This window comes from Pseudanabaena sp. UWO311 (assembly GCF_006937785.1).
Lineage (GTDB): Bacteria > Cyanobacteriota > Cyanobacteriia > Pseudanabaenales > Pseudanabaenaceae > Pseudanabaena.
In genome coordinates this window covers 1-57,671 of the sequence record NZ_SJEE01000014.1, presented here as the reverse complement: position 1 = coordinate 57,671, position 57,671 = coordinate 1, and the positions used below count along the sequence as shown (strand labels likewise).

Annotated in this window: 43 protein-coding genes, 1 pseudogene and 1 riboswitch; of the genes and pseudogenes, 25 read left to right on the top strand and 19 right to left on the bottom strand. The window is 42.4% G+C overall.

Features of this window, described 5'->3' with window-relative positions; genetic code table 11:
- Positions 1–67 precede the first annotated feature (67 nt).
- The 6 genes and pseudogenes from PseudUWO311_RS12390 to PseudUWO311_RS12365 form a co-directional block, all read left to right on the top strand.
- A pseudogene (locus tag PseudUWO311_RS12390) lies at positions 68–940 on the top strand (FAD-binding oxidoreductase); the annotation flags it as partial.
- Positions 941–1,020: 80 nt separating this feature from the next.
- Positions 1,021–2,349: a sensor histidine kinase gene (locus tag PseudUWO311_RS12385; RefSeq protein WP_142655546.1), complete on the top strand. Its 1,329-nt coding sequence runs from the start codon at positions 1,021–1,023 to the stop codon at positions 2,347–2,349.
- 131 nt (positions 2,350–2,480) lie between these two features.
- On the top strand, positions 2,481–3,455 hold the full coding sequence (locus tag PseudUWO311_RS12380; protein ID WP_142655545.1) for a pentapeptide repeat-containing protein: 975 nt from the start codon (positions 2,481–2,483) through the stop codon (positions 3,453–3,455).
- Between the two features lie 70 nt (positions 3,456–3,525).
- Entirely contained in the window at positions 3,526–4,251 is a 726-nt protein-coding gene (locus PseudUWO311_RS12375) for a hypothetical protein (RefSeq protein WP_142655544.1), read from the top strand.
- Positions 4,252–4,401: 150 nt separating this feature from the next.
- Positions 4,402–5,292: a DMT family transporter gene (locus PseudUWO311_RS12370; protein ID WP_142655543.1), complete on the top strand. Its 891-nt coding sequence runs from the start codon at positions 4,402–4,404 to the stop codon at positions 5,290–5,292.
- Positions 5,293–5,419: 127 nt separating this feature from the next.
- Positions 5,420–6,760 carry a four-carbon acid sugar kinase family protein gene (locus PseudUWO311_RS12365; RefSeq protein WP_142655542.1) on the top strand — a complete coding sequence of 447 codons (1,341 nt, stop codon included), beginning with the start codon at positions 5,420–5,422 and terminating at the stop codon, positions 6,758–6,760.
- Between the two features lie 54 nt (positions 6,761–6,814).
- Here PseudUWO311_RS12365 and PseudUWO311_RS12360 read toward each other — a convergent pair whose 3' ends face one another.
- Positions 6,815–7,402 (bottom strand): pentapeptide repeat-containing protein, encoded by a 588-nt coding sequence (locus tag PseudUWO311_RS12360; RefSeq protein WP_142655541.1) that lies wholly within the window; start codon positions 7,400–7,402, stop codon positions 6,815–6,817.
- Positions 7,403–7,933: 531 nt separating this feature from the next.
- Between PseudUWO311_RS12360 and PseudUWO311_RS12355 the strand changes: the two genes are divergently transcribed.
- The 5 genes from PseudUWO311_RS12355 (at position 7,934) to PseudUWO311_RS12335 (ending at position 13,916) form a co-directional block, all read left to right on the top strand.
- The gene (locus PseudUWO311_RS12355; protein WP_223807554.1) at positions 7,934–8,347 is read left to right on the top strand and encodes an Npun_F0494 family protein; all 414 of its coding nucleotides are present in this window, start codon (positions 7,934–7,936) and stop codon (positions 8,345–8,347) included.
- Positions 8,348–8,584: 237 nt separating this feature from the next.
- Positions 8,585–10,189: a hypothetical protein gene (locus PseudUWO311_RS12350; protein ID WP_142655539.1), complete on the top strand. Its 1,605-nt coding sequence runs from the start codon at positions 8,585–8,587 to the stop codon at positions 10,187–10,189.
- Between the two features lie 478 nt (positions 10,190–10,667).
- Positions 10,668–12,020 carry a PhoH family protein gene (locus tag PseudUWO311_RS12345; protein ID WP_142655538.1) on the top strand — a complete coding sequence of 451 codons (1,353 nt, stop codon included), beginning with the start codon at positions 10,668–10,670 and terminating at the stop codon, positions 12,018–12,020.
- Positions 12,021–12,162: 142 nt separating this feature from the next.
- Positions 12,163–13,131, top strand: coding sequence for an arsenosugar biosynthesis arsenite methyltransferase ArsM (arsM, locus tag PseudUWO311_RS12340; RefSeq protein ID WP_142655537.1), 969 nt, complete (start codon positions 12,163–12,165; stop codon positions 13,129–13,131).
- 77 nt (positions 13,132–13,208) lie between these two features.
- A complete protein-coding gene (locus PseudUWO311_RS12335; protein WP_142655606.1) occupies positions 13,209–13,916 on the top strand; it encodes a TVP38/TMEM64 family protein in 708 nt (235 codons plus the stop codon).
- A gap of 135 nt (positions 13,917–14,051) precedes the next feature.
- On the opposite strand, the gene hrcA is transcribed toward PseudUWO311_RS12335, so the two are convergent.
- Positions 14,052–15,116 (bottom strand): heat-inducible transcriptional repressor HrcA, encoded by a 1,065-nt coding sequence (hrcA, locus tag PseudUWO311_RS12330; RefSeq protein WP_142655536.1) that lies wholly within the window; start codon positions 15,114–15,116, stop codon positions 14,052–14,054.
- 461 nt (positions 15,117–15,577) lie between these two features.
- On the opposite strand from hrcA, the gene PseudUWO311_RS12325 reads away from it, so the two are divergent.
- Positions 15,578–17,464: a protein phosphatase 2C domain-containing protein gene (locus PseudUWO311_RS12325; protein ID WP_142655535.1), complete on the top strand. Its 1,887-nt coding sequence runs from the start codon at positions 15,578–15,580 to the stop codon at positions 17,462–17,464.
- 3 nt (positions 17,465–17,467) lie between these two features.
- The gene (locus tag PseudUWO311_RS12320; protein WP_142655534.1) at positions 17,468–19,012 is read left to right on the top strand and encodes an NAD(P)H-hydrate dehydratase; all 1,545 of its coding nucleotides are present in this window, start codon (positions 17,468–17,470) and stop codon (positions 19,010–19,012) included.
- A gap of 21 nt (positions 19,013–19,033) precedes the next feature.
- Here PseudUWO311_RS12320 and PseudUWO311_RS12315 read toward each other — a convergent pair whose 3' ends face one another.
- Together PseudUWO311_RS12315 and PseudUWO311_RS12310 are read right to left on the bottom strand one after the other, a co-directional pair.
- Positions 19,034–21,571: an EAL domain-containing protein gene (locus PseudUWO311_RS12315; protein ID WP_142655533.1), complete on the bottom strand. Its 2,538-nt coding sequence runs from the start codon at positions 21,569–21,571 to the stop codon at positions 19,034–19,036.
- Positions 21,572–21,650: 79 nt separating this feature from the next.
- Positions 21,651–22,385 carry a sirohydrochlorin chelatase gene (locus PseudUWO311_RS12310; protein ID WP_142655532.1) on the bottom strand — a complete coding sequence of 245 codons (735 nt, stop codon included), beginning with the start codon at positions 22,383–22,385 and terminating at the stop codon, positions 21,651–21,653.
- 49 nt (positions 22,386–22,434) lie between these two features.
- Here PseudUWO311_RS12310 and hflX point away from each other — a divergent pair, with 49 nt between their 5' ends.
- Complete coding sequence (gene hflX / locus PseudUWO311_RS12305) at positions 22,435–24,105, top strand: GTPase HflX (protein WP_142655531.1); 1,671 nt, start codon at positions 22,435–22,437, stop codon at positions 24,103–24,105.
- Positions 24,106–24,270: 165 nt separating this feature from the next.
- Positions 24,271–26,025 (top strand): ABC transporter ATP-binding protein, encoded by a 1,755-nt coding sequence (locus PseudUWO311_RS12300; RefSeq protein WP_142655530.1) that lies wholly within the window; start codon positions 24,271–24,273, stop codon positions 26,023–26,025.
- Between the two features lie 2 nt (positions 26,026–26,027).
- Here PseudUWO311_RS12300 and PseudUWO311_RS12295 read toward each other — a convergent pair whose 3' ends face one another.
- The 6 genes from PseudUWO311_RS12295 to PseudUWO311_RS12270 form a co-directional block, all read right to left on the bottom strand.
- Positions 26,028–27,623: a CHASE2 domain-containing protein gene (locus tag PseudUWO311_RS12295; RefSeq protein WP_142655529.1), complete on the bottom strand. Its 1,596-nt coding sequence runs from the start codon at positions 27,621–27,623 to the stop codon at positions 26,028–26,030.
- Positions 27,604–28,494 carry a FecR domain-containing protein gene (locus PseudUWO311_RS12290; protein ID WP_142655528.1) on the bottom strand — a complete coding sequence of 297 codons (891 nt, stop codon included), beginning with the start codon at positions 28,492–28,494 and terminating at the stop codon, positions 27,604–27,606. The genes PseudUWO311_RS12295 and PseudUWO311_RS12290 overlap by 20 nt, the downstream gene beginning before the upstream one ends.
- Before the next feature lie 602 nt (positions 28,495–29,096).
- On the bottom strand, positions 29,097–31,628 hold the full coding sequence (locus PseudUWO311_RS12285) for an EAL domain-containing protein (RefSeq protein WP_142655527.1): 2,532 nt from the start codon (positions 31,626–31,628) through the stop codon (positions 29,097–29,099).
- A complete protein-coding gene (locus PseudUWO311_RS12280) occupies positions 31,609–32,439 on the bottom strand; it encodes a FecR domain-containing protein (RefSeq protein ID WP_190303477.1) in 831 nt (276 codons plus the stop codon). Before PseudUWO311_RS12280 ends, PseudUWO311_RS12285 begins: the two co-directional genes overlap by 20 nt.
- A 70-nt stretch (positions 32,440–32,509) precedes the next feature.
- A complete protein-coding gene (locus tag PseudUWO311_RS12275; RefSeq protein WP_142655525.1) occupies positions 32,510–33,394 on the bottom strand; it encodes a FecR domain-containing protein in 885 nt (294 codons plus the stop codon).
- A 54-nt stretch (positions 33,395–33,448) separates the two neighbouring features.
- Positions 33,449–35,464: a serine/threonine-protein kinase gene (locus tag PseudUWO311_RS12270; RefSeq protein WP_142655524.1), complete on the bottom strand. Its 2,016-nt coding sequence runs from the start codon at positions 35,462–35,464 to the stop codon at positions 33,449–33,451.
- A 120-nt stretch (positions 35,465–35,584) separates the two neighbouring features.
- On the opposite strand from PseudUWO311_RS12270, the gene PseudUWO311_RS12265 reads away from it, so the two are divergent.
- Complete coding sequence (locus PseudUWO311_RS12265; protein WP_142655523.1) at positions 35,585–36,481, top strand: branched-chain amino acid ABC transporter permease; 897 nt, start codon at positions 35,585–35,587, stop codon at positions 36,479–36,481.
- Positions 36,482–36,684: 203 nt separating this feature from the next.
- Here PseudUWO311_RS12265 and moeB read toward each other — a convergent pair whose 3' ends face one another.
- On the bottom strand, positions 36,685–37,857 hold the full coding sequence (moeB, locus tag PseudUWO311_RS12260; RefSeq protein ID WP_142655522.1) for a molybdopterin-synthase adenylyltransferase MoeB: 1,173 nt from the start codon (positions 37,855–37,857) through the stop codon (positions 36,685–36,687).
- Positions 37,858–38,179: 322 nt separating this feature from the next.
- On the opposite strand from moeB, the gene PseudUWO311_RS12255 reads away from it, so the two are divergent.
- Positions 38,180–38,434 carry a hypothetical protein gene (locus PseudUWO311_RS12255; RefSeq protein WP_190303476.1) on the top strand — a complete coding sequence of 85 codons (255 nt, stop codon included), beginning with the start codon at positions 38,180–38,182 and terminating at the stop codon, positions 38,432–38,434.
- A 123-nt stretch (positions 38,435–38,557) separates the two neighbouring features.
- The gene (locus PseudUWO311_RS12250; RefSeq protein WP_142655520.1) at positions 38,558–38,881 is read left to right on the top strand and encodes a DUF1825 family protein; all 324 of its coding nucleotides are present in this window, start codon (positions 38,558–38,560) and stop codon (positions 38,879–38,881) included.
- A 17-nt stretch (positions 38,882–38,898) separates the two neighbouring features.
- On the opposite strand, the gene PseudUWO311_RS12245 is transcribed toward PseudUWO311_RS12250, so the two are convergent.
- The gene (locus tag PseudUWO311_RS12245) at positions 38,899–39,591 is read right to left on the bottom strand and encodes a ComF family protein (RefSeq protein WP_142655519.1); all 693 of its coding nucleotides are present in this window, start codon (positions 39,589–39,591) and stop codon (positions 38,899–38,901) included.
- A gap of 98 nt (positions 39,592–39,689) precedes the next feature.
- On the opposite strand from PseudUWO311_RS12245, the gene PseudUWO311_RS12240 reads away from it, so the two are divergent.
- The 3 genes from PseudUWO311_RS12240 to PseudUWO311_RS12230 all read left to right on the top strand — a co-directional run bounded on the left by PseudUWO311_RS12240 (position 39,690) and on the right by PseudUWO311_RS12230 (position 42,839).
- Positions 39,690–40,046 (top strand): hypothetical protein, encoded by a 357-nt coding sequence (locus tag PseudUWO311_RS12240; protein ID WP_223807553.1) that lies wholly within the window; start codon positions 39,690–39,692, stop codon positions 40,044–40,046.
- Positions 40,046–42,187 (top strand): caspase, EACC1-associated type, encoded by a 2,142-nt coding sequence (locus PseudUWO311_RS12235; protein ID WP_142655517.1) that lies wholly within the window; start codon positions 40,046–40,048, stop codon positions 42,185–42,187. The genes PseudUWO311_RS12240 and PseudUWO311_RS12235 overlap by 1 nt, the downstream gene beginning before the upstream one ends.
- Before the next feature lie 445 nt (positions 42,188–42,632).
- Positions 42,633–42,839, top strand: a complete 207-nt coding sequence (locus PseudUWO311_RS12230) for a hypothetical protein (protein WP_142655516.1) — start codon at positions 42,633–42,635, stop codon at positions 42,837–42,839.
- A 333-nt stretch (positions 42,840–43,172) separates the two neighbouring features.
- On the opposite strand, the gene PseudUWO311_RS12225 is transcribed toward PseudUWO311_RS12230, so the two are convergent.
- The 4 genes from PseudUWO311_RS12225 to PseudUWO311_RS12210 form a co-directional block, all read right to left on the bottom strand.
- Complete coding sequence (locus tag PseudUWO311_RS12225; RefSeq protein ID WP_142655515.1) at positions 43,173–44,618, bottom strand: flavin monoamine oxidase family protein; 1,446 nt, start codon at positions 44,616–44,618, stop codon at positions 43,173–43,175.
- A gap of 129 nt (positions 44,619–44,747) precedes the next feature.
- On the bottom strand, positions 44,748–46,643 hold the full coding sequence (gene glmS / locus PseudUWO311_RS12220) for a glutamine--fructose-6-phosphate transaminase (isomerizing) (RefSeq protein WP_142655514.1): 1,896 nt from the start codon (positions 46,641–46,643) through the stop codon (positions 44,748–44,750).
- A gap of 87 nt (positions 46,644–46,730) precedes the next feature.
- Positions 46,731–47,231, bottom strand: a complete 501-nt coding sequence (locus PseudUWO311_RS12215) for a hypothetical protein (RefSeq protein ID WP_142655513.1) — start codon at positions 47,229–47,231, stop codon at positions 46,731–46,733.
- A gap of 167 nt (positions 47,232–47,398) precedes the next feature.
- Positions 47,399–48,028: a DUF192 domain-containing protein gene (locus tag PseudUWO311_RS12210; RefSeq protein WP_223807552.1), complete on the bottom strand. Its 630-nt coding sequence runs from the start codon at positions 48,026–48,028 to the stop codon at positions 47,399–47,401.
- 3 nt (positions 48,029–48,031) lie between these two features.
- On the opposite strand from PseudUWO311_RS12210, the gene PseudUWO311_RS12205 reads away from it, so the two are divergent.
- A complete protein-coding gene (locus PseudUWO311_RS12205) occupies positions 48,032–50,251 on the top strand; it encodes a glycoside hydrolase (RefSeq protein ID WP_142655512.1) in 2,220 nt (739 codons plus the stop codon).
- A 24-nt stretch (positions 50,252–50,275) separates the two neighbouring features.
- Entirely contained in the window at positions 50,276–50,833 is a 558-nt protein-coding gene (locus PseudUWO311_RS12200; RefSeq protein ID WP_142655511.1) for a late competence development ComFB family protein, read from the top strand.
- Here PseudUWO311_RS12200 and PseudUWO311_RS12195 read toward each other — a convergent pair.
- Positions 50,830–51,648 carry a peroxiredoxin-like family protein gene (locus PseudUWO311_RS12195; protein WP_142655510.1) on the bottom strand — a complete coding sequence of 273 codons (819 nt, stop codon included), beginning with the start codon at positions 51,646–51,648 and terminating at the stop codon, positions 50,830–50,832. The two genes, PseudUWO311_RS12200 and PseudUWO311_RS12195, sit on opposite strands and share 4 nt — an antisense overlap.
- A 100-nt stretch (positions 51,649–51,748) precedes the next feature.
- Between PseudUWO311_RS12195 and PseudUWO311_RS12190 the strand changes: the two genes are divergently transcribed.
- The gene (locus PseudUWO311_RS12190) at positions 51,749–52,219 is read left to right on the top strand and encodes a hypothetical protein (RefSeq protein WP_142655509.1); all 471 of its coding nucleotides are present in this window, start codon (positions 51,749–51,751) and stop codon (positions 52,217–52,219) included.
- Positions 52,220–52,465: 246 nt separating this feature from the next.
- On the opposite strand, the gene PseudUWO311_RS12185 is transcribed toward PseudUWO311_RS12190, so the two are convergent.
- Both PseudUWO311_RS12185 and moaA read right to left on the bottom strand, forming a co-directional pair.
- Complete coding sequence (locus tag PseudUWO311_RS12185; protein WP_142655508.1) at positions 52,466–54,574, bottom strand: TIGR00300 family protein; 2,109 nt, start codon at positions 54,572–54,574, stop codon at positions 52,466–52,468.
- Between the two features lie 342 nt (positions 54,575–54,916).
- Positions 54,917–55,013, top strand: a riboswitch (cyclic di-GMP riboswitch).
- A gap of 95 nt (positions 55,014–55,108) precedes the next feature.
- Complete coding sequence (gene moaA, locus PseudUWO311_RS12180; RefSeq protein ID WP_142655507.1) at positions 55,109–56,092, bottom strand: GTP 3',8-cyclase MoaA; 984 nt, start codon at positions 56,090–56,092, stop codon at positions 55,109–55,111.
- A 167-nt stretch (positions 56,093–56,259) separates the two neighbouring features.
- Between moaA and PseudUWO311_RS12175 the strand changes: the two genes are divergently transcribed.
- Entirely contained in the window at positions 56,260–57,180 is a 921-nt protein-coding gene (locus tag PseudUWO311_RS12175) for a branched-chain amino acid transaminase (protein ID WP_142655506.1), read from the top strand.
- Positions 57,181–57,671: the final 491 nt, after the last annotated feature.

The following is a 57,671-nucleotide window of genomic DNA, read 5'->3' as shown; positions in this document are numbered from 1 at the left end:
TAATGACTTCGTGTTCTTCTGTCATATAGCGTCCATATAACTTCTCATGAGTGCAAATTCAGACAAAGATATTCCCGTCAATATCTACCGCCCTGCTAATCCATTTACAGCAAAATGTATTTCCAATGATGTACTGGTCAGACCAGGTGCTGCTGGCGATACCCGTCACGTCAAGTTCGATATTTCTGGAGGAGACCTTCGTTACTTAGAAGGTCAAAGTATTGGTGTCGTCCCTCCAGGTGAAGATAAAAATGGTAAACCGAACAAACTTCGTCTCTACTCGATCGCATCAACCCGCCTTGGAGATGATCTTGATGGTAAGACCCTATCTTTAAGCGTCAAGCGTCTAGAGTATCAAAACGAAGCAGGTGAGACCATCAAAGGTGTATGCTCTAACTTCTTGACCGATCTCAAACCTGGTGATGATGTCAAATTAACTGGCCCAGTTGGCAAAGAAATGCTGTTGCCAGACGATCCCAATGCCACAATCATCATGATTGCTACAGGAACTGGTATTGCGCCTTTCCGTGCGTTCCTATGGCGGATGTTCAAAGAAAAGCATGAAGATTATAAATTTAATGGCTTAGCTTGGCTATTCTTTGGTGTGCCAACTGACACAACAGTTTTGTACAAGCCTGACCTTGAATGGCTAGCCTACAAACACAAGCGTAATTTCCGTTACGATGTGGCGATTAGTCGTGAGCAAAAGAACGCCAAGGGCGAAAAGATGTACATCCAAAATCGCATGGCTGAATATGCTGACGAGTTGTGGGAAGTGCTGCAAAAGCCAACTACCCATACCTATATGTGTGGTTTGCGTGGCATGGAAGACGGCATTTCGGAATTCATGACTAAGACTGCTGAAAAGAATGGAGCTGTTTGGAAGGATTTTGAGAAGCAAATGAAGCGTGACGGTCGTTGGCACGTTGAAACTTACTAAAACCTAAATAAAAATAAAGGCTCGCTTAGCGAGCCTTTATTTTTATTTGTAATTAAATCTGCTACTGCTTAAGCGTAAAAATGGAATTTTTCTGGTTGATTGTCGGAATTGGCATCGGTGCGATCGCTACTGGCGCTTGCTGGTTTAGCTGGAATTATGCCAAGAAGAGACGTAATCGTAAGTTGCGAAAGCGATCGCGTCATGTATTTAAAGCAAAATCGATCCGTAGTTTTAAGTCTTGGGCGCAGAACATCCAAAAAAATATTCAGCAAAACTATAGTGGGCAATTTAATGCTCAATTACTGGAAATTGAAACTACAGAGGATAGAGACGAGCGCTTACTTTGGGCGAAAATTGTTGAACTGTCTCCCATCGGCTATATCCAAGTCAATCAAGATAACCGCTTAGTAATCTGTAATCAACAAGCCGCAAACATGATGGGGATCGCTAACCATCGACAAGGATTAATTCGCAAGCCATTTTTGCTGCAACTAATTCGTTCTTATGAACTTGATCATCTTGTCGAACAAACGCGATCGCTTAGTCTAGGCTCCCAAGTTGATTGGGTATTTCATCCTGCCATACCTGATCCTGTCGATCCAGTGCCGCAGATAGGTAGACCAATTCGAGCTTTTAGTATTTATTTGGGGTATGGGCAAATTGGCATTTTTTTGATAGATCGTCAAGAAGCGGTAGCAATTACTCAGCAACGCGATCGCTGGACTTCTGACATTGCCCATGAACTTAAAACACCTCTAACCTCGATTCGTCTGGTCGCGGAGACGCTCGAACCCCGTGTCGATCCTGCGGCAAGAATTTGGGTAGAGCGTTTGCTCAGCGAAATAGAGCGGATTACCAAACTTGTCCAAGATTTACTCGAATTAGGGCAGATGGATGTGGGAATTGAGTCTGTACTGCATCTAAGTGAAGTAAATTTATCGTCAATAGTGAAATCGGTCTGGGCAACCCTTGAGCCATTAGCCAATCGTAAACAAGTCAAGCTCAAATACATTGGCAACGAACAATTACTCTGGCTACTTGACGAATCGCGCATTTATCGGCTTTTGCTGAACCTATTAGATAACAGTATTAAACACAGTCCAGCGCTTCAGTCGATTACAATCAAAACCAGCGTGATAGACTCTAACCTACTAATAGAGATAATTGACGCAGGCGAAGGTTTTCCTGAAGAATCCTTACCCCATATTTTTGATCGCTTTTATAAAGTCGATCCATCACGGACTAGATCGGGGATGGATCGTGGGGGGAGTGGCTTAGGGCTAGCGATCTGTCGTCAGATTGTCACATTACATAAAGGAGCGATCTCTGCCAAAAACCATCCAGATATTGGTGGAGTATGGATTACGATCAAGCTACCATATCTAATAGAAAGCCACGAAATGGCGTAGCCATTTTGTGGCTTTAAAACCCTTACAGGGTTTGGTTTTTAATTCGCAAAGGTGTCTTCATACTTTTGTGAATTGGTATAAACCCTCCAACATAAAGATTGTAAGGCTATGAGCAATTTCACAACTAAATCATGAGCGCAGAAAAACTCCTGAAAGAATATGCTTCTGGTAGGCGAGACTTTGCTGGCTTAAATCTAGCTAATGCCAATTTGTTTAATAGCGATTTAATTGGCGTTAACCTGACCAAAGCAGACCTGAGGCGGGCAAATCTTGTATTTGCATTTCTTAACAAGGTCACCTTTAATCATGCCAATTTATTGGGTGCAAAACTCGGTGGCGCAACTCTTAACCAAGCAATCATGATGAGTGCCAATCTATCCGAGGCGGATTTGCATGGGGCAATGTTGCAAAGGGTGAATCTATTTGGAGCAAATCTTTCCCTTGCCAACTTAATGGATGCAAATCTTAGTGAGGCGGATTTACGCAGCGTAAATCTCCGTGGCGCAAATTTACGAGGTGCAATCTTGAGCGCGACCCTCATGCGCGAAGAGAGGGGTTATCCTCCGACAAACATGAGTGGTGCAAATTTACGTAAAGCCGATTTGCGAGGGGCAAACCTAAGTGGAGCAGATCTCACGGGAGTTGATCTTTCCTGTGCAAATCTTAGTGAAGCGACTCTCTCAAGAGTGAATTTGCAAGGAGCTAATCTGAGTGGTGCGATCGCGAGCGGTACAATTTTTACTGAGGCTAATCTGAGTAATGCAAACCTTACAGAGGCAAACCTCAAAGGTGCAAACCTGACTAAAGCCGATCTCAAAAATGCGAATCTGCGCCTCGCCAACTTATTTGGGGCTAATCTAACTAAAGCGAATATGAGCATGACAACATTAAGTAATGCAGGTCTGATTCAGGCAATACTTAATGGTAGTGATCTATCGCGATCGTTACTAGACAAAGCCAATCTTAGTCAAGCTAGTCTCGTTGACGCTTATTTAGTCAGAGCCAATCTCGATGGAGCCGATTTTACTGATGCGGTACTGACCAGAGCCGAGATGAGTGGCGCTAGCACCATTGGTACAATCTTTAGCGGCGCAACTATGCCTTAGCTATATTCTTGACTTAAACTGCCTCGATCAATCAATATGTCAACTGAGCATTGCAGCGCCTAACAAAAATATGGAAGATTTAAATCTTCTAGAGGAAGTTATAGATAGCTTGGAGCAAGACAGCAATGTTCTTCGCATCAAACGACTGATCCTCTTTACCTGTCGTGATTCTTGGTCAAATGATGTCAACGAAGTTAAAGCGTTGCATGTGCGTCGGCTTGTCCAAGAATTGATGATCATGTTTCCCGATCTCAATAAGCTCAAGCACAAGCTAAACAGCCAAGTTAAGCAACTGAGCAAACAGTCAGACTATCTGCTTGCTGCTGACAACATTATCGATTGTCTTGGGTTTCTCTATACTCTGCGTGATGAAGGAAAACTACCCCATAGTTTTTTAAATCCTGAGATATCTTTGGGCTCTCAAAATGGATCTCTTGTAGCTAAAAATGAGGCTGTTGAGAAAACTGAGAGTGATACGATTCCACATAAACACAATATTAAGTATTTAACGAATCTGTTTGATTTGCGAGCTGATATTTCGAGAAATGTCAGTCCGCTTCATGCCAAAATACTGCTGTTCTCAGCCCTAAACTATCGTTTTAGCCCGCAAGAGCGTGACTGGTCTGCGCTCTACACCTACGATATTGATGATTTGATTCAGCTTATCTTTCAAACTTATGAAACTGTCGAAGCCCTTGAAACGAGGCTAGCTGAAGTAAGCCAAACTCTAGATCAACCCGAAGATGCTAAACGCGCTGCTGCCGTAATTTTACAAGCCATCAAACCTTTCTATTAAAAAGCTACAGTGCTTTTCAATCCCAAACCAAAAGCCATCTTGGTTTGTTTGAACTGCTATAAAACTCTTATGGGATTTGGTTTTCAAAACACAAAAGTGTCGCCACACTTTTGTGTTTTGGGATAATATCAAGTTAAACGTCGAGGCAAAATGACTAGTCCGCAAACTAAAGACGCGACGATGGGACTTGTTTATGGGCTTCTAGGTGTCATAATTTTTAGCATCACTTTGCCAGCAACTCGTATTGCTCTAACCGAATTCGATTCAGTATTTGTGGGGCTAGGGCGAGCAGTAATTGCTACAGGGTTGTCATTAATTTTATTGATTTCTACAAGGCAACCAATCCCCTCTTGGCGATTTCTACCCAACTTTGCTGTTGTCGTAGTTGGTGCTGTTGTGGGATTTCCATTACTCTCAACATTAGCAATGCGCGACGCTTCTGCATCCCATGGAGCTGTAATTATTGGTCTATTGCCGCTTGCTACGGCTTTGTTTGGAGTTTTACGAGCAGGAGAGCGACCATCAGTAAAATTTTGGATTTTTGCGATCGCGGGTAGTGGATTGGTGATTACTTTTGCGCTGATATCGGGGACAGGAAATATTAGTTTTGCGGATTTGTCTTTACTCGGAGCAGTTTTTGCCGCAAGTTTAAGCTATGCAGAAGGAACGGTATTAGCGCGTACTTTTGGGTCGTGGCAGGTTGTGTGTTGGGCGTTGGTACTTTCGTTTCCGCTCGTGCTTCCAATCGTATTACAACATTTGCCATCTTCTTTTACAAATATATCTAGCAATGCTTGGCTTGGTTTCTTGTATATCAGTTGTTTCAGTATGTTTTTGGGCTTTTTTGCTTGGTATCGCGGCTTATTTTTAGGAGGGATTGCTCGAATTGGTCAGCTACAACTTTTTCAACCATTTCTGACCATTCTTGCCTCAGCGATTTTGCTAGGAGAGCCAATGACTTTCATCACATTGGGTTTTGCGTCGGCGGTATTGGTATGTGTAGCTTTGGGTAGAAGCGCTCAATTTAAATCTAGTCAATAATAGTGCGGCATAAAAAAATTATAGAAATTTCAGATAAAGGCTTTACACTTCACTATTGTAAAGATTGGCTATTTTCACGTAAATCAAGATAAGCTTCTACAAACATTAGTTTTCATATAGATAAGCAATGGCAGCTACTTCTTCCCGACAGCCTAAGATTATTGTTCTTGATGACGATCCGACGGGTTCGCAAACTGTGCATAGCTGCCTACTGCTAACTAAATGGGATGTGGAAACTTTGCGGATTGGATTAGCCGATGCTTCTCCGATTATGTTTGTGCTGACAAATACGCGATCACTTACGCCCGAAGATGCCACCAGTGTGACTCGCGAAGTTTGTCGCAACCTTAAGCCTGCGCTCGAAGCTGAGGGCATCCAAGAATTTATGATCGTTAGTCGTTCTGACTCGACATTGAGGGGGCATTATCCCATCGAGACGGATGCGATCGCTGAAGAGCTAGGTAATTTTGACGCACATTTTCTTGTGCCAGCATTTTTTGAAGGTGGGCGCTTTACCAAATCGAGTGTGCATTATTTAGTCGTCAATGGTGTACCAACACCAGTCCATGAGACTGAATTTGCCAAGGACTCTGTATTTGGCTATACGCACAGCTATTTGCCTGATTATGTCGAAGAAAAAACCAAGGGAAAAATTCTTGCTGCAGATGTCCAGCGATTTTTATTAGGAGAAATTCGTGCAGGTGTACGTCAGCGCTTAACACGCTTACATGACAACCAGTGCGGTGTGGTAGATGCAGAAAACCAAGCCGATCTTAATCAATTTGCCTCGGATATTTTGGCAGTGGCAACGACTGGTAAAAGGTTTTTATTCCGCAGCGCTGCCAGTTTATTGACTGCCCTTGCGAAGCTACCGCCCCAGCCGATCGCTGCCGAGGACATGTCGAAATATATGCGATCGCACAAGGCGGGTGTAGCGATCGTTGGCTCCCATGTCAAAAAAACTACTGAGCAGTTAGAACATTTGCTCAAAGCACCCAATACATTTGCTGTGGAGATTGATGTCTCGCGTCTATTAAATGATGCCGATGCTCAATCAGCAATGCTTAAACAAGAAGCGCTAGCCCAAGTTCAGCAAGCCCACGCATCAGGCAAAACCGCTGTGGTGTTTACCAGTCGAAAAGAATTGGAATTTGCCGATACCTCTACCCGTCTTGCTTTTGGTCAGGCAGTCTCGGCTCTTTTGATGGCGATCGTGCAGGAATTACCCGCAGATATTGGATTCCTAATTAGTAAAGGTGGCATTACATCCAATGATGTTTTGAGTACGGGTTTGAATTTACCAACCGCAAGACTATTAGGACAAATTCTTGCTGGTTGTTCCGTCGTGCGCACTCCCGAAGATCATCCTCGTTTCCCCGATTTACCAGTTGTCTTATTTCCTGGGAATGTAGGTGATGCAAATGCATTGGCTACTGTATATACAAGACTTGCGATCGGTATCGAATAAAATAACGCCAGCTACTAAAAGTGTGGAGGGTGCGAAGCACCGCTCCACACTTTTTTAGTAGCTGGCGTTGCTTAGCGTTGTGCCATCTAGCAGAGCATATTCAAAATTACTTTTTAATAAATTTGCACTATCCAGACATGCTTCAGTCAAGTTCGCATGTTTTAGATTTGCAAAGCTTAGATCGCAACCAAAACAATTAGCCCCCGTTAAGTCTGCCCCCTGTAAATTAGCAAATTCAAGACGAGCATTACTCAAATTTGCACCCCGTAAATTTGCGTTGCTCAGATTCGCCCCCCTCAAAATAGCCCCACTCAAATCGGCTCCCCCCAGATTTGCTTCTTTCAAATTCGCGTTACTCAAATCTGCATTAGTCAGGTTAGTAAAATTAAGAGTAGACCGCTCCAAATTTGCACCCCTCAGGTCAGACTCACTTAAATCAGTTAGATCAAGATCAGCATTTCGCAAATCTGAACTGGTAAAGCTAATAGATGATAGCTTGCAGCAGGATAATTTCAGTCCCGAAAAATTTTCTGAGTCAAAATCCTTGCGACCCATCTCATACATTTTTTTTACAGCCATTCCCATAGCAAGGGCATTAGTTGTGGGAGAGTGATGAGTTTTAGAATCTTGAATGGACATCATGACGATCGCTCTCTAGCTTAGACATTTAGCTGCTTGCAACTATTGATTCAAATATATGGCGATCTTCATTGATTACACTTCACCCTATTGGATTGCATTGCTTTCGGGATAAAGCTCACAGATTATTTAGGATTAAGGTAGAATAATAGTAGTAGGCGTTATTAAATAATGCTTATTCTCGTTTTTTATCGACAGTGGAGAAAATAATGTCTAAAGAACAAAAGGGCAATAAAGAGACCAAAAAACCTAAGAAAGATCCTTCTGAAAAGAAAGAGAAAAAAGATCCTAATAGATACAATTAATTTGAATTTAGTAGGTAAAAAAAACTAAGTTTTCTTATATCGAAAGGTTAATGCTAGTGACTGATAGTGCTGCTAACATTAGTTATTAAATATTAAACTAGTTGTTTCAATCCCAAAAAATAGAATAAAAGCCTTATCCTGCCAGCTTAGCGTTCAGAATAAGGCTTTTAGGTTTTTATATTTAATTATGTCTCCCTATTTATATCAGTAATTACAAATTGCTATGTCAATGGATACTTTAAGTAAACAAAACAGCAAAAATTTTGCTGAATACCCCCCGCAAATATTACGAAGAGCCGAAGTGGCTTTACGATGTGCTCCATTTACGGTGAAGTTGTTTGCGAATATGGCAATACAGGGTGTAAATCTCAGAGCGATCGCAGGTAATGAGGGGATCAAAAATCAATATTCAACCAAGCCTACGAATTTAATCAGTACGGAAAATGATTTGTTATGGTTAATCCAAGTTGGAGTATTGCGCCGCGAAGTTGATGGACAGGGTATTACTGATAGTTTTCGGCTGACACCAATGGGGCATTTATTATTGGATAAATGGCGATCGCAAACAAGATTTCCAATCGCGAGTTTAGGCGATCGTTGCCAAAATTTTTGGGCGCAAATTCAAATATCGCGATTTCTGTAAAATCCTCAAAATTCTCTGATAGAGCCTTGATTTTTCAATCAAATCTGAGTAGTTTGGCATAAGTAAACTGAAAACCCAAAAAGCTGTGCCGCAAGCTTAGCTTGCGGCACAGCTTTTTGGGTTTGATTTATAGTTATGCTGGGCTTATTTAGTGCAAACCCTATTTTTGTGGTGGAACAAAAAATTAAGAAGCTCGTCTCTTAGAGAGATCGAGCTTTGGAATAAATAACGATGAATATGGTCAGTAAAAAACTTCGTAGCCAAATAAGCAATAGATTCCAGAAGACATCTCTATGTTTTCTAGCAGCAACTCTTACTTCTCTTACTTCAGCATCTTTTCTAAGTACTATAGAAGCGATCGCAGCTCCATCTGTTCCCCAAATAGTTGCTCAAGTTCCACAGGACTGGCAAACAGGGGTACAGCTATTGCGTTTGCTGGACAACTCTGGCAACCTTTCAAGCATTGGTATTTTACTAGATATTGCCAATAAGCCTTCGACTACCTACGCAAATGCGGTGTATCAGCTTTACGTAAAACGCGCTGGGGAATGGCGCGAAGTTTATACCAATTCAGGCGCAAGATTGCTCTCCAAAAATGCAGGGCGACAGTTTACGACTGTAGAAATGATTTCTCTAAGTTCGCTGAGCGAAAAAATCTCCCTTGATGATATTTACAATGGGGATCTCAAGGCAGTTACTAGTATTCGCTATGACTTACCAAATGGGGTCAAAGATGCAAGATTTGAAATCGAAGAAGTAAAATCTTTTACATCAATTGTCACAGCTAGTGCGTCTGAGGTAAAAGCTGGACGAATTTCTTCGGTGGTATATACCAATACCAGTAACCCTTCTACAAATATATCCAACAACTCTTCTAATAATGCCGTACTTTCTGATCGCGACTTAGGAATTACAAATACTTCGCAATCAACGACTACACAGTCTACTCAAACGGTGGTCATTGAAAATACAAATGTCCAGACAGGTAGTTCTGTTAAACCAATGAAGCCCATTGTTGTCTCCAAAAAATATGAGGATGACGATGAAGATGATGATTATGATGACCGTAGCCGAAAAGATCGCAAAGAACGAAAGGAGCGTGATGGCGTTGAGCTATCCAAGAAGAATCCTCATCGTGGGCATTTTAGCCTTGCCATTTTACAAAACCAGCCACGTCTATCTCAGGTAATTGCGCGGATATCGATCAGGTCAAAGCGTTCTAACGGATTTCTCGTAGAGCGCTTTGTCGGTGATTATCGCTTTAATATTAATCAGAGAGCAACTTTCATCCGTGGATTGAATCCAGGCGATCGCCTAATTGTCCGTTTGTTCGATTTGAATAATCGTCCTCTGGGCTATAGCGAAGTGCAACTGCTAAAGAACTTCTCAACTATTAGTCTGATTTTGCCCAGTGATCCACTAGCCTATGGCACTATTCGTACCGTCTGTGGTATTGACTCTCAGCGCGTTGGCAAAATTGATCGCAATGTGAAAGTCTATGACTACTTCACTCAAATTCAGACGACAACTGTTCTCACTCAAACAGTTGCCCGCTTTTTGACAACATCTCAAGGTATTCCCATCGGTTTGTTTAATGTTGCAGGGCTACCCCAAGCAACCAATCAATCTACCTATACTAATGCTTTTACCAAAGGTGACTATTCACTAATTAATCGTACGATTAACGTGTTTACTCAAGACATGCCTCCTGTAATGCAAGTTCTACCTGGGCAGCTAGCGTCAGTAATTCCTATTACTGACTCACAGTCTACATTCGACGTAGTTCGCAAGATTCTAGATTTCAAAGATTTGCGTCCAAATGGCATTTCGACCTTGTTTTAACTAAAAAAGGGGCGCTTAGCGTCTCTTTTTTAGTTTAATTCCCGAAATTATAATTTCGGGAATTAAGAACTAAACCCAGTGAGATTTTTAAAGCTAAACCCAAAAGAGAGTCTCGGCGCAAAGCGCCGAGACTCTCTTTTGGGTCTGAAGTCTTATACAAAAACACAAGAAGGCGTAGCCATTTTGTGTTTTTAAAACCCTTACAAGGTTTGGGGTTTAATTCACAGAAGTGTCGGCACACCTTTATGAATTGGTATTACAGTAATTTTCGATCAAAAGAACCCCAATAAATTTTTTAAAAGTGTTGTAAATCAACACTTTTAAAAAATTTATTGGTTTGGAGTAGATTGCATTGAGTTAAGCATTGTAGCGATCGCTACACAAATCCCACAGAAGCTCTCGAAGGTGTCAAGATTGAACTGTAAGGACAGAAAGCGTAAAGAAACGTCTGTTTTACAACAATTTAAAAGGCACCGATATGAAAAAGATTTTTGTGCTTGATACTAATGTGCTGTTGCATGATCCATCTGCCATGAGGCGCTTTGAGGATAATGAAGTCGTCTTACCAATGACTATTATTGAGGAGCTTGATCGTTTTAAAAAGCAGCCTGAGATGATCGGGCGTAATGCACGTCAAGCTTCACGATCCTTGGATGAGTTACGTCTTCAGGGGAATATTCTCCAAGGAATTGAGCTTGAAAATGGGGGGGTACTACGAGTTGCCCTATGCGATCGCGAAACTTTAAAAACCCTGCCTATTGAACTTGAAGGCGATCGCAATGACAATGCTATTCTCGCAGTTGCGCTCGAACTCAAGCGCAGTTGCCAATGTCGAGTCGTCATGGTCAGCAAGGATACCAACCTTCGCATCAAAGCCGATGCTTTAGGACTGGAAGCCCAAGATTATGAAACCAATAAGGTTGATATTTCAGAACTCTATACAGGTATTACTGAAGTAACCGTAGATCCGACAAAAATCGATCAACTTTTTAAAAACGACGCGATTACAATTGATGGCGAACTCTGCCCTAATCAAGCAGTAATGCTGATTGATCAATTCAATCCATCTCATACTGCGCTAGCGATCGCCATTAGTAGTAGCCAAAATATGACCAAGCTCGTAACCATCAATAAGCTGGTCAATTCGGGGATTGTAGGCATCAATGCGCGTAATCGCGAACAGAAATTTGCCCTCGATCTTTTGCTCAATGATGCAATTCCCTTGGTGACTCTCGTTGGTAAAGCTGGAACTGGGAAGACTTTGTTAGCGATCGCGGTGGGATTGCACAAAGTTGCCGATGAGCGAGTATATACCAGACTGCTGATCTCACGTCCTGTAATTCCAATGGGTAAAGATATTGGCTTTCTCCCAGGGGATATCAAAGAAAAACTCACGCCTTGGATGCAACCGATTTACGATAATTTTGATTTGATTTTTGGCTCGCAGTCTCCTAAAGATCCTAAAGAAAAGCGAAGTCTTCATCCCCATACTCGACGAGGACATGAAGATCTAATGGAAAGAGGACTGCTTCAGATTGAACCTCTCACCTACATTCGAGGAAGAACTATTCCTCAGCAATTTCTGATTGTGGATGAAGCCCAAAACCTCACGCCCCATGAGCTTAAAACTATTCTTACCCGTGCTGGCGAAGGGACAAAAGTTGTGCTAACAGGTGATCCTGAACAAATCGATAATCCCTATATCGACGCTGCAAGTAACGGGCTAACCTATGTAGTTGAAAGATTTAAAAATGATCCTCTGGCGGGGCATATTACCCTCAGTAAGGGTGAACGCTCTCAGTTAGCAGAACGTTCTACCGAACTTCTTTAAGCCCAAAAAGATGAGAGGTGGCACGAAGTGCCGCCTCTCATCTTTTTGGGCTTATGCGACGATGATGCAACATGGAAAAAAGCTAAACTAAGGCAGTAATTTGTTGTTGTAGATCCAATCATTCTTCTTGAGTCAATTCTTCATGAGCTATCTCGAAACTACCGCCGAATTTTATGCGGAAGCCGCAAAAACTCCTCAAGTTGGTTTGTGCTGCATCAGCACACCACCAATGCAATATCCAAATCTCAAAATCCCTCAAATCATTGAGCAGATGAATTATGGCTGTGGGACAACCATCCATCCTACAGAATTACGCGGAAACCCAACAGTACTTTATATTGGCGTTGGCGGTGGTTTAGAGGCTCTTCAATTTGCGTATTTCTGTCGCCGAAAAGGAGGTGTGATCGCCGTCGATCCTGTTGCGGCGATGCGCGAAGTTGCTGGACATAATTTGCAATTAGCGGCTCAAGAGAATGATTGGTTTGATCCTGATTTTGTAAATATCCTAGAAGGAGATGCTTTTGCCTTACCAGTTGCCGATGCCTCGGTTGATGTGGTAGCCCAAAACTGTCTATTTAATATTTTTGAGCCTCAAGACTTACAACGAGCTTTAAAAGAAGTCTATCGAGTTCTCAAGCCTAAGGGAAGATTAATTATGAGTGACCCGATCGCAACTCGTCCAATTCCAGTTAACCTCCAATCTGATGAACGTCTCCGCGCCATGTGTTTATCAGGAGCATTGACTTATGATCAATATATCCATTATCTCATTGAAGTAGGATTTGGACAGATAGAAGTTCGGGCTCGTCGTCCCTATCGTTTGCTCGACACCCATAGCTTTGAGTTAGAATCACCATTAATGTTAGAGAGTTTAGATTCTGTCTCATTCAAGGTTCCCATTCCCAGTGATGGAGCCTGTGTATTTACAGGTAAAACCGCAGTTTATAGTGGCTCTGAATCATCTCTAGACGACCACGCTGGACATGTTTTACAGCGAGGCAATCCACTTTCTGTATGCGATAAGACCGCAGCAAAACTCGCTGACAAATTTCCTCAAGAAGTGATTATTACGGATTCGACTTGGCACTATAACGGTGGTGGGTGTTGCTAATGAATAAGAATCCCCTCACTCTTCTCCCCTCTCCCAGAGGGAGAGGGGGACAAGAATTCAACAGATCTTCGTATTTGATGCTATGTCTTTTTGTAGCGATCGCATTGTTATTGAGCAATGGATTTATGGTTAGTCCCGCCTTTGCACAAGATCCCGCGATCCAAAGCTTCAATCCCCAAGAATTCCTACGCTCAGCCTTGAAATGGGTAGAAAGCCTAGGCTATATTGGCGGGCTTGTCTTTATGCTCATCTATATCGTTTCTACGGTCGCCTTCATTCCAGGTTCGCTCTTGACTTTAGGTGCAGGCGTGCTATTTGGCGTTGTCTTAGGCTCTCTTTATGTTTTTGTTGGTGCGACTTTGGGTGCGATCGCGGCTTTTCTGGTTGGGCGATATTTAGCTCGTGACTGGATTGGGAAAAAGATTGAGGGCAATCAAAAGTTTGCTGCGATTGATCGAGCTGTTGCCCATGAGGGATTCAAAATAGTTCTCTTAACGCGACTATCCCCAGTATTTCCATTTAATTTACTTAACTATGCATTTGGTGTCACGGGAGTTACGCTCAAAGACTATGCTCTAGCCTCAGTGGGCATGTTCCCTGGAACAGTGATGTATGTCTATATTGGTTCTCTGGCTGGAGATATTGCCCGTATTGGTAGTGAAAATCAACCTACAGACTCCACTCTTCAGTGGGTAATTCGGATTGTTGGTTTTATAGCCACAGTTGCTGTGACTCTATATGTGACAAGTATTGCTCGTAAGGCGATCTCTGAAATCAGCAATTAAGTAATACCAATTCACAAAAGTGTCGTCACATTTTTGTAAATTAAAACCAAACCCTGTTTGGATAAAAAAATGGCGTAGCCATTTTTTTATCCAAACAGGCAAAGCACCTGCTTAGCAGGTGCTTTGCCTGTTGATCTACCATTTACTAATCGCATCGGTTAGATGTAATGCTGCCGCCTGTACAGAAGCGATCGCCCTTGTGTAACCCAATCTGGTTGGACCTAATACGCCCACTGTCCCTACGGGCTTATCATCACAGAGATAGGTACTAGAAATAAATGTACAGTTTTGAATTGGCTCAATCGAGATTTCGGAACCAATTCTGATGCTTACGGAATTTGCGGAAGGAGTGGGCTGATCGATAATTAGCGCCATTAACGAAGCGCGATCTGCTTCCAGTAACTGCACAATATTTTGCACCTGACGCAGATTAGAAAACTCAGGCTGGCGTAATAGCTCGGTTAAGCCACTAATAAACATTTGTCCTAGAGCAGTGCGATCGCATAGCTTCATAAGTTGCTGCAAAGACTGCTGTAACAACACCGCATAATTCTGAAACTGGCGATCGAGATCGTCCCATTGCAAAGCGCTATTTAGCTCCGACCAGTTCTTATCACGCAAATGTTCATTCAAGAAATTATTAAGAATATTTAATTCGCCTTCCAAAACTTCGGGCTTAGTTTCGGTGGGTAAATCCATCGTTACTGAGGCAGTGTGATAAGTATCGCTAACGGCGATCGCCATGACTTTGCAATCATCCACCATTACTAATTGCAAATGCCGTATCCGCATCGTTTGCATATTCGGAGATGTAATTACAGCGATGCAACCGCTCAGGGTCGCTAGAATCTGAGCAACATCACGCATCACCCCGTCGAGACTGGACTTGCCGAGGCGATCGCTCTTACTCGCCAAAAACTGGTGTTTGCTATAGGTGAGCTCACTTGCAGGATCAATCAACTCATCGACATAGACTCGATAGCCAGAGTCTGAGGGGACGCGCCCCGAAGATGTGTGTGGCTGAAATAACAAACCACTGCGATCGAGCATATTCATCACATTGCGAATCGTGGCAGGGCTAATATCAAAGTCATAACCTGACACCAAAGCCTTAGAACCAACTGGTTCCGCCGTTAAAATATAGTGATCGATAGTTGCCCAAAGAACTTTTTGTTCGCGATCGGTGAGATGTTGCTTCATAGGTTACGGCAGTGAAATAATGTTGAAAGATTTATAAAAAAAGGTTTTGATAAAAATCGAAAAAACAAATTAAAAAATAAACGAAAGAAAAAAAGTAAGTATTAAAAAGTAAGTATTAAATTTTTACTGTTAAATTAAGCTTTTGATTAGAGACTAGTTACTACAATAACCAGATTCTAAAGAAATCTGGTAACAAGTTGTACAGTCATTTAACATTTGCAGTTTTGAGCGCCCCAAATCAAGATGCAAATCCATAAAAATAATCCCGCCGTTTCGCTACAATAGCCAAATGTCTCTTGAACAAACAGGTCAAATCTTCTAATTTATAGGTGGATATCGCTCAGAGCTGCTTATCCTGACCTTAAATTTGTTACTGTAAATAAATTCTAAGACACCTGAGCTTTTCGCTATATTCTTCCCTAAGTCCACCACACAATTTTGGCAAGCGATCAATAATCTTCATGGAAAAACAAGAGCAAGCTACGGCAGTTGAGCAGCAATATCTTTGGGCAGTCGGTCTTGATACCGATGCATTTCCGCCCAATGCGCTGATTGGCGATCGCTATCGTGTCATCTCCTCACAAATTGTTGTTGATACGGATGCTTACTCCCTGCCAGAGTTACCCCTTGAATTCCAGACTTATGTGGTGTCTTATCTGAAGCTATCTAGGCTGAGCTTACATTTGCCCCGCCCTTACGGCTTATTGCTGATGGGGGAAGAACTAAGTCTTTCTGAAATATTTTTATTAGAAAATGTGCCGATTGATCGCAACGGCAATCTTTGCCCGACCCTAACTGAGGTATGGGCGGAAGCATCAGCTTTACGGCAAATTAACTTGCTCTGGCAAGTCCTAAACCTCTGGCAACCCCTTGCTGAGCAAAATATGGCTCGTACCTTGATCGATCCCAAATTAGTGCGGGTCGATGGCATGTGGGTACGCTTGTTGGAATTGCAGGCGGATGTTGCCGCTGTACATATTTCGCAATTGGGTGATATCTGGGTGCAGTGGTTAGATCTGGCTAAGCCTGAGATTGCTGAACCGATCGCTGAATTTTTCTATAGTCTTGGTCGTGGCGAATATGACATCAATAGTGCGATCGTCTATCTCGATCAAATGTCACTTAAGGTCATGGAAAATCAGCCACTCACGGTGCGGATTGCCAGTGCCACTGATGTAGGCCAGCAGCGCGAACATAACGAAGATGCTTGCTATCCTGACGTGAAGAGACAAAAACGCTCTGAACAAGCTGATAGTCTTCGCGATCGCCTTGCGATCGTTTGTGATGGTCTAGGAGGACATGAAGGCGGCGAGGTGGCTAGCTCTCTCGCAATCAAGACCCTCGAACAACAACTGAAAACTTTATTACAACAAGCCGAAAACGATCCCGATTTTTCGGCTCAGGGCTTTATTGCCCAACTGGAAATGGTGGCTCGCGTTGTTAACAATCAAATTGTTGCCATCAATGACCAACAGCAGCGTCAAGCACAGCAACGCATGGGCACAACCTTGGTAATGGCAGTTATGCCCCGTCCTAACGGTAATAACAGCAATGAGGTCTATGTCGTGCATGTGGGCGACAGCCGCCTCTACTGCGTCACCAAAGACAACTTGCGTCAAGTTACCCTTGATGATGATGTAGCTACTCGCGAAACCACGTTGGGTTATAACTTTTATGCCTATTCATCCCAACGCATTGATGGCGGTGCTTTGATTCAGGCTTTAGGCACAAGAGGTTCTGATATGTTGATTCCTCGTGTGCAAAGGTTTTTTATCGATGAAGATTGTCTCTTGCTGCTTTGCTCAGATGGGTTGAGTGATTTTGATCGGGTCGATCAGATTTATGAAGGCTATCTACTTCCAGTTGTAAATGAAAATAAGCCTCTTGACCGCAGTTGCCAAGATCTGATTGATAAGGCAAATGAACTTAATGGTCATGACAATATTACGGTTGCACTGATGCGCTGTCGATTCGCACCCGCCGATGAGGAGGAGCTAGTAATCGAAAATAATATCCCTGCATCGATTGATACTGCTGAAGAAGATGTTGATACTGAAGATATTCAGCCTGAGTCTGGAGATCCAGCAGGAGCTTTAGCATTGACATCATCAGAATCGACCGACTCAGAAGATACCGAGTTTGAGGTCAGAGCTAGGAGTAAAAATATTGATATAAATTCGGCAAAAACAGAATTTGCAGTGCCGAAGCAAACCAATAGTACTTTTATTATCATTTTGATTTTAGTAGCTCTGATTTTGGGTAGCGGCTTAGCTGCGATGCAGTTTCCTCAAGTTAAAAATTGGGTGCGTCAAAACTTACCTACTAATCTCCAGAGATTTGTCCCTTAATGCATGAATGACTTTCTCTCTGCGCAGGCGATCGCAACGGCTACACAAATGCAAGCGATCGAGAATTTGATTTTTCAGTCGGGTATGCCCGTAGCAGCCCTAATGGAAAAAGTTGCCTTGAGGATCACTCAAAGGTTAACCGAACTCTATCCTGCTAAATCCCATCCGCGTATTGGTGTACTAGTTGGCTCAGGGCATAACGGTGGCGATGCCTTAGTCGTCGCTAGAGAATTACATCATCAAGGACGACAAGTCAAAATTTATGCACCGTTCCCAAAATCTAAACCCTTAACGCGAGTTCATGGCTGCTATGCCAAAAGTTTAGGTATTCCTTTTGTTAGTTTGGAAGTATTGCAAGATTGTGATTTGCTAATCGATGGCATCTTTGGCTTTGGATTAGAGCGTGATGTGGTTGGCGATGTCGCGATCGCATTTAACACAATCAATAATTGGCGAATTCCAGTTCTCAGTATTGATATCCCATCGGGAATCCATACCGATCGCGGCGATGTAATGGGAATGGCGATTCGTGCTACTAATACATTTTGTTTAGGCTTATGGAAGCGAGGTTTGCTGACAGAATCTGCAACGCCCTATGTTGGGAAGTTGGAAAGAATCGGGTTCGATATTCCCGAAAAATTTGTACTTCAAATTCTTGGTGAGCAACATCGATTATGGCGAATTAATCCCCAATCAGTAATACGAGATCGCCTTCCTATTGCTCGCAATCCCGTAGCTCATAAATATGAAGTTGGACATTTACTGCTAGTTGTGGGTTCTCAGAAATATGGTGGTGCTGCACTTCTTGCCGCTATGGGTGCTAAGGCGACAGGTGTGGGAATGTTATCGATCGCAGTTCCTAATTCGCTCAAATCTTTGATGCTTGCCCAAGTTCCTGACGCTCTCGTGATTGGCTGCTCTGAAACGGAATCTGGCGCTATCTCTTCACTTCCTGATCTCGACTTACAAAAGTATCAAGCGATCGTCTGTGGTTGTGGTCTTTCTGCGGAAGCTTTCCCAATTGTGGAACAGGTGCTCAATAGCGATCGCCCTTTAGTTCTGGATGCCGATGGATTAAATGCTTTAGCGAGTATGGGTAAATCTCAAATCACCCCAAAATTAAATCAGCGTACTAGTGCGCTGATTATGACACCCCATTGGGGTGAGTTCTGTCGCTTATTTCCAGATTTGCGTGAAGTTGAAAGATTAGAAGCTCTGCAAACTGCTGTCAATCAAACGCAAGCAACTATTTTGCTTAAGGGTGCAAGAACAGCGATCGCGTTCCCTCATGACACCACATCACAGATATGGATCAATCCAGAAAGTACGCCAGCCTTAGCAAGAGGAGGCAGTGGTGATGTTTTAGCAGGGCTGATCGGCGGGATGTTAGCGCAAGGGCTTACGGCAAATGATGTTGCGATCGCCGCAACAGTTTGGCATTCTCAAACAGCGATCTGGCTAGCTAGTCAGCGCACGGAAATGGGTGTTGATCCTGTGACTCTTGCTCAAAATTTATTGCCATTCTTATCCACCCCACAACTCAAATAAAGGCGGCGCTTTGCACTGCCTTTATTTGAGTTGTGCTTGCAGTAACAAAGTTGCTTCATGGGCAGGCACGGGACGGCTGAAGAGATAGCCCTGTACGGCATCGCAATCATGCGATCTCAAAAACTCTAATTGCTCTTTGCGCTCTACTCCTTCGGCGATCGCTCTCAGGTTGAGATTATGAGCCATGGCAATAATTGCTGATGTAATGGCAGCATCATCTTGATTTTGAGGAGTTTCTCGAATAAAACTAGCATCAATTTTGACCTTGCTAACAGGTAATAATCGCAAATAACTCAACGAAGAATATCCAGTTCCAAAATCATCAATCGATATACTCATGCCTTGGGATTTTAATTGCTTCAACATCGTAATCGTAGTATTTTGGTCTTGCATCACCAAGCTTTCGGTAATTTCTAATTCTAAATATTGTGCTTCAAGCTCAGTTTCTACAAGAATTTGCATAATGCGATCGCAAAGATCGACCACTTGAAACTGTTTTGCCGAGAAGTTCACAGCCATCCGAATTGGTGGTAATCCTTGTATTTGCCAAGCCCGATTTTGTTTGCAGGCTGTCCTTAGCACCCATTCGCCCAAGCGGACTATCAGGCCATGCTCTTCCGCAGCAGGAATGAATTGATTAGGGGGAACCCATCCGAGTTCAGGATGTAGCCAACGTGCCAAAGCTTCCATACAATCAATTTCGCCAGTGACAAGATTCATTTGTGGTTGATAGAATACCTGAAACTCTGAACGTTCAAGAGCTTGGCGAATCCCATACTCGATCGCCACATATTCCTTAACTTTTGCTCCGATCGCATGGTTGTAGAGTTGATAATGATTACGCCCACGCTCTTTAGCGCGAAACATTGCGGTATCAGCATTTTTCATCAAGGTCTCTTCATCTTGACCATCATTGGGGTAGAGACTTATCCCAATACTAGTACCGATATAAAGCGGCATTTCTTCGACAAAGAAAGGACTTTCAAAGGATTGTAAAATCATTTGGGCAAATTGCTGGATTGACTCCACACTTTGCAATTCAGGCACAAGAATCATAAACTCATCTCCACCCATTCTTGCCAAAAAAGTGTTGTCAAACATGCATTCGGTCAGCCTTTTAGCAACTTCGATCAGCAGGCGATCGCCTGCGGCATGTCCCATCGTATCGTTTACTAACTTAAAGCGATCTAAATCAAGAAACATTACCGCTAGTATTGGAGAAGTGGATTTAATTTCGATGAAACTATTTTGATCAAGATCTATTTGTAGATGATCATGGGCATTTACTAAAGCGGTTGAAAGACGATCTCGAAAGAGAACGCGATTTGGCAAATTGGTGAGAGAGTCATGAAAAGCAAGATGTTCGATCTCGGCTTTAGCCCGCTTACTAGCCGTAATATCTTCAACCGTTCCCTCAAAATAGAGAATATTCCCAGCCTTATTCCGCACTGCATGAACATTTTCTGAAGTCCAGATGATTGATTTGTCTTGGCGATAAACCTCAGACTCAAAAAATTTAACATCTTCTTGTTCTTCCAAAAGTTTGATTAACTCCAACCGTCGTTGAGGATCAACATAGAGTTGATGCTCGATATCCGTAAGATTAGCAATCAAATCTTCTGGAGATGCATATCCATATATTTCAGCTAGCATTGGATTGGAAATTAAAAATCTTCCATCAAGAGTGGACTGAAAAATCCCTTCAATAGCATGTTCAAAAATACCGCGATACCTTGCTTCAGCTTGTTTGAGGGATTCTTCAGCCTGCATTTTTTGAGTAACGTCATTTACCAGAATCAGTTCGCATTTTCGATTTTGATAGTCCAATGTATGTGCTGAAACATCCACTAAGATATGCGTACCATCTTTTTTGCTATGTCTCCATACCTCAGGTACAGTAAATCCAGTTGACACTTTAGATATCGCCTCTAAGAGTTTTGGAATATCTTCAGGAGGTCGAATGTCCGGCACTGTCATCGACAGAAATTCTTCTTCACTATAGCCATAGTGATTAATTGCGGCTTGATTTACAGCCAAAAATCCCAGTGTTTCCAGATCATAGATCCACATGGGATGAGGATTATTCTCGAATAAATAGCGAGTCCGATTTTCAAAATCTTGCTGATTTTTCGCCGTCTGTTCCCAATCAGTAATATCTTCAAATCGATTTACAAAATGAGGTTCTTTCGATCCACTAATATCAAGATCTGTACTTTGGAGAACTTGTACAATCTGACCATCTTCACGAATATATCTCACATTGATATAACAATGATCGATTTCTCCTGACAGTAATCGCTCTTTGAGAAAATAGTAAGCGGATAAATCATCTGGATGACAAATCTGCTCATACTTAAGTTGGCAGATTTGCTCAGCGCTATATCCTAACAAATCACAAAAAGATACGCTAATCCCCCGAATTTGGTCATCTAAAGATGTCTCAAAAATACCAACTGTACTATTCTCAATACATTTAGCTATTCGCATCAAGTTTTTGAGACGCTCTTGCTTGAGGATCTCTTGATATATAGGATTAAGATGTTTATATCTTTCAGCCAACTTTTTTTACCTTGTCGGGCTTAATAAGCGAATTTCAATGCTAAATCGATAATCAGTAAGGTGGGCATTGCCCACCTTACTAGGCGAATTTCAATGCTAAATCTACGATTTGCTCATTCAATAATGGTACAGGTAACTGTTGAATCTGAATGAGATCGCTATATGCTTTTAGTTTATTGGCGATCGCTTCAGTAATCCCACCTTCAGATAAAAAATACGGCAGCACAGTCACTTTATTTATTCCCTGTGATATTAAGTGTTCGATTTGAGTCTCAATTTTTGGCTCTACTCCCCAGTAGGCAGCAATCGCTTGACTATGCGTTGCCAAGTCCTCAACCACCTGATTTGCTTCAGCCCGACGGCTCCCATGCGACATTAAAATGCGTCCTTGCTTTTCTAAGTTGCTATGTTCAGTATATTTCTCAAAGTGCTGTAATAGTATATTCGGAATCTGAAAAGCTGTACCCAAGTGAGCCATTGTCCGAAATACAAACTTATTTGGCAGTAGTTCAGGAAACATCTTTGGTAAATTGCTTTGGGCGATAGCTACTTGTTCGGGAATATCATCGCTAACATGAAACCCTTCTAGTAAAAACAAAGGCAAAATAGCTATTTCTGAAATCCCGACTCGGTTTACCTCAATAGCAAATTGTTCTAATTGCTGCGATAGGCTGAGTTCTTGACCTTCCAGACACCCGCCGCCAATATAGCGATCACTTTGGGATCGCGCTACTGTGACTAAATTTTGCAATGCTGTCCATGAACGGCGATCGCTACTGCCATGGGTTACCAAAAAAAGGGCTGTGGCTTTCATCGCATCAAACTCAGTATAATTGTAGTAATAATTATACTGAGTAACGCATATCGAAACTATTTACGGAAAAACCCAAGGACTGAAGGCTCATCAATTAAAGCAATTAGATCGGCTATATCGATCGCGGTTGCCTCAAGATAGCCTTGTCACACCCGAATTAGCTCAACGCCTTGCCGCAGTCAGTGCTGAGCTAAAGGAATCTATCTGCATTTATGTCAATCGACGCGGACAGGTGATCCGTGTTGCGATTGGTACTCCAAATCAAACCAAGATCCCACCTTTGGAATTGCCTCGCTATGGTAGCGATCGCCTTAGTGGATTGCGCTGTATTTGTGCAAGTCCAGATGCGGAGTATCCCAATCCCACCGACTTAACGGCGATGTTGATGCAACGCCTTGATGCGTTGGTGATTTTGTCTGTAAATCTTAAAGGTCATACTGAACGTGGCTATTTGGCGCATTTATTGCCAGCTACTGATACAGAATTACCCGAACAACAGAATGCTTGGCGCGTGTCCAAACTAATGGCGGTGGAGGCGCTGTCTAAGCAAGATTTCTTAGAATTAGTAGAAGGGCTAGAAGAAGAATTTAGTCGTAATTTTGCTGGACTTGCTACTGACGATAATCAAGATCGGGTGATGCTAGTAGGATTGATGCTTCAAAAAGAAAAATCCGACTCCATGCCCTTTGCAATGATCGAACTCGGTCATTTAGTAGAAAGCGCAGGCGGCAAAGTGTTAGATGCTCTTTGGCAAAAACGCGAACGACCTCATCCTCAAACCGTTCTCGGTGAAGGCAAAGTATTAGAACTAGCGATCGCTGCTCAAACGAAAGGTGCAAATCTAGTAGTATTTGATCGCGAACTTACGGCTTCCCAAACTCGTAATATTGAAAGAATGATCGGCTTACGAGTTAGCGATCGCACGGAAGTAATTCTCGATATTTTTGCCCAACGTGCCCAGTCCTCGGAAGGGAAGTTACAAGTTGAGCTAGCCCAACTCGAATATCGGTTACCGCGCTTAGCAGGGCATGGACAAGCACTATCCAGACTCGGCGGTGGTATTGGCACAAGAGGACCTGGTGAAACCAAATTAGAAACTGATCGCCGTGTGATCCAGAAGCGCATCACGTTCCTTCAGCAACAAGTTAATCATCTGCAAGCACAGCGATCGCGCATTCGGCAAAAGCGCGTTGATCAAGAGGTTCCCACAGTTGCGATCGTCGGTTATACCAATGCTGGCAAATCGACTTTGCTAAATGCTATGACTAAAGCCGATGTCTATGCAGCCGACAAGTTATTCGCCACCCTCGACCCCACTACACGCCGCCTCAGACTCACTGGTGAAAATGACCAAATCCACACGGTTCTACTTACTGACACTGTAGGATTCATTCATGAACTGCCAAAATCTCTTGTTGATGCTTTTCGCGCCACGCTCGAAGAAGTCTCAGAAGCTGATGTGTTAGTGCATCTAGTCGATGCTTCTCATTCTTCTTGGGAAGCTCAACTCAAATCAGTGGATAAAATCCTCAAAGATATGCCGATTGCTGTGGGTCCAATTTTATTAGTTTTTAATAAAATCGATGCGGTTGAAGATCCCAAGGCAATTCTAGAGCAATATCCCGATGCGATCGCGATTTCTGCCCTCAAGCGTCAAGGCTTCGAGCAAATGAGTAAGTCACTGTTAAAGTTGATCGAATATGCGATCGGGGAACTCTAACAGCGGCTGTCTAAGAGGAAATTAATCCCCAACGCCAAAGAAGAGTTGTGGCGCGAAGCGCCGCAACTCTTCTTTGGCGTTTAATTTTTGTCCTAACTTCTCTGACTATGGCTATAAAAGCTTACTAAGAAAGCTTTTAACAAAATAAAGTAGTATGGATATATTATGGCGCGATCGCAATTTCAAAACCTCAAAAACTATCTCCGTCCTTACTGGAGTGACCTAGCCGTTGGCACAATTGCCCTACTAGCGGCAAACTGTCTTGGTACATATATCCCTTGGCTGATTAGATCCGCAGTTGACGATCTTAACAAGATTACATCTGGCGATATTCATACTTTAATGCAATATGTGTGGATGATTATCGGCTTGTCGTCGCTGATGTGGATCATCCGTATGACCTCCCGCGTCTGGATTTTTGGAATCGGTCGCAAAATTGAGTACAGCCTTAAGCAACAAATTTTTGAACATTTACTCAAATTGCCGCCAAGCTATTTTGCCAACAATTCCGCAGGCGAAACTATTAGCATCGTTACTAGTGATGTGGAGAATATCCGCCGCTTGATGGGATTTGCACTGCTCAGCATTATCAACTCAGTATTTGTGTATAGCCTGACACTACCTGCGATGGTAGCGATCGATCCGATGTTGACTTTGCTATCGGTCTCTGTTTACCCGATTATGCTAGTGATTGTACAGAGATTTAGCGGCCAATTGCGTGATGAACAGTTGGAAGTTCAAGAAGAATTATCAAATGTAAGTTCGCTCTTGCAAGAAGACCTCAATGGCATGGCATTGATCAAAACATATGCTCAGGAGGACAATGAGCGGGGCGCTTTTGGGAAGTTAAACGATCGCTTACTCGATGCCAATCTTAGAATGGCGCGTAGCCGTAATATTCTATTTCCACTATTGGGCGGAATTGCTAGTATTAGCTTCCTAGTATTAATTTGGTTTGGCGGCGAAAAGTTAGCTAATCCAGCGAATACGACCTTTAAAATAGGCGATTTGCTGACCCTGATTATTTATGTAGAACGATTAATTTTCCCCACTGCGATTTTGGGATTTGTGATGGTCACTTATCAGCGCGGACTAGTCAGCATTGGCCGAATTCAGGGCATTCTCGATATGCCCCCAGCAATTGTTGATAGAGCCGATGCGATCGCACTCACCAAAGATCAAGTTACAGGCAAAATCGAAGCACGCGATCTTACTTTCACCTATGACGGCTCTAGTCAACCTGCTCTTAATCACGTTAGTTTTACAATTTATCCATCTGAAACAGTCGCCATTTTAGGAACTGTTGGTTCTGGTAAATCTACTTTTGCGAGCGCCTTAATGCGTTTAGTGGAAGTTCCATCAGATCAAATTTTTATTGATGGTGTAGACATCACTAAAATGAAGATCTCAGATTTGCGAGAGATTATCTCTTTCGTGCCGCAGGATAGTTTCTTGTTTAGTGCGACGATGCGTGACAACATTCGTTACGGCAAACCCCAAGCCTACGATCATGAAGTGGAAAACTTTGCCAATCAAGCCCGCATCGAGCAAGAGATTCTCAAGTTCCCGCAACAATATGACACGCTAGTCGGTGAGCGAGGAATTACTCTGTCAGGTGGACAAAGACAGCGTACAGCCCTCGCCAGAGCCTTACTCGTTGACACCCCAATTTTGGTGTTAGATGATGCGCTCTCAAGTGTGGACAATCAAACTGCTACAGGGATTTTGGGGAATCTTCCTCGGGATAAGACGGTGTTATTTATTACCCATAATCTGTCTGCTGCATCAACTTGCGATCGGATTATCCTTATGGATGCTGGTAAAATCGTCCAAGCTGGCACTCATGCTGAGCTACTCGCTGAGTCTCAGCTTTATCAAAAGCTCTGGAATCAGCACAAACTTGAAGTTGCTATCAGATGATATTAGATTAAATTATCAAAAACTTGATAGCAGGATTTACCAAGAGATTTAGCCTGATACATGGCAATATCAGCATCAGCGAGGATATCTTTTGGACTTTGATAGGATTCAATACTAAAAGCCATGCCCATACTCATGGAAATGTTGATCTTGTTGCCATCAAGACAACAAGTTGGAGCCATGGCTGCTTGAATTCTTTCAATCGTAATGATTGCATCTTGCTTTTCCTTAAGATTGTCTAGCAAAACCACAAACTCGTCGCCTCCAAGCCTAGCAGCAGTATCACCTGTGCGAATTGATGCACTTAAGCGTTTTGCCACCTCGATCAGTAGGCGATCTCCGTTTAAATGACCTAGATTATCGTTAATAGCCTTGAATCCATCCAAATCCACCAAAATAACTGCAAATAGATAACCATGTCTTTGGTAGAGAGAAATCGCATGATTAATGCGATCGATAAGTAAAATGCGATTGGCTAAGCCAGTAAGATGGTCATGAAAAGCTTCATAGGAAAGCTTAGAGTTCATTTGTTGCAGATGCTGCCTTGATTCAATTTGATTTTGAACAATACTGAATAATCCAATAGACATGATTAAGGTGATAGGCATAGCTACTGGCAACCAATAGCCAAGTATGAAGAATCCAAAAGTACAGATTCCCCAACCACCAGAAAGGACTATCACTATTACTATTTGTTGAAAAATTTTACTTTGCCCAAGTATCCAAGCTAACGCCATCCCAACGAATAGCTGTACCCACCAAGTCCAATGTATTTCAGGAACTCGTAACTGATTCTGCTGTAATAGATTTTGGAGAATGTTGGCATGTAAATGGACATTGTGAGCCGAATCATTTCCATCAAAAGGTGTAACCAATGCATCATTCCCAGTAGCAGTTACGCCCACAAGAACAATCTTGTTTTGGAAAGTATCTAGAGGAATACGCTCTTCGATTACATCAACAAAAGAATATTGGCGCATTTGTGAAGAACGATATGTCCAATTTATGCCGAATTCTAAATCTGGGTTTGGCATTGGTACATTTCCCCAAACTAGGTTGTAGGCTTGTAGGGTCGCCATTGCTAGCGAGGGCACATCATCCTTATATAACTCTACCCGTCGGACAATCCCATCACTACTTTTCGGCTCAAGAATATGTCCTGTACCGATCGCTGCTTCACCAAGTTGTGGAACTGGTAGTAACATTTTGCCCTGAGTGTTCCAAGCTTGAGATAAAACAACATGTCTATTGTCAGACATTACTTTGGCTAGCAATGTATCAGCAGAGCTAGGCTCTGACCAAATTAAATTAATGGCAACTGTACTCGCATTAGCTTTTGTGAGCTTTTGGATTAAGGGTATATATCGATCGCGTGTCCACGGAAAGCGTCCTAATTTTTCGATACTCGCATCATCGATAGCAATAATTACTAGACGCTCATCCCAATTTCGATCAAAACGCCAGTTGGTAAATCGATTATAGACAAAGTGTTCAAGGGGTTGAAAAGCGCCGAAACTGTATAAAATGGAGACGATTGCCGTTGAGACTGTCCAAGGAATAGATCTTTTTATTACTCGTTTAGAAAATAACCAGTTCATAGGTACGTTGTTTGCCCAAAGGGTTGGAGACGATGACTTTGATCTCAGCTCTATAGATTGAATTGGTGGTTAATACAGCCCTAAATTGACCATTTCGATCAACACTTTGCTCAACTCCATCAATTGATACTGTGTTTGCAAAATCTACCTTTCCAATTAGGATCACTTTGCGATCGCCTTCTTCAAATTGCTTGATAACTTGATACTCCAGATCATTATTGTCCTGAATAGGAACTGGCTGAGAAGGTGGTTCTCCTAATATAGTCTGATTTTGGAATCCTTTATCCACTAAAACCTCTGTGTTTTGGGCTTCAGTCATAACTGCACCATCAAAGGTAGAGAGGATCGTGCGACCATCATCTTTCACATTTAATACATATTCTGTGCCTCTAACTCCCGTAACGACAGCAGGAGTCTGAATATTAAATCGTGAACTAGGATTAGAGAATCGTCTAATTTGCAAGCGTACTTGTCCTTTGGGTACTTGCAAAATCGTAATTCTTCCATCATCGCTAGTAATTTGCAGTTTATCGATGCGAACTACTGTTTTCTCGCTTACATTGACAAAGCCTATGCCTGTATCAACACTTAATACTGCTGTGGATTTTCCATCTGTGGCGATTTCATCACCAATTGTTGAAAGGCGATCGCCTTTACGCGCAGGACGATTAGTATTTTGGTTACGAAAAAAAACTTTGCCTCTAACTTGTTCTACTTGCAAATATCGGTTTGTTTTTACTTGTAGTTGAGATTGGGCATCACTAAGGTCAACATTCCCCGATAGCACCAAAATAAAGGCTGCACTACCATAGCTAAGAATGCCAAAAAACTTTTTATTCCATAAGTTTTGGCAAGAGATATTGTTGATCATTTGTAAATGCAAAGAATTGAATGTAGCGATGAAGTGTACAACTGAGAACCTTAGATTAATATACCAACTACTGGATAAGTTTGTGGCATTTTAATCAATATATAGCAATTCCAAAGATAGTTACTCCCTTCCCCGCGAATCATTAAGTGTGCGCAGCAAAGCTGTGCACACTTAATGATTCGTTTCCCAGTAAGGGTTAGCCTCTCATACTTACTTAAAAATATGCAAATCATTTAGGCTTTTATAGTAACTCTAAATAATTTACTATAGCTTTAATTCCTAAAATCTCTTAGAAATAAGCTGTTATACCAATTCACGAAAGTATGTCAACACTTTCGTGAATTAAAAACTAAACCTAGTAAGGATTTTAAAAACAAGAAATGGCTGCGCCATTTTTTGTTTTGGTATAGCGCTTTGTGCTCAAATCTAAACCAAGACAAATTTTGAAAGCTTTGCAAAGCAAAGCTTTCAAAATTTGTCTTATGGCTCTTTTTTGGTAATTGCTGTAGGAGCACTATATGGATTCCAAAATTAGTCTTTACTTGAGTATAAGGTTCTATGATGATTCTGATTTGTGGTAATCACAGCCTACATGATTATCATCATGTCGTTTGAAAAATTGCTTCGATCGCATCAACATCAAGAGGACGGAATAGAAAGAATCCCTGACCATCACCTTCTTCACTAAGTAAATCTTGCAAATAATTTAACTGAGCTAAGTTCTCAATCCCTTCTGCGACAATATGAGCCTTGACACTATGTGCTAAGGATATAATCGCCTGAAGAATTTCCATTCCATTTGAATTTTTATGGATATTGTTGACAAAAGATCGATCTATTTTTAAGCCATCAAAAGGAAACTCATGTAAATAGGCAAGCGATGAATATCCTGTGCCGAAATCATCAATATAAATCTTAATCCCTGCTTGCCGCATCTGACTGAGTACACTTATTGCAAAATCGGGGTTCTCCATGATCGAGCTTTCCGTTAATTCTATTTTGAGATATTCAGAAGATAGTTGTGTCTCTTGGAGAATGCAAAGGCATTTTTCTAATACATCATTCTGTGCTAATTGTTTGGGAGATAGATTGACACTAATTGTTATATCTTTGGCTTTAGGAAAGCGTTGTTGCCAAGATTTTACCTGCAAGCAAGCATTGCGCATAATCCAATCTCCAATAGAAATAATTAGCCCTGTCTCTTCGGCTAAAGGTATAAATTGGATTGGTGATATTAAGCCGCGTTCAGGATGTTTCCATCTAATTAATGCTTCTAACCCAACTATCTCCATATCACTGAGAGATAGAATTGGTTGATAGTAGATTAGAAATTCTTGCTCGTCTTGATTGCTATGATCTTGACAGAAAGAAACCGCTTTTCGGAGATCCTTTTCGAGCTTTAATCGTTTGAGCACACGTTCACGCATAGAAATATCGAAGACCTTATTGCATGAGTTACCCAGCTTTTTTGCATAAAACATCGCTGTGTCAGCATCTCTGAGGAGAATCTCAGCAGAAATTATTTCAGGATAATCAGGTTCGTCAATGCTATTAACTTGATGAAACTTGATGCCAATATTAGCCTCAATCTTAATCTCATGGTCATTGATCGTAAAAGGATTTTGCAAGTTTACTTGAATGCGATCGGCAATCGCGATCGCCTCTTGTTGATCGCCTAATTTTTCTAGGAGGATGACAAACTCAGCACCGCCAAAACGAGCAATCGATGCGTTAGGAGGAATAGAATTACTCAAACATTGGCTGACTGTAACTAGGATCAGATTGCCAACAGGATGACCAAAGGTGTCATTAATGGTTTTAAAGCGATCTAAATTAATCCAAAAAATAGCTATAAGATTTTGGCTGTCACCGCTTTGAAAGGTTAAATCTTTGGGATGAAGCAGATTTTGCAAACGGGTTTCGATCAGAGTCCGATTATATAATCCTGTTAAATGATCATGGGTAGATTCGTATTGAAGTTGAGAATTGGCAATCTTTAGCGATTGCTGCATTTGCCAACGCTCTTGCAAAGCGATCGCGAAACCCGTTAATAGAAACATCAGAATGGGAACAGCAATCTCAATTAAGTAGTTAGCTTTAAAAGCGATAAAAGCAACGATCAGCCATAGCCCAGATAGAACAAAAGCACTTATAGTTCCAGTCCATAAATTTTGTCTTGGTAAGATCAAGCCAATAATCAGACTCCCTAATAGAGCAATGCTCCAAACATTGATAGGTTTAGCAACCCCAAAAGAATTTTTTTGCAGTAGATTTTGCAAAACCATTGCATGTAAATGGACTCCACTTGCTGGAGGGTTTCGATCAAGCGGAGTTACTAAATCATCTAGGCCTGAAGCTGTTACGCCAACCAAGACAATTTTATTGCGGAAGGTTGAAACAGGGATTTTGCCATCAATGACATCACTAAATGATACTTGAGGTGTATCTTTGGCTCTCTTTGTCCAATTAATAGTTAATGTTTGATCCAGCTCTGGCAATAAAGTATTGGAGGCAGTTGTTAAGTCATAGGCTTGCAATATTGACACAGCGAAAGTTGGAATATTTTTGATTTGCAAATCAACTTGATGCACAACTCCATCTGTATCTTCACGCTTAAGAATATGCCCAATTGCCACACCTACATTATTGATAGGTGCGATCGGCAGTAGTGGCTGCCCAGACTTATCCCAAGCCATAGCTAGAACGACTTTCTGATATCTAGCAATTGCAGCGGCTAATTGCTGATCAGCAAGAGTTGATTCAGACCATAAAATATCAAAACCCACAATACTGGCTTCAGTTTTTTCAAGCTCTTGGATAAGCTGCACATATAGATTGCGAGTCCACGGAAATCTGCCAATTTTACTGAGGCTCTTATCGTCAATGGCAATAATTATGACGCGCTCATCCCAAGGTCTATCGCCGCGCCAGTTAGTAAAACTGTTGTATGCCCAAAATTCGATTGTTTGTATAAACCCTAGGTAAACCATGGGAATTATGACAATTATTGCAAACAGAGTGGGCAAGGCTCGACACATCAAACTAACTAAACGCGATCGCCAGCGTTTAGTTTGGTAAGTTGTTAACAATTTAGGAAATAATCGAGAAATAAACTCAGAGAATGGGGATCTCATAAACTTGTATCTTTCCCGTAGGAGTTTCCACTGTTACTTTAACTTTTAGGCTTGAAGTTGCAGGAAATTTTAGGGAAAACTCTCCATTGCCATCTAAAGATTGTTCCAATTCATCTACCTTAACGGTGTTAGAAGGACTGGTGTAACCCGACACAACTATAGAACGGCTTAAACCTGATACTTGTCTATTAATTATATATCTCAAACTTGCATCATCGGTAAAAGGAATAGGTGTCGAAGGCGGTTCACCAACAACTGTGATGTTTTGAAATCCACCATTAACTATTTCTGTCTGATTTTGAGCAGTCGTCGCTACACTCCCCTCAATTGTGGTAATCAACATATTTCCATTTGGCTTGACGAGTGCAATATATTGTGTGCCCCGCACGCCACTAATACCAGCAGGGGTTTGGATATTAATCTGAGATCCCCGATGGGTAAATTTACGAATCTGCAATCTTACCTTCCCGCGTGGTACATATAAATTGGTAACCCGCCCATTATCAGAGGCAATCTGAAAAGAACGAATTTGGATAGTTGTGTTTTCGCCGACATAGATAGAGCCTACTGCTGTATCTACGGTCAAAACTGCCGAGCTGTGTGCTCCTGTCGAAATTTCATCACTAGCAATTTGTAAAAGATCTCCTACTCTTGCAGGACGGTTATCATAGCTGTAAAAATTACGATATGTGACATTTCCTGTCACTTCTTCAACCTTTAACCATTGATCAGTCCGAATCTGAATATTTTGTTGAGCTTCAACTTTTTGATGTTCTTGAGATAATAGAGAAATCCCAGATATATCGATCATGAACATTAGAAAAGCAAAAAAAATTATGTTTTGATTTATAAGTTTTTTAGGAAAAAGTTGAGAAATAAATTCAGAGAATCGGAATCTCATAGATTTGTACTTTCCCCAAAGAAGTTTCCACTGTTATTTTTACTTTTAAATTTGATGTGGCAGGCAATTGTAGAGAAAACCTTCCGCTACTATCTAAAGACTGTTCCAACCCATCTACCTTAACAGTATTAAAAGGATCAGTGTAACCAGATAAAACAATAGAACGTCCTGAACCTGATGTTTTTTTATTAATTACATAGTTCAAGCTTGCATCGTTGCGAATTGGTACTGCATTGGATGGCGGGTTACCAACAACTGTCAAATTCTGAAACCCCCCATTAACTATTTTTGTTTGATTCTGAGCTGCTGTTGCCACGCTTCCCTGAAATGTTGTCAGAAGCATATTGCCGTTAGGTTTGACGTGCACAACATACTTTGTACCCCGTACCCCACTTATGCCCGCAGGAGTCTGTATATTGAGTTGAGAACCACGATTTGTAAATTTACGAATCTGTAGTCTTGCCTTACCTCTGGGCACAAACAGATTGGTGATCCGCCCATTATCTGAGGCAATCCGAAAAGAACGGATTTGGATAGTTGTATTTTCTGTCACATAGATTGACCCAACACCAGTATCAACGCTCAAGACAGCGGAGCTATTTGCGCCCGTAGAAATTTCATCACTTGCCGATTGTAAGCGATCGCCTACCCTTGCTGGTCGGTTCGCATAATTGTACAAATTGTGATAAGTGACATTTCCCGACACTTGTTCAACTTTTAACCATTGGTCAGTCCGAACTTGAATCGCTCTTTGAGCTTCTATCTTTTGCTGATCTGGGGGTAGTAAGATTGTTCCTGAGACATTAATGAGAATTCCCAAGAAAGAAATAAAAATTAGATTTAGTTTTTTTTGTTTTTGCAGCATTTTTTACGCATTTTGCCATTTGTTAAGAATTCTCTATATATAAACTACCCTTGCTCAAAGTTCAGGTATTTCCCAAATATTAATATTTTTATCTTGGCTGCTGCTAATTAGTTTGAGATTATCTGGAGTAATCACTAAAGACGTTACCAAATCTGTGTGACCAATCAAATTCCATATGGGAGATTTCGTTTGCAGATTCCATAAATGGATAGAATTTTGACTGTCTTTGCCGCCACTAAAGAGATATTTACCATCGTTAGTAATAGCGATCGCACCAATCGCATCTTTATGTTCGCTTAATTCAAATAGCTTTTTACCTGAAGCCAGATCCCATACTCGAATTAAGTTGTCACTATTGCCACTAATTACGCGCTTACCATCAGGAGTTACTAATACGCAGGTAACTCCTGATGGATGTTCGAGAATTTTTAAGCTTTCGCCTGTCTTCACATCCCAAATGCGTACTGTTTTGTCGCGACTGGCACTGATAACCTGCTTACCATCGGGCGAAATGGCTAACCCCCAAATTTTATCAGTATGTCCTGTTAGCGATCGCAGTAGTTTGCCCGTAGAGATTTGCCAGAGATTTACCGTATTGTCATAGCTGCCGCTAACTAGTAGATCACTCGCAGGGGCGATCGCCAAATTATTAATCAGATTTGTATGACCACTCAGAGTTTTGACTACTTTCCCAGTCGCTATATCGATGATTTTGATGTTTTTATCTTGACCAGCAGTAATGATTTGGCGATTGGATAGAAAGACTACTGCTCGTACCCATCCGCCTTGATCTTTTATTTCCTTAATCGGACTAGTATTATCTCCTTCTAATTCCCAGAGCTTAACGGTTCCGTCATCACTAGCGCTAGCAATTATTTTGCCATCGGGACTAAGCGCTACGCTTTGAACCGCATCACTATGTTTTTGCAAAAATTTTGTCGGAGTCAGGCGCTTTTTCTGGAAAACTGGCAGTTGAATACTAAAATCATCAAAATTGCCGATCGTAGAAACCTTAATCACTGTACCGATGCCCAGTCCTACAAATGCAGCAATCATTACCGATATAGTTAATAAAATCGGTGAAGTCGGTTTGCGGGTTGAGTCTTTAATCGATTGTTTAATTGATTTCCGCTTGGCTTTGTTCTTATCGTTTGGCGCAAGCTTATCAATTAGTTCAATTTCCCTGATAACTTTTAAAATCGCGTCACAATTAATTGGGCGATCGCTGGGCTTACGCGCAATCAGCGCATCAATTAAATCGGCTAACTCGTCCGAAATTTCAGGCGCGTGCGATCGCCACTCAAAGGTGTCGCGCTCGGGATTGTAAGTATCGAGAGGATATTTTCCTGTCACCAAATGGATCATCGTACAGCCGAGAGCATAAAAATCGGACTGTGGGACGGCAAAGCCTTTTTCCTGTTCGGGTGCTGTATATCCCACCGAGCAAATGCTCGTAATGCCCTGTACACCGCCAATCTTGGCAAGATAGGTATGCGTAGCTTCACGAGCTGTACCGAAGTCAATTAAAACTAGCTGTCCTGAAGGGGACAACATAATATTTGCGGGCTTAATATCGCGATGAAAATATTTGTTGCGATGAACTAAGGCGAGAATTTCCACCAATTGCCGCAGCCAAGTGATCGCCCGCTTTTGTGCGATCGGTTTGCGATCGCGCTGGTTGATCCATTGTTCGAGGTTTAGCCCCTCAATTTTTTGCATGATAATGCCATGCAGCATTGTCCCATTTTCGAGATTGTGATGTACATAGGTCTCAATTTTGGGTATGCCTGCATGTTCTATTTGTCCTAAGACAAAAGCTTCTTGCTGAAACAGCGACACAGCTTTACTATCTTCATTCAATTCCTGTTTAAGGATCTTGAGGATTTTGGGATTGCCTGCGCGATCGGTAGCTTCATAGATCATGCCGAAGCCACCAGAATCACTTAATAGTTTAGTGACCGTATAACAACCATCAATCAATAATTCAGAGCCGCATCCTTGACAAGTTGGGTACTTATCATTATCAGGGTGATCTGGGATAGGGCAAGTAGGATTAATGCATAGACTCATGGTGTTTTCAAGCGTACCAGTCTAGACTTACTATATCGCTAGCGCAGTCAATTTATAGCAAACCCATAGAATTAAGGGATGTTTTACATGCCCTAATTCTATGGCTGGGTAAATTTATTTATGATCGAATACATCTCAACACTTTTCATTAACGCGGCAATCTTTGCTTTGTTTAGTCTGGGGCTAAATCTGCAATGGGGATTTGCAGGTTTAGTTAACTTTGGTCATGTGGCGTTTATGACGGTTGGGGCATATACAACGGTGTTGCTCAGTCTCAATGGTGTGCCTTGGTTCCTTGCTTTTCTGATCGCAGCAGCGATCGCAGGGTTGCTGGGCATAGTTATCGGCAGCACCGCCTTAAAATTGCGTGAAGACTATCTAGGGATCGTTAGCATCGGCGTGTCCGAAATGGTGCGTCTATTTGTCAACAATGAAGAATGGCTGACCAAAGGTACAAGGGGCGTTCAGGATTTCCCACTGCCATTGGTTAATCTCGTCTCACGGCAATATTATTCTTTTGTGTTAGCTGCTTTGCTATTGGTGGTCGTGGCTGTAGTGTACTGGCGCTTAGAGTGGCTCGTGAGATCGCCTTGGGGACGGGTGCTAAAGGCAATTCGGGAAGATGAGGAAGTTGCCAAGGCACTGGGCAAAAATGTATTTTGGTACAAACTCCAAGCATTTGCGATCGGTGGTGCGATCGGTGGTTTAGCGGGAGCATTTTACGCTTGGCAATTAACCACAGTTTATCCCGATAATTTTATTCCCCTGATTACGTTCCAAGCATGGACGATTGTTACCATTGGTGGCGCAGGTAATAATCTTGGCGTAATTCTCGGTGCGGTGATTTTTCAGGTTTACAATGCTCTTCCTCGATTTCTGCCCGAACAAATTCGTGCTGATGGTGGCAGGTTTGAGGCAATTCAGTTAATGCTGATTGGTGTTACTTTAATTTTGCTAATGGTCTGGCGACCACAGGGAATTTTAGGTAATAAAAAAGAATTAACTTTAAACCGATAAAGAAAGGGCGCTCAGCGCCCTTTCTTTATCGGTTTAAAATCTGATTTTCCTTAAAACGTAGATTATAAATCTCTTGCTACTAGCATGGCAGGGCAACCACGGGGGGATTGCCCCTACCTGAGAATTTGTGACTTGTAGGGGCTGCGCCCCCGTGCCAGCCCTAAACCTCGGCTATTAGAGGAATTCGTTCCGCGCGAAATCAGTTAATATTTGGGAATTGAAGGATCGATTTGATCGCTCCAAGCATTAATGCCGCCCTGTACATTGATCCCGTCAATACCAGCTTGCTTGAGAATGCCCAAAGCCTTCATCGATCGCCCACCCATTTTGCAATGGGCGATTAACTTATGTCCATTTAGCAAAGCCTTAACTTTCTCTACACCATTGCCATTTTCAATTTCTGGTAAAGGTACTAGAACTGTGTTAGGAATTTTGCCAATTTCCCACTCGTTGGGGTTACGAACATCAATGATCACATAGTCTTCAGCGCCAGCGTCAATGATTGCTTTAAGTTCGGTAACAGTAATTTCGGCGATCGCCTGTTGTGCTTCCATTTCGTTTGCTTGTTGTTGGGGAATACCGCAGAACATCTGGTAATCAATCAATTCTTCGATTACAGGACGGACTGGGTTTGGACGGAGCTTTAGCTCTCGGAAGGTCATCTTGAGGGCATCGTAAAGTAACAAACGTCCGCTCAAAGTATTTCCCTGTCCAAGAATGATTTTGACAGTCTCAGTAGCTTGGATTACACCAATGATTCCAGGCAGAATACCTAAAACGCCGCCTTCGGCGCAGGAGGGCACTAATCCTGGAGGTGGTGGCTCTGGGTAGAGATCGCGATAGTTGGGGCCACCTTCATAATTAAAGACAGTTGCCTGTCCTTCAAAGCGGAAAATTGAGCCGTAGACATTAGGCTTGTTTAATAATACACAGGCATCATTGACAAGGTAGCGTGTGGGGAAGTTATCCGTACCATCGACAACGATGTCGTAGGGAGCCATGATCTCCAGCGCATTGGCTGAAGATAAATGGGTGTTATATAGATCAATCTGACAATAAGGGTTGATTTCTAAGATTCGCGCCTTTGCGGATTCGATCTTCGGTTTACCGACTGAGCTAGTGCTATGAATGACTTGACGCTGGAGGTTAGATGTGTCCACCACATCGAAGTCCACGATACCAATGCGTCCGACACCTGCGGCAGCGAGATATAACAATAAAGGGGAACCCAAGCCGCCCGTGCCGATACAGAGTACGCTGGCAGCCTTGAGTCTTTTTTGTCCCTCTACGCCAACCTCAGGCAAGATCAGATGACGCGAGTAGCGCTCGTAGTCATCTTGGGTGAGTTGAATGGAATTTGGGTCTGGGTTGAGCATGATTAAATGAATCGCACTTTGTTTGCTTAGGCAACCGACAGCACTTTGATTGCAAACCCGAATCAATAAATTCTTTAAAAGCTTTGCTTTGCAACATTTTTTAAGAATTTATTATGATTTAGATGATCATAAATTGCTGTATGGAGATCGCCTTTGCTGATTTGGCGTGTATTTGTATATCTATTGTAGTTTTCTAGTTTACGCTTTAATGCAATGTTGTATGTTTGTTGCAGTTGGCTTAACTGCCATAACTTCGATCTAAGATTTACAAAAATTTAGATTATTTAAAGTGTGTCTAAATCTACGCAGTACTATGGAGATTATGGAAACCCCTTACATTTACTATATTCCGATCTATCCTGACGATGATAATTGCGAAACCCTAATGCACTTATTCATCGGTCAGCCAGGCTTGGATACCGAGATTTTGAGTTTACTCGAAGCTCTTGATGACCGTGAACATAAAGGTGAAGCAGTAGACTACGTTCATGAGCTTGAATCTCAGGTTGGACTAAAGCGAGTTTCAGTTAGATTTTTGCCGCGAAAACGCGATCGCGCTGTTCCAATCATGACTTAATCCAAAAAAGTCGCGCACGGCGCGACTTTTTTGTAAGGGTGGATATCTCCACTTCAGTTAACTTCTGTAAAGTTGACCTAGATTGTAAAATTAGAATAGATGTAAAGAAAGCAGAGCAATAAAATGGCATTTTTTGATTCTGAAATCGTTCAACACGAGGCTCGTAATCTATTTCAAGATTATCAAGCTCTAACTCAGCTTGGCGGTAGTTATGGCAAGTTTGATCGCGAGGGTAAAATTCTCTTTATCGAAAAAATGGAAGAGATGATGGATCGTTATAAGATTTTTATGAAACGATTTGAGCTGTCCGATGATTTTATGGCGCAGATGACCCTAAAGCAATTGGAAAATCAGTTAGGTAATTTTGGGATCACGCCTCAGCAAATGTTTGAGCAGATGAATATTACGCTCGAAAAAATGAAATCTGAACTTGAACCTCATAATTAGCTTTTAGCTATTAGCTTTTAGCTTTTGAATTGGGGACGAGCTAGGACGATAACTCCTTTTACTTTGATGTTATTGGCGGCGAGAGTGGCGATCGCTTCGCGGATAGTTGCGCCAGTCGTATAAATATCATCAAATAGAATTACATCTTGGGGCTTGGACTGTTGGTTTAACGGAACTGTAAAAGCTTTAGATAAATTCTCTTCACGTTCTTGTTTGCTCTTGGTTTGCATTTGCGCCTTAGTATCCTTGTCTCGCCGCAACAATTGCGGTTTACATGTCATTGCTGTCAAATCACAAAAACGACGTGCCATCAGTTCTGCTTGGTTAAAGCCTCGCGATTTTAATTTGTTTGCATGAAGGGGAATGGGAATTACGGAAATTTTTTTTAAACTTGGGGTTTTAGTATTTGCCGATCGCTTCCATGTGTCGGCAATTTTTTCAGCGATCGCTTCCATAATTTCAGGATGATTGTCATATTTGCAAGCGGCGATCGCCCGTTTTAATGCGCCGTCATAAATCCCCCAACTATAAAGCGGAATCTCTGGTGTAATGGGGTAATCTTTTTGCAAAAAATCTGGTGATTGATAGGCGGCTATTTGGCGATCGCAGTCTTTGCATAAAATGCGATCGCTAGGGCGTTTGCACAATGGACAGCTTGCTTGCCAAAGAGAGTTGGTAATTGTGTTGGCTAGGCTGTCAAACCATTTCATGCGTCTTTGTGGATTTTACGAAATATTATAGAATAATCGCCAATCAATAAAAATCTACTGAAGTTATTAACTCTGAGAACAATACTGGCACGATCGCTTTGACGATTACCTTTACCGATCCAGACTTGAAGAGTGAAGAGCGAGATGATGAGGTAGTAAGGTTGCTGGAAGAATTAAGTGATCGTAGTGATATTGATGCAGTAGACCGTGTGCGTGACCCCAATCCACCAGATGGCAATAAGAGCGGTGGTGCTTTTTTGGTGGGAGTGCTGATGGCGGAAGTGAGTGTGGCGAATGCGAAAAAAGTTTTGGGCTTTTTAGGCGATCGCCTTGGTAATAAGCCGATCTCGTTTGAGGTGGAGGGCAATGGCAAGAAACTGAAGGTGAGTGCTAGTAGCCGCGAAGAGTTGGAGTTTGCGATGCAGAAGGCTAAGGAATTTATTGAGGCTGCATAATGGGACGATATGCATTGCTAGTTGGGGTTAGTAATTACACCGTCGATCTTAAGCCTTTGCCTAGTGCAGCGAAGGATGTTGAGGCTCTGCGGCAAGTTTTGGTTAATCCTGAAATTGGTGGCTTTGCGGAGTTGGATGTGGCGGTATTGGTGGATGCAGAGAAAGGGGCGATCGAGTCAGCGATTTACGATCTATTCGCTAATCGTAAAACTGATGATTTGTTGCTTTTGTATTTTTCTGGACATGGGGTGACTGACAGTCGGAATGATTTTTATTTTACAGGGACAAAAACGCGCAAGGATGCTTTGCCGCCAACAGCAGTTTCATCAACTTATGTCCACAGTTTGATGAATCAGAGCCGATCTAAGCGTCAAGTAGTGATTTTGGACTGTTGCCATAGTGGGGCGTTTCCTACGGGAATGACGGCAAAAGATATTGGGATGGCGAATCTGTTGCCGAAGTTGGGTGGTGAAGGTCGGGCGATTTTGACGGCTTCGGATTCGACTCAATATGCGTTTGAGCAAGAGGGTTTTGAGTTGTCGCTCTATACGCATTTTTTGGTAGAAGGATTGCGGACAGGTGCGGCGGATCGAGATGATGATGGGCATGTATCGGTGGATGAGTTGTATGAGTATGTGCGGGATAAGGTGAAGAGTGCGAATAATAATATGTCGCCAGAGTTTTATCCAGTAAAAGAGGGACATCGGATCGTATTAGCAAGGGCTGCTCAAGATGATCCCAAGCTTAAGTTTCGGAAGGAAATTACTAAAATTATTTCTTTCCGAAACGGTAAAATATTTCCCGCTACTCGTCAGTTAATCATTAATGCAAAGCTCAAATATAAAATCGTTGAGACTGATGCTCTAGAGATTGAACAAGAAATTTTAAAACCTTTTATAGAATATGACAACAACCTCAAAGCCTATGAAAGTCTTATTAAGGAAACGATTAAACATGAGTTTCCCTTTAGCGAAATCACACAATTAGAAATAGAGAATTGCGAGATTGATTTTGGTCTGCGTCCAAATGATATTAAAGAAGTTAAGGAACGCATTTTTGAACCAAGACAGACTGAACATGATCGATTGTTTGAGGATCAACAGAAAAAGGTTGCTGAGGCTGCAAGATTGAATCGGCAGCAAGAAGAGTCTGAACAATTGAGATTGCAACAAGTCGCAGCAGCGGAGAGGCAGAAGCAAGAACAGGATCGGCTTTCTCTATTGGAGCAATTGAAAAGACAAGCTGAAGAGGAAGAGCGGCGAAAACGTCAACGAGAGGAAGCTGAACGCAAGAGTAAACCTGTTCAACCAGAATTTGAATTTGAAATTCTCAAAGTCCGTTTGGTTAAAGAAAGTAGTGGTTTTCTGGGGCTTGGCACGAAAACTAAAGTTGAGTTAGAGCGTAAAAAAGGAAAAGCGCAATATATTCGAGAAAATCTAGCCAATGGCGTAACTCTAGTTCTGGTGCGGATTCCTACGGGGAAATTCATGATGGGAAGCAATGAATATTCCACTGAACAGCCTATCCATGAAGCAACTTTGAAAGAGTTTTGGATGGGGAAATATACTGTCACTAATGCTCAGTGGCAAGCGATAATGGGAACGAAGCCATCAAAACAATATGATAGCCAGCCAGTGGTAGGCGTTTCGTGGGATGATGCTAAAGAATTCTGCAAGAAAGCTTCGGAGAAAACAGGAAAATCGATTAGATTGCCTAGTGAAACTGAATGGGAATATGCTTGTCGTGCTGGCACAACTACTCCTTTTCATTTTGGCGAGACGATTACTCCTGATCTAGTTAACTATGACGGTAATGCTCCTTATGGTGATGCGCCAAAAGGAGAATATCGCCAAAAGACTGTTAATGTTGAGAGCTTCTCACCAAATGCATGGGGTTTATATCAAATGCATGGTAATGTGTGGGAATGGTGCGAAGATATCTGGCATGAAAACTATAATGGAATCCCACAAGATGGCTCTGCTTGGCTAGATGGCGGTGAACAGGGTCAAAGGCTTCTCCGTGGTGGTTCTTTTAAATACTATGCGTTCAGTTGTCGTTCTGCGCATCGTCGTAGGTGGCACGCGGATGACGGGGTGGTCATCAAGGCCGGTTTTCGGGTTGTTGCCTCTGTCTTGTCGTAAGGACAACTTTCACTTTACCCTTCTTTCTCTTTTCCCCTCTCGCCGCTAGAACACAGATTAGACGGATTAATGGATTTCACGGATGTAGGGGTTTTGCATTTGCGCCACAATTTCTCAACACACCATGACCATATTTATTCGCAAATGCATAACCCTCTTCGCTTTCACTGATAAATTGTCCCTGCGTTGTGAGGTTGTGGGCAAAGCATTCCCAAATCAAGGGAATCTTAAAATTGATAGATGGCTGTGGTAATGCTATGCCCCTAAGCGATTTGTCGATCGTCACATTATTATTGGTGCGTTACGCTTCGCTAACAGACGCTACAACTGAATGATTTGAGATTAGATTGCGATTCGCGCCCCTCGGAATTAAAACTTGAGGGATGTTTTTTTGAGTTTATAAAATATCGCACTATAATCTAGCTAATATTTCTCCTGTATTTCTATGACATTAACAGAGATCTTGCCATCACTACAAAAGCTATCCCACTTTGAAAAGGTTAAAGCCATCCAGTTTTTAGCAACAGAACTAACTAAAGACGAACAAACCTCAGATATTCTCGAAAATGGAAAAAACTATGAAATTTGGTCGCCATACAACGCTTTCTCAGCAGAAAAAGTGTTAACTGATATGCTACAACTTTTGAAATAGCTCCTAAATCTAAAAATCTATCCAATATGGTGAATTAATAGAATGTAATGAACTCAAGTCTTTTTTATGCTAATTATTTGTGCGTTACGCTTCGCTAACACACGCTACAACTGAATGCGATCGCTGTTGATTTGAGATTAGATTGCGATCGCTATTTGAGCTTAAAACTGATGTTACGTGGAAGGTATTCCTTTAATGGCATAGGTTTAGGGCTGGCACGGGGGCGCAGCCCCTACGGTAACCTCTAGATTTTGGAGTAGGGGCAATCCCCCCGTGGTTGCCCTGCTTTGCTAGCAGCAAGAAATTCATCATCTGAGTTCCACGTAACATCCGTTAAAACTTGAGGGACGATTTTTTAGTAGCGATTCTATTAGCTTCTCTCTCTCCACTCAATAAAGCTCCATGGACAGTTCCTATATGTTTACCATAGGTTGCCTCACCCGCAAAAAACACCCGATCGCCTATAGGTTCCGCCAGGCGATCGCAGTCTTGAATGGAACCATTGATTGAGAAGGTGGAATAGGAACCATAGGCAAATGGGTCATCATGCCATTTGGTCAATATTGTAGCAGTTGGCAACGGAATATCTTTACCAAACATTGCTTGTAAATCAGACATAATGTTCTGCGTTGCTTCAGATTGAGATATTTGTGAGAGCGATCGCGAAAAATTACCGCTAAACATAGCGACTAAAATCGGCTGCTGAATATATTTCTGCCAGTTGTAAAATTCAACATAGCGATCGGGAATATTGCCATTGATATATGCCATGGTGTGAGGCTGTGATGGCCAAAATTGATTAGGGAATTTTAATACTAATTTATTTAAAGCTCCCATACCTAATTGTTCAATTGCTGCTATCTTTGCATCTGGCAATTCTGGCGAGAACTTAATAGAACCACGTTTCAATACACCTAAAGGAACAGTGACAATCACCCTTGAGCCATTAAAAACTCCGCGATCAGTGGTCACTTGTACGCCAGTGTCATCATAGTCAACCTGCTGCACAAGATGCTTAGTCCGAATATCTAAATCTTTGGATAGAGCCTGTACAATCTGCTTATAACCTTGCGGAAAAACTACATCTGCGCCAGAAAATTCGGAATCTTCATCGAAACCTTTGACTCCTAAATTCGCAATATCATCGCCAACTTCACTCTCAATCGTCGAAGCTAGGGTTGCCCGAAATCCTTTAAGAGTGACTCCTGTGAGTTCTTCTGATTCAATTATTTGTTGAGCGATATCTGCTAGAGTTATCTGCTGCGATGATCGTGGGTCTTTTTTTAGCTGGTTAACTCTATTCATAAATGATTGAAAAGCTTTGTCTATAAGCAGTTCATCAGATTCACTTAGCAGTTGCTTGACACCCTTATAATTCCATTGCGATTTAAGATCTGAGATGACAGTCTGAATGTCAAATTGCTTGACTAATGGCGAGATAGGATTACCGTCAACGGTATGAATCCACGCAGCACCGAGATCCAAAGGAAAGCCTAAAGAATTATCTGTCCAAATTCTCCCCCCGATGCGATCGCGACCTTCTAAGATAATTACCCGATATCCTTGAGCTTGCAATTTTTTTGCCGCAGTGATTCCTGCAATCCCTGCACCAATGACGATAATTTGTTGTTTATCTTCGCTATCCATTGGCGATGGATTGACTGAGCGATCATCAGAGTTGCTCAATGCACCGCCACAGCTACAAAGCCAACTTGCCGCTCCAGCATAGGTCAAGTTCCGAGCATGAAGTAAAAATTTTCGACGATTATATTTGTCCATAAATTTTTTTCATTGTCCTAGCCTGTTGAGGCTTTAAATTGTCCAGAGAAACTTGTAAAAGCTACGCGAAACGTAGCTTTTACAAGTTTCTCTGAGTTTTAAGGCGGCGCAATGTACTGTCTTTTTAATCTATTCAACCGTGACAGATTTTGCGAGATTTCGGGGTTGATCGACATCTAAACCACGATGTGCAGCCACATGATAGGACAGCAGTTGCAACGGAATTACGGTCAGAATTGGCGAGAAAATCTCATCAACCACAGGAATCGGCAAAATGTAATCAAATACCTCATGCGCCGCAGGATCATCAAGAGGCGCAACCCCAATCAATTTCGCATCCCTCGCTTTCGCTTCTTGTGAATTAGAAAGAACCTTCTCGTAGACCGACCCAGGGGTAGCGATCGCAACTACAGGTACATCCTCATCAAGCAATGCGATCGGTCCATGCTTCATCTCACCTGCGGGATATCCCTCAGCATGAATGTAGCTGATCTCTTTAAGCTTGAGTGCACCTTCGAGAGCGATCGGGAAGTTAATCCCACGACCTAAGAAGATGAAATCCTTAGTATGGGTAAATTGGCGCGAAAGATCTTCAATATAGCGTTCTTGACCTTCGAGAATTCGTTCCATATAGGCAGGAAGTTGTCGTAATCCTTCAATTAATTCTTGACTTCTCGCTTCGGTTAATGTGCCTTTAGCAGCACCAAACTCTAATGCTAATAAATAGAACATCAGCAATTGAGCCACAAAGGTTTTTGTCGCCGCCACACCGATCTCAATTCCTGCTTGAGTATCAATTACTGCATCCGAAATTCGTCCTATGGAGCTTTCCACACGATTGGTAATACCCAGACAGCGATCGCCTCTTGATTTGGCAAGCTCCAACGCAGCCAGAGTATCCGCCGTTTCGCCCGACTGAGTTACACCGATCACAAGGGTATTCTTTAAAGAAGGCGGCGGCGAATAGCGATACTCAGAAGCATATTGAACGCTAGTTGGTACACCTGCAAGCTGCTCTAATAAATATTTGCCTACGAGAGAGGCGTGCCAACTAGTTCCACAAGCAATAATCTCCACCCGCTCAATCGGCTCGATGAAACCTGTGGGTAGTCCTAGATCAACTTTATTAGTCTCACTAACATAAATTGCTAATCCTGTCCGAAACACCCCAGGTTGCTCATAAATTTCCTTGAGCATATAGTGCTTAAAGCCTTGCTTCTCCACCATCGTGGGATTCCAGTTGAGAGTTTGGGGTGCGCGGCGGAGGCGATCGCCTTTGGAGTTATAGACTTGTACCGACTCTCTAGTCAGTCGTGCAATTTCACCATTTTCCAGAGAAATCACGGTGCGCGTATAGGCGACTAACGCAGGCGTATCCGAAGCACAAAAATTCTCATCTTTGCCAATACCAATGACTAGCGGCGCTTGCTGACGTACAACAACTATTTCATCGGGATAATCAGCATGAATAACTGCGATCGCATAGGCTCCTTGCAATTTTGCGATCGTCAGTCTTACTGCTTCAAACAGCACTGAGGGAGACTTGTCAGGAATCATATTGCCTTGCTTTTCCAACTGAGTTAGAAATTCGGCAATCATATGGGGAATTACTTCTGTATCAGTTTCGCTGACAAAAATATGACCAAGCTGTTTTAACTCAGAGCGAAGAATATGGTAGTTCTCAACAATCCCATTCTGCACAACCGCAAGATTTCCCATGGTATTGGTATGGGGATGAGCATTATGCTCTTCAGGCTTGCCATGAGTTGCCCAGCGTGTGTGACCAATACCAATCGATGCTTGAGGAGCGGTATCAGCCTTTAACTTTTCCTCTAGTTGGATTAGCTTGCCCTTGGCTCTGACCCGATGTAAATAACGATCAATTGGGCGATCGGCTGGGTGATCAAGTAAGGGAATTGTGGCAACGCCTGCGGAGTCATAGCCGCGATATTCGAGTTTGCGTAACCCTGAGATTAAAACTTCATTTGCCGAGCGATGTCCGATGTAGCCAACAATTCCACACATAATGTCAAGTTGAGATAAATACGATCATGATTCCTTGCGCATCGCGCAAGGAATCATGATCGTATTTAACCATGTGAAGTTCCTACATTAATATCCTAGGCTTTCATTTTGCTTTTTCTTTGGAAGCTCAGACACAGTAGACGGGACTTCACGCTTTGGGCGGAGAGGAGCAGCTTGCAAAAAAATTGACTTCTCGGGACTTTCGCGAACCAAATCCCCCGGCTTCTTTTGAATTGATTGCAGCATCTCATTATCAAATGAACCTGCGGCATTTGTTAATTGACGCTCTTGACGCTGGAGTTGTTCGAGCTTTTTATATTGCTGATTCCACTGCTCTTGGGCATATACAGTCCAACCGTAGATCGCGAATACTGAAATAGTGAGGATTACAGTCGCAGCGATAGACAGCTTTTGAGTGGTCATCAAGACCCGCAACCACAGAGGCAGAGGAAATGAGTTAGTACGAGGCAACCGCTTTACATTGCGATTTTTGATCGGTTGGGGACTTGCCTGCCGAAGTTTATTCTTGCGATCAAGAGGCTGCGGGTATCTCTGTGGTTCAGGGCTTCTTGCTCTGCTAGCTGTCATTTTTTTTACTCTTCTTTCACTCAAGATTCACCACTGCTACTTTTAGCACTTTCAGGGAGAAATTACTAAGTAGTTTTGAACATTTTGAAATTTATTTACTTTTGTTCAATATTGCCATGCAATATCTTTGAATTTGCAAACAATTTCGGACTATAGAATTATAGTGGTCATTGATTTTTTGGCAACAAGAATTTAACAGTAATCCGATCGCCTTCCTTCAAGCCAATTTCTTGGGTTAGCCCCGCTCTCACTTCAAGTACGTTGTCCGCAACTACGCCTCCCTCAGGATAAACAGGACAAGGATCGCTCTTACAAGTCGTAGCGTTGCGGGCGATCGCCTTAACTTCGCCATCTAGTAAGAAAATAATATCAAGAGGTGAAGGGGTATTTTTCATCCAAAAGGCTACGGGACGTGCAGGCGTAAAAACAAACAACATCCCGCGATCGTCAGCCAATGGGGGACGAAACATTAGCCCTTTTTCTTGTTCCTTGAAAGTATTGGCTACCTCAAGCTGAATTTCGCGTCCTGAAATTGTCGCTATGGCAGTAATTGGCAAATATTGAGCCAGTTCTGAGACTAGTTTGGGTTTAGCTTGAGGTGCGATCGTTTGTGGAGATGATGTCGCGGGTATCTCTGATGCTGTGGGGTTCTTAGCTGTATCACTAGATACAGGTGCACAGCCCATCAAACAAAGATAGAGGCTAACCGTACATAGCTTTATACAAAGTGTTTGGATCGAACTATGATTAGGTGTGTCACAATTTCTAGAAGTATCGCCAGTCATATTGCCAGTCATCCTATGTCATATCCTCTACATATCGCATTTATCTGGCACCAACATCAACCTCTCTACAAAAGCGCAATCGCAGGTAAGTATCATTTGCCTTGGGTGAGGTTGCATGGCGTAAAAGATTATTTGGATTTAGCGTTGATGTTGTCAAGATATCCTAAGCTACATCAAACGATCAATCTTGTGCCATCGCTGATCCTGCAATTGCAGGATTATGTTGAAGGAAATGCATTTGATCCTTACTTGGCTTTGACTTTAACACCTGTCGATACATTAACGCGATCGCAAAAACATTTCATAGTCGAGCATTTCTTTGATGCTAATCATCAGACGATGATCGAGCCATATCATCGCTATGCCGATCTATTAGCTCAGAAACAAGCCTGTGGGATTGAGTGGTGTGTCAATAATTGGCTAGCACCAGATTTTAGCGATTTACTTGCATTGCATAACTTGGCATGGATTGATCCTCTATTCCGAGATGCCGATCCTGAAATTGCTGAATGGTACGATCGCGGCAAGGATTTTACCCTCGCTGATCGACAAAGAATTTATAGTAAGCAGCGAGATATTATTTCCCGAATTTTGCCGCAGCATCGAAAAATGCAAAAAAATGGGCAACTAGAAATTACCACCACGCCCTACACGCATCCGATCATGCCGCTTTTAGCCGATACGCAAGCAGGTAGGATCGCTGTGCCACAGATGTATCTGCCCAATCATCGCTTCCGCCATGAGCCAGACATTACGCTACATCTAGAAAAAGCAAAAGAAGTTTACCGCCAACACTTTAGCTGCGATCCCAGAGGTTTATGGCCCTCAGAGCAGTCTGTTAGCCCTGCCATCTTGCCGCATGTTTCTAAGCAAGGATTTTCTTGGTTATGTTCTGACGAAGGTGTATTAGGCTGGAGTCTTGGACATTATTTCCGACGAGATGAGCGCGGGGCGATCGATGCACCACATTTGCTCTATCAACCCTATCGACTTGAAACAATTCATGGGGACTTAGCAATTATTTTCCGCGATCGCCTACTCTCGGATTTGATCGGTTTTAGTTATGGTGCACTTTTGCCTCAAGCTGCTAGCGATGATTTGTGCGATCGTTTGATGACTATTCAAAAGCAACAAAATGAATATCTCGCACAGCATCCTGAAGGAAAGCCTTGGCTAGTGACGATCGCCCTTGACGGCGAAAATTGCTGGGAATTTTATCCTCAAGATGGCAACCCATTCTTGCAAACTCTTTACGAAAATCTTTCCAACAATGAAAATCTAAAACTGGTTACACCCTCTGAATATCTAGAGAAATTCTCACCCACTGAAAAAATCCCACCTCACCAGTTGCATAGTGGCTCATGGATTGACTCTAGCTTTACCACATGGATCGGCGATCCAGTTAAAAACCGCGCTTGGGAGTTACTTGCAGAAGCACGGCAAATATTGGCTATGCACGCAGAAGCTACACCAGAAAATAATCCTGAAGCATGGGAAAGCCTAATGGCAGCCGAAGGCTCGGATTGGTTTTGGTGGTTTGGCGAAGGACATAGTTCAAATGACGACGCGATGTTTGATCGCCTATTTCGTGAGCATTTGCAGGTGATTTATCGTGCTCTCAATGAGCCAGTACCCCACGCATTGCTATATCCTCTTGAGCCTCATGATGTCTCCACTAGCGATCGACCTACTAGCCTCATTGAGCCAATGATTAATGGCCGATTTGAAAATGATGATTGGCAAGGGGCTGGCAAAATTGAAGTTAGTGGGGCAAGGGGGGCAATGCATCAAAATACGCCCGTCAAGCGACTATGGTACGGTTACGATCATTTTTATTGCTACTTGCGCCTAGAATTTAGTAATCTAGAGAGCGTCGCTCAAAGTAAACTACATTTGTTGTGGTTTTATCCTAGTCGGATTCATCCCAACAGTCCTGTGCAACTTCTTGACATGCCTGATGTGTCGCCGCTAAATTATTTGTTTCGCCATCACCTAACGATCAATTTTGCTGATAAGTCAGTCCAGCTTCAAGAATCTACAGAACAATTTCAGTGGGAAACTATCGCAACTCATACGAAAATAGGCTTTGAGCAATGCCTAGAAGTTGCTATACCTTGGAGCGATTTGGCTGTTAAGCCCCAGTCTGTAGCACGACTGGTGATCTTGCTCAGCCAAAAAGAGCATTTCCAGATGTCTCTGCCTGAGTATACGATTATTCCTATTGAAGTACCTTAGTGTTGCGTTATTAAAGAGATAACAGTGGAAAAGATAGTAAAAACCAGCATTGAGTCGATTGTCGAACAGGCTTTACAAGATGGCTACCTAACTCCTGCGATGGAAGCCGAAGTGGGGCGGATTTGCGATAGCGCGTTTGAGCTATCAGTTGAAGAGTATATGGCTCTTGATCGTCTGATGGGTGCATTGCTTACGGGGGAAGTCGTTGCTGTACCTCGCAAGCAGTTTATCAATGTCATGGAAGAATTGGTTTTGAGTGAAGCTGTGGCAAGAGTCGCTGAGATCGAAGCCAATACTAATAAAGTTTTGGATTTGGGGGATATTGCCGCTTATGCGCTCAACCGTTTACCGCCTTTGTATGCCACCACTGAGCAAGGGGCTAATTATCAACGGGACAGAGCTCTTGCCGATCTACAGCATTTGATCGCGCAGCAGGTTAAAGAAGCGATCGATCGCAATCTAGATCGTCCAGAATTCTTCCCCGATCGCTCTAGTTTTGGCTCTGTCAATAAAGATTCTGTCCTTTCACAGCTAAGCAACCTACTCCAAGCTTATGCCCCTGACTTTGAGGAAAAAGTTTAAGGAGAGGTTACTTTTTGCGTAGATGATTGTTCAGAAAATTGATCAGAAAATAAAAACGCTAATGGATAGCTGGGATTAGCAGAAAATCCTAAAATGCCGCGATCTCTATGTTCGTAGGTTAATTTTTTCTCAGCATCAAACAGAAAAGTGCCGCCGCGCTGTGTCATGTGCGATGCATCAGGAACATAGGCTGTCCAATTGCCTAAAACCTCAGCCATATTTCGCAGTCGCAATGTTGCGAGTTCAAAAGGACGTTGAAATCCGCTACCACCAGCCCATTTAAAGAAAGAACCCTTTAATGGTGGTAATGGTGCGGCTTTGATAATTTCTTCATCACCGATTAGTTGTGGTGCATTGCGATCGCCTCGGTAGCCGCGAAATACTTCAGCTAATGTGCCTTGGCTGCCAATCCCTGCGCACATCAACATTAGATTCACCCAAGCGCTCTGTCCTGATGAAAGGAGAGGGAATTTAGTGGTTAACCCTGAATAGAGATTTAATTGACGATGTAATTCACCTGTAGGATCGACAAACAACCAATTTTTATCGAAGCCTGTAAATTTACAAAAATATTCTCCCGACTGACGATCGCCAATACCAATAGCGCGAATAGCTATTCCTGCTGATTTAATGCGATCGATTTCTCTTTGCATCCACCAAATATATTCAAGGCTGTCAAAATCGCCTAATTGGGGTAGTACTAAAATTAGTTTGCGTTGCGCAGATTCACAGCCTTCAAGAATTGAGGCGATCGCGCCATCGCCAACACGCTGCCGTTGGGTTTGACTCAGGATTTCGTAAGTGTTTTGATTCATAGGGTTATATTGAGATTGCGATCGCTATATATTTTAAAGATAACGTTTCTTCAAGCAATGTCATTACGCCTCATTTTAATTCCTTAGCCAACGCCGCAAAATGAAATCAACTTTTCACCTTGTAGCAGTTCTGTTTTTATCATTAATTCCCAGTGCTGCATTTGCAGAGCCCATTGTTATCAAAACAGCACCTGCTGCAAATACAAATTACTATCCTTGGATCGTACAACTCTCCCAAAGTCCAACTGATTGGTTTGAGAGCGATGTCAATGCAAAGGTTAAGGGTCGAGCATACCGTGTAGTGGTTCTTCTTGAAGATATATATAACAGTGTATTTATTGAGCAGGTCACCTTTGGTATAGAAGGTTGCTGCAAAAAAGTATCAAGCGTACGGCGGTTTGATATAAAAAATTTCTCTGCAAAATTTGGCTTCGCTGGCGAAATCTCTGGATTTAGGTTTATGCGTTGGCTAAGCCCAACATCATTTATCTTCCGTTACAAAGATCGCCTTTTTGTAATGACTGCGATCGACAAACTCGAAGTTACGGTCGAACCATATTTTGAAGACTAATACCAAAACATAAAATGGCTACGCCTTTTTATGTTTTGGTATTACAGCGCTTTGCGCTCAAAAACAAATCAAGAAAAAATTTAAAAGCGTTGCAAAGCAACGCTTTTAAATTTTTTCTTGTGGCTCGTTTGATCGGCAATTGTTGTATGTCAAAGCATAAAATGCTGTAGAAAAATAAAGCCAAAAAAATGAGTAGAGGTGCTTGGCACCTCTACTCATTTTTTTGGCTTACACCAATTTAGTCTTCTAAACGCCAACTGCTACAGGGCTATCCATCTTCTTCAATTGCTGAACCAGCAAGCTGAGAAATAGACCAACATCGGTGACCACGCCAACAGACTCCACCGAACCGCGATCAGATAGTTTGGTCACAACCGCAGGATTGATATCTACACAAACCATCTTCACACCAGCAGGAGTCATGTTGCCCACACCGATAGAATGCAACATAGAAGAAAGCATTAAAATCATATCGGCATTGCGAATCTGTTCGCTGTAAAGTCGCTGAGCTTCAAGCAAATCCATTACGGTATCAGGCAGGGGACCATCATCGCGAATGGAGCCAGCAAGGACAAAAGGAATATTATTAGTTACGCATTCGTACATCACGCCAGTTTTTACAAAACCAGCTTCTACAGCCTTATGAATACTGCCATAGCGGCGGACTGAGTTAATCACTTTCAGGTGATGGCGATGTCCTCCCTTGACGCTGACACCACGCTTGAGATCAACACCGAGGGAAGTACCCATCGATGATTGTTCCATGTCGTGAACAGCGATCGCATTGCCACCTAGCATTGATTGTACATAGCCTTCACGGATCAAGTAGGCAAGGTGAGGAGCGCCGCCAGTATGTACAACGACAGGGCCACAGGAGACAACCAACTTGCCACCGCGATCGCGAATTTGACGAAGTTCCCATGCGATCTGTTCGACAATAAGTTCGACGCGACGTTCGCTGGACACACCCGCACCCATGAAGGAAAACTCTTCCTTCTTTGCAGTATCTCTAGCTTCAGGTTTACGGACAGTCCGTACACCGTCATATCCAACAACTACGCGATCGCCGACCACGAGATCGCGCAAAAGTTTACAGTTAGCAGAGCCATCGGCACTAATTGCGATCGCGGCATCCATACGCTGATTGGTGCAACGAATCCATTCGCCATCAACACAGGCTTCAGTAGGATAAATCGTGCTGACATAGAAATCATCAGGAGCGACTCCATCTTGTAATACAGGCTCAAGATTGGCAGCGCATGTGTCACGATCTTGCAATACTGCACCAATTTCAATCAGTTCACCCATGATCGTTTCCATGAGGTCATGAGATGGCGCAGAGATGCGAATTCGAGCTAGGGACGTACTTTGTCTCTGTTCACCAAGGTTGAACTCTAGTACTTGGAAACTGCCACCATTATCAGTTACTAAATCAAGAGCGCGATTGATAATGCCTGAGTCGAGTAAATGTCCTGTTAACTCGACAATACGAGCTTCTACACCACTTGGCTCAATTGCCTCCTGTTCGCTACTGATCGGAACTTCAATAGTTCGTAAAGTCAAGCACTTAGCGGCTCCACCTGCTTTTAGAAACTCGGTAAGAGGCGTTTCGATCACCGTAAACCCAGCATTGGTAATGCGTTGTTTTAAGCGATCGCTGATTTTGTTCATGACCACATTGCGATCGACGTTAACTGCATTACAAGCAAAATTAACGGCATCAGCTTCTTCGATGATGATGCGCTTATCAGATGGAACACGCATCTCAATCAAACGATTGGAATAGGAATCAAAAGCGGGGGGATAGTAAAGTAAATAGCCACCTGTAAGAGGACAGAAGCAGGTATCGAGATGATAAAAGCGATTGTCGATTAAACGTAGCGAAAGAACTTCGACATCGAGCCATTTCGCCAAATAAGGATGAGCATCTAGTTCTGAACGGAAACCATAGCCAGCCCATAGCCAACCACCATTGCGATCAAATAGGGCATCACCTGCACCTTCAAAAGGTAAATCCTTGGGCAGTTCAAACACTGTAAAGCCCTTAGACTCAAACCATGCTTTGAAATAAGGTTCTTCGCCTTGACGCTCTTTGTGTAAAAAACGACTCAATACCGCTTTGTCACCTAATACCAATCCAGCGTTGGCGGTAAATACCATGTCTGGCCAGCCCTTAGCAGGTGTCACTAGCTCGACATTTACTAAGCCTTTGAGGACTTCATGCAGTTTTTGCCATTGCACTACAGCGCGATCGCGGCTAGATTTGTGAACATTGCCCTCCATCCAAGGATTGATCACATAGTCTACGTCGTAGTGATCGGGGGCACACATCAGATAATTCAGTTGGGCAGTCATAAATAAAGTAAATAATTAGAGGAGAATGCAATTTTTGGTCACATCCATACTGGCAGCCACCAAAAATTGCCAAACAATTGCAAAGCTGCCAATCTTTAATCATACCTAATGGTTTATGCGGTAAACCCTTACAAAAGTTATCATCTCTTGATAATTGTTGCGATCTCAAACAAAAAACAAAAGGCAGTTGCGGTACTTTGTACAGCAACTGCCTTTTGTTTTTTGTTTTACTGAGCTTTTAGCCAACCTCCAAAAAAATTTGTCATAAACTATTGCAAATAAGTAGGAAATAGGATAGATTATCAATAGACCCATCCTATTCCCCCCCGTGTGGGTCTGGTATCCCCGAAATGGCAATTACTTCCGAAAGGGGTAAGCGCAAATTAGTAGACCTAAAGCTATCCGCTACACATACGGTATGGTGGCTACTGATGCCGAAGGGATATTTTGTATTTCTAAAACCAAATAAAAAATAAAGCTCGCATCGCGAGCTTTATTTTTAGTAATAGGGGTTCGCGGCAAAAACCATTGCTGCTAGCCGCCAATTTGAGACATGGTGCGAAGATAACTTTTTTGCTCACCAGTTCCCCGATCGCGTTCTTTAAAATTAATTTCATCCTTGAGATTCAGCAAATCACGTACCGCGATTCTTAGCTCAGTAAAATCTTGACCCTGACGTAATGCCGTTTTGAGATCAATTTGTCCAGCTTCATTTAATAAACATGGACGCAACAAGCCATCCGCAGAGAGGCGCATCCGATTGCAGCGTTCGCAAAAACATTCAGACATTTGACTAATAAAGCCCAAAGTCCCTTTCGCATTTGGGATTTTGAATACATCGGCTGGCCCATTGCCTTTGCAATTACCAGCATCTAAGCCATAGCGATCGCCTATTTGTTGGCGCAAGGTTGCTGAGTCTACCCAACCTTTATGGGTAAAAAGGCTGTCATTACCGATCGGCATAAATTCAATAAACCGAATATGCCAATTGCGATCGATACTCAAAGCCGCTAAATCTAATATTTCGCGATCGTTCATATCTGGCACGACCACCACATTTAACTTAAGTGGATCAAAACCCACTTCGTGAGCCGCTAAAATTCCTCCCCATACCTTTTCCCAGAGATTGCGCCCTGTAATCTGCCGAAACACATCGTGATCGAGGGAATCAAGACTAATATTAATTCGCCGTAACCCAGCTTCGTACAAAGGTTTTGCTAATTCGCCTAGCATAAAACCATTAGTGGTCATCGACAAATCTTCGACACCCTGTAAATTTGCGATCGCTTCTACCAAGCTCACCAAATCTCGCCGCAGTAAAGGTTCACCCCCAGTTAGTCGAAATTTCTTAAAGCCAAGGGGAATAAATACCTCTTTTAATAATGCGATTAATTCATCATTGGTGAGGCTTTCCTGCGCTTGAATATAATCAACTTCTGCGCCTTCAGGCATACAGTAGGTGCAACGAAAATTGCAGCGATCGATCAAACTGATGCGAAGGTAGTCAACAGTATTCACAGATTTATGTCCTTGTGGTGTGCATTGCGGCAATTAATTGTGGCGCTTTAAACCACGATTAATCTCTATTTTTTCAGGCACGGCGCGAATTGCTGCCGATAATTTTCTGAGTTTTAATTAATCCTAGTTATATGATAGAAAAATAATTGATCAAGATGTGTTAAACCATGACCTTACAGTACGCCTATATACGCGGAACATTCGTCCCTCTCGAAGATGCCACTATTAATATTCGCACCCACGCATTTCTATACGGCACGGCTGTTTTTGAAGGTATCAAGGCGTATTGGCTACCAGAAGAAAACCGTATGGCGGCTTTTCGCCTTAAAGAGCATTACCAACGACTGATCCAAAGTTGCCGCATTATTGGCTTACAACATCCTCTCGATGTTGAGACGATGATTCATCTCACTTCTGAGTTAATTCAGCGTAATCAATGCAACTCAGCTACATATATTCGTCCGATTATCTACAAAGCTGACCTTCGGATTGGACCAATTCTTAAAGTGCCTCATACCCATGATGATTTCTGCCTGTTCTCTGTGCCGATGGATGGATACCTTGATACTAGCAATGGTATCAAAGTGGGTGTGTCTTCATGGCGACGTTTAGATGACAATGCTATCCCTGCTAGGGCAAAAGTGAATGGTGCTTATGTAAATACAGCTCTCGCTAAAACTGATGGTTATGCTTCTGGCTTTGATGATGTTGTGGTTTTAACTAATGAAGGTCATGTTGCCGAAGGAAGTGCAATGAATCTCTTTTTGGTAAGAGATGGAAAACTAATCACTAGTTCTATTACTGACAATATTCTCGAAGGTATCACTCGTAGTTCGGTAATGGAGTTAGCGGCAAAAGAACTAGGAATAGAGACTGTATCCCGTACGATCGATCGCACCGAGTTATATATTGCCGATGAAGCGTTTTTTGTCGGTACTGCTACGGAACTCGCGCCAATCACCAGCTTCGATCATCGCCCTGTTGGTGATGGAACTATCGGTGAGATCACAAAGAAGCTCCGCGACTTATACAGCAAGGCTGTCCAAGGGCTTCTACCCGATTATCATCACTGGTTGACCAAAGTCTAAGCGACCTTTAATACCAAAACACAAAATGGCGTAGCCATTTTGTGTTTTTAAAACCCTTACAGGGTTTGGTTTTTAATTCACGAAAGTGTAGCCACACTTTCAGAAATTGGTATAAGAATGGTCTAGCTCCCCCGCCCCCTTGCAAGGCGGACTTACCCCCTTTAATTCCCCCTTGCAAAGGCAGGGCTATTTCAAAAATGAGTAAATCAGAGTAAGGGATTGATAAATAGCTTTCAATGTTGATTATTCTGGTATTTACTGTTATTTGACTAAATTTAGTCTTTAACTTTTGATTAAAGTCTCAGACTTTAAACGAGATTTAGCCATTTGAGACATTGATTAGCACTAACGCCGATCAGAGAAATTAGCTAAATTTAGTTGTTTTGAGTCAAATAGTATAAAGAAAATATTGAGAAGTATATTTACTCTTATTATCTTCAATTACCTAGTTTTTGAAATATCCCTGCCCTTTGCAAGGGGAGGGTTAGGGT

Coding starts and splice junctions, on each gene's coding strand:
- PseudUWO311_RS12385 (WP_142655546.1), top strand. CDS start 1,021: ATGGAATTTTTCTGGTTGATTGTCGGAATTGGCATCGGTGCGATCGCT.
- PseudUWO311_RS12380 (WP_142655545.1), top strand. CDS start 2,481: ATGAGCGCAGAAAAACTCCTGAAAGAATATGCTTCTGGTAGGCGAGAC.
- PseudUWO311_RS12375 (WP_142655544.1), top strand. CDS start 3,526: ATGGAAGATTTAAATCTTCTAGAGGAAGTTATAGATAGCTTGGAGCAA.
- PseudUWO311_RS12370 (WP_142655543.1), top strand. CDS start 4,402: ATGACTAGTCCGCAAACTAAAGACGCGACGATGGGACTTGTTTATGGG.
- PseudUWO311_RS12365 (WP_142655542.1), top strand. CDS start 5,420: ATGGCAGCTACTTCTTCCCGACAGCCTAAGATTATTGTTCTTGATGAC.
- PseudUWO311_RS12360 (WP_142655541.1), bottom strand. CDS start 7,402: ATGATGTCCATTCAAGATTCTAAAACTCATCACTCTCCCACAACTAAT.
- PseudUWO311_RS12355 (WP_223807554.1), top strand. CDS start 7,934: ATGGATACTTTAAGTAAACAAAACAGCAAAAATTTTGCTGAATACCCC.
- PseudUWO311_RS12350 (WP_142655539.1), top strand. CDS start 8,585: ATGGTCAGTAAAAAACTTCGTAGCCAAATAAGCAATAGATTCCAGAAG.
- PseudUWO311_RS12345 (WP_142655538.1), top strand. CDS start 10,668: ATGAAAAAGATTTTTGTGCTTGATACTAATGTGCTGTTGCATGATCCA.
- arsM (WP_142655537.1), top strand. CDS start 12,163: ATGAGCTATCTCGAAACTACCGCCGAATTTTATGCGGAAGCCGCAAAA.
- PseudUWO311_RS12335 (WP_142655606.1), top strand. CDS start 13,209: ATGCTATGTCTTTTTGTAGCGATCGCATTGTTATTGAGCAATGGATTT.
- hrcA (WP_142655536.1), bottom strand. CDS start 15,116: ATGAAGCAACATCTCACCGATCGCGAACAAAAAGTTCTTTGGGCAACT.
- PseudUWO311_RS12325 (WP_142655535.1), top strand. CDS start 15,578: ATGGAAAAACAAGAGCAAGCTACGGCAGTTGAGCAGCAATATCTTTGG.
- PseudUWO311_RS12320 (WP_142655534.1), top strand. CDS start 17,468: ATGAATGACTTTCTCTCTGCGCAGGCGATCGCAACGGCTACACAAATG.
- PseudUWO311_RS12310 (WP_142655532.1), bottom strand. CDS start 22,385: ATGAAAGCCACAGCCCTTTTTTTGGTAACCCATGGCAGTAGCGATCGC.
- PseudUWO311_RS12300 (WP_142655530.1), top strand. CDS start 24,271: ATGGCGCGATCGCAATTTCAAAACCTCAAAAACTATCTCCGTCCTTAC.
- PseudUWO311_RS12295 (WP_142655529.1), bottom strand. CDS start 27,623: ATGAACTGGTTATTTTCTAAACGAGTAATAAAAAGATCTATTCCTTGG.
- PseudUWO311_RS12290 (WP_142655528.1), bottom strand. CDS start 28,494: ATGATCAACAATATCTCTTGCCAAAACTTATGGAATAAAAAGTTTTTT.
- PseudUWO311_RS12285 (WP_142655527.1), bottom strand. CDS start 31,628: ATGAGATCCCCATTCTCTGAGTTTATTTCTCGATTATTTCCTAAATTG.
- PseudUWO311_RS12280 (WP_190303477.1), bottom strand. CDS start 32,439: ATGATCGATATATCTGGGATTTCTCTATTATCTCAAGAACATCAAAAA.
- PseudUWO311_RS12275 (WP_142655525.1), bottom strand. CDS start 33,394: ATGCTGCAAAAACAAAAAAAACTAAATCTAATTTTTATTTCTTTCTTG.
- PseudUWO311_RS12270 (WP_142655524.1), bottom strand. CDS start 35,464: ATGAGTCTATGCATTAATCCTACTTGCCCTATCCCAGATCACCCTGAT.
- PseudUWO311_RS12265 (WP_142655523.1), top strand. CDS start 35,585: ATGATCGAATACATCTCAACACTTTTCATTAACGCGGCAATCTTTGCT.
- moeB (WP_142655522.1), bottom strand. CDS start 37,857: ATGCTCAACCCAGACCCAAATTCCATTCAACTCACCCAAGATGACTAC.
- PseudUWO311_RS12255 (WP_190303476.1), top strand. CDS start 38,180: ATGGAAACCCCTTACATTTACTATATTCCGATCTATCCTGACGATGAT.
- PseudUWO311_RS12250 (WP_142655520.1), top strand. CDS start 38,558: ATGGCATTTTTTGATTCTGAAATCGTTCAACACGAGGCTCGTAATCTA.
- PseudUWO311_RS12245 (WP_142655519.1), bottom strand. CDS start 39,591: ATGAAATGGTTTGACAGCCTAGCCAACACAATTACCAACTCTCTTTGG.
- PseudUWO311_RS12235 (WP_142655517.1), top strand. CDS start 40,046: ATGGGACGATATGCATTGCTAGTTGGGGTTAGTAATTACACCGTCGAT.
- PseudUWO311_RS12230 (WP_142655516.1), top strand. CDS start 42,633: ATGACATTAACAGAGATCTTGCCATCACTACAAAAGCTATCCCACTTT.
- PseudUWO311_RS12225 (WP_142655515.1), bottom strand. CDS start 44,618: ATGGACAAATATAATCGTCGAAAATTTTTACTTCATGCTCGGAACTTG.
- glmS (WP_142655514.1), bottom strand. CDS start 46,643: ATGTGTGGAATTGTTGGCTACATCGGACATCGCTCGGCAAATGAAGTT.
- PseudUWO311_RS12215 (WP_142655513.1), bottom strand. CDS start 47,231: ATGACAGCTAGCAGAGCAAGAAGCCCTGAACCACAGAGATACCCGCAG.
- PseudUWO311_RS12210 (WP_223807552.1), bottom strand. CDS start 48,028: ATGACTGGCAATATGACTGGCGATACTTCTAGAAATTGTGACACACCT.
- PseudUWO311_RS12205 (WP_142655512.1), top strand. CDS start 48,032: ATGTCATATCCTCTACATATCGCATTTATCTGGCACCAACATCAACCT.
- PseudUWO311_RS12195 (WP_142655510.1), bottom strand. CDS start 51,648: ATGAATCAAAACACTTACGAAATCCTGAGTCAAACCCAACGGCAGCGT.
- PseudUWO311_RS12190 (WP_142655509.1), top strand. CDS start 51,749: ATGAAATCAACTTTTCACCTTGTAGCAGTTCTGTTTTTATCATTAATT.
- PseudUWO311_RS12185 (WP_142655508.1), bottom strand. CDS start 54,574: ATGACTGCCCAACTGAATTATCTGATGTGTGCCCCCGATCACTACGAC.
- PseudUWO311_RS12175 (WP_142655506.1), top strand. CDS start 56,260: ATGACCTTACAGTACGCCTATATACGCGGAACATTCGTCCCTCTCGAA.